General features: G+C 73.9%; 49 protein-coding genes and 1 pseudogene (2 of these 50 running past the window's edge). 26 read left to right on the top strand and 24 right to left on the bottom strand.

Translation table 11 applies throughout. The features are described from left to right. From AC3AQ1_RS01805 to AC3AQ1_RS01780, 6 genes are all read right to left on the bottom strand, one after another. Positions 1 to 215: the 5' end (the start) of a phage tail protein gene (locus tag AC3AQ1_RS01805; RefSeq protein ID WP_108717581.1), read on the bottom strand. The gene continues 235 nt to the left of window position 1, outside the view; the window shows 215 of its 450 coding nt (coding positions 1-215); it begins with the start codon at positions 213 to 215; its stop codon lies beyond the left edge, outside the window. Between the two features lie 30 nt (positions 216 to 245). Further along, on the bottom strand, positions 246 to 1,817 hold the full coding sequence (locus tag AC3AQ1_RS01800; RefSeq protein ID WP_108717580.1) for a phage tail sheath family protein: 1,572 nt from the start codon (positions 1,815 to 1,817) through the stop codon (positions 246 to 248). A 208-nt stretch (positions 1,818 to 2,025) separates the two neighbouring features. Further along, positions 2,026 to 4,095: an ATP-binding protein gene (locus AC3AQ1_RS01795; protein ID WP_108717579.1), complete on the bottom strand. Its 2,070-nt coding sequence runs from the start codon at positions 4,093 to 4,095 to the stop codon at positions 2,026 to 2,028. After that, positions 4,092 to 4,892: a Pvc16 family protein gene (locus AC3AQ1_RS01790; protein WP_108717578.1), complete on the bottom strand. Its 801-nt coding sequence runs from the start codon at positions 4,890 to 4,892 to the stop codon at positions 4,092 to 4,094. Before AC3AQ1_RS01790 ends, AC3AQ1_RS01795 begins: the two co-directional genes overlap by 4 nt. 13 nt (positions 4,893 to 4,905) lie before the next feature. Further along, entirely contained in the window at positions 4,906 to 10,983 is a 6,078-nt protein-coding gene (locus AC3AQ1_RS01785; RefSeq protein ID WP_108717577.1) for a DUF11 domain-containing protein, read from the bottom strand. Between the two features lie 174 nt (positions 10,984 to 11,157). Beyond that, positions 11,158 to 11,823, bottom strand: a complete 666-nt coding sequence (locus AC3AQ1_RS01780) for a response regulator transcription factor (protein ID WP_234417663.1) — start codon at positions 11,821 to 11,823, stop codon at positions 11,158 to 11,160. Positions 11,824 to 12,017: 194 nt separating this feature from the next. Here AC3AQ1_RS01780 and AC3AQ1_RS01775 point away from each other — a divergent pair, with 194 nt between their 5' ends. The 3 genes from AC3AQ1_RS01775 to AC3AQ1_RS01765 are packed head-to-tail and all read left to right on the top strand — an operon-like array spanning position 12,018 to position 14,554. Continuing rightward, on the top strand, positions 12,018 to 13,361 hold the full coding sequence (locus AC3AQ1_RS01775) for a COG1470 family protein (protein WP_108717575.1): 1,344 nt from the start codon (positions 12,018 to 12,020) through the stop codon (positions 13,359 to 13,361). 4 nt (positions 13,362 to 13,365) lie between these two features. Next, a complete protein-coding gene (locus tag AC3AQ1_RS01770; RefSeq protein WP_108717574.1) occupies positions 13,366 to 13,680 on the top strand; it encodes a PAAR domain-containing protein in 315 nt (104 codons plus the stop codon). Between the two features lie 43 nt (positions 13,681 to 13,723). Then, on the top strand, positions 13,724 to 14,554 hold the full coding sequence (locus AC3AQ1_RS01765) for a TrmH family RNA methyltransferase (protein WP_108717573.1): 831 nt from the start codon (positions 13,724 to 13,726) through the stop codon (positions 14,552 to 14,554). A gap of 15 nt (positions 14,555 to 14,569) precedes the next feature. Here the strand turns inward: AC3AQ1_RS01765 and AC3AQ1_RS01760 are convergent, their stop codons facing one another. Further along, on the bottom strand, positions 14,570 to 15,136 hold the full coding sequence (locus tag AC3AQ1_RS01760) for a CDP-alcohol phosphatidyltransferase family protein (RefSeq protein WP_108717572.1): 567 nt from the start codon (positions 15,134 to 15,136) through the stop codon (positions 14,570 to 14,572). A 147-nt stretch (positions 15,137 to 15,283) separates the two neighbouring features. On the opposite strand from AC3AQ1_RS01760, the gene AC3AQ1_RS01755 reads away from it, so the two are divergent. The 3 genes from AC3AQ1_RS01755 to AC3AQ1_RS01745 are packed head-to-tail and all read left to right on the top strand — an operon-like array spanning position 15,284 to position 17,933. Further along, the gene (locus tag AC3AQ1_RS01755) at positions 15,284 to 16,180 is read left to right on the top strand and encodes a MetQ/NlpA family ABC transporter substrate-binding protein (protein WP_108717571.1); all 897 of its coding nucleotides are present in this window, start codon (positions 15,284 to 15,286) and stop codon (positions 16,178 to 16,180) included. 2 nt (positions 16,181 to 16,182) lie between these two features. After that, positions 16,183 to 17,280, top strand: a complete 1,098-nt coding sequence (locus tag AC3AQ1_RS01750; RefSeq protein WP_108717570.1) for a methionine ABC transporter ATP-binding protein — start codon at positions 16,183 to 16,185, stop codon at positions 17,278 to 17,280. Further along, on the top strand, positions 17,277 to 17,933 hold the full coding sequence (locus AC3AQ1_RS01745; protein ID WP_108717569.1) for a methionine ABC transporter permease: 657 nt from the start codon (positions 17,277 to 17,279) through the stop codon (positions 17,931 to 17,933). The genes AC3AQ1_RS01750 and AC3AQ1_RS01745 overlap by 4 nt, the downstream gene beginning before the upstream one ends. Before the next feature lie 62 nt (positions 17,934 to 17,995). Here the strand turns inward: AC3AQ1_RS01745 and AC3AQ1_RS01740 are convergent, their stop codons facing one another. Then, entirely contained in the window at positions 17,996 to 18,589 is a 594-nt protein-coding gene (locus AC3AQ1_RS01740) for a TetR family transcriptional regulator (RefSeq protein WP_108717568.1), read from the bottom strand. A gap of 43 nt (positions 18,590 to 18,632) precedes the next feature. Beyond that, positions 18,633 to 19,361 (bottom strand): DUF4191 domain-containing protein, encoded by a 729-nt coding sequence (locus tag AC3AQ1_RS01735; protein WP_108717567.1) that lies wholly within the window; start codon positions 19,359 to 19,361, stop codon positions 18,633 to 18,635. An 85-nt stretch (positions 19,362 to 19,446) separates the two neighbouring features. On the opposite strand from AC3AQ1_RS01735, the gene AC3AQ1_RS01730 reads away from it, so the two are divergent. Then, positions 19,447 to 21,021 carry a protein kinase domain-containing protein gene (locus AC3AQ1_RS01730; protein ID WP_159096333.1) on the top strand — a complete coding sequence of 525 codons (1,575 nt, stop codon included), beginning with the start codon at positions 19,447 to 19,449 and terminating at the stop codon, positions 21,019 to 21,021. Between the two features lie 8 nt (positions 21,022 to 21,029). On the opposite strand, the gene AC3AQ1_RS01725 is transcribed toward AC3AQ1_RS01730, so the two are convergent. The 3 genes from AC3AQ1_RS01725 to AC3AQ1_RS01715 form a co-directional block, all read right to left on the bottom strand. Next, positions 21,030 to 21,950, bottom strand: a complete 921-nt coding sequence (locus tag AC3AQ1_RS01725; RefSeq protein WP_108717565.1) for a TIGR01777 family oxidoreductase — start codon at positions 21,948 to 21,950, stop codon at positions 21,030 to 21,032. 79 nt (positions 21,951 to 22,029) lie between these two features. Further along, on the bottom strand, positions 22,030 to 24,210 hold the full coding sequence (sucB, locus tag AC3AQ1_RS01720; RefSeq protein ID WP_108717564.1) for a 2-oxoglutarate dehydrogenase, E2 component, dihydrolipoamide succinyltransferase: 2,181 nt from the start codon (positions 24,208 to 24,210) through the stop codon (positions 22,030 to 22,032). 196 nt (positions 24,211 to 24,406) lie between these two features. Beyond that, positions 24,407 to 25,882, bottom strand: coding sequence for a leucyl aminopeptidase (locus tag AC3AQ1_RS01715; RefSeq protein WP_108717563.1), 1,476 nt, complete (start codon positions 25,880 to 25,882; stop codon positions 24,407 to 24,409). Between the two features lie 39 nt (positions 25,883 to 25,921). On the opposite strand from AC3AQ1_RS01715, the gene AC3AQ1_RS01710 reads away from it, so the two are divergent. From AC3AQ1_RS01710 to AC3AQ1_RS01700, 3 genes are read left to right on the top strand one after another with little or no spacing between them, the layout of a single operon-like run. Continuing rightward, the gene (locus tag AC3AQ1_RS01710) at positions 25,922 to 26,281 is read left to right on the top strand and encodes a hypothetical protein (protein WP_159096332.1); all 360 of its coding nucleotides are present in this window, start codon (positions 25,922 to 25,924) and stop codon (positions 26,279 to 26,281) included. Further along, positions 26,278 to 26,715: a hypothetical protein gene (locus AC3AQ1_RS01705; RefSeq protein ID WP_108717561.1), complete on the top strand. Its 438-nt coding sequence runs from the start codon at positions 26,278 to 26,280 to the stop codon at positions 26,713 to 26,715. The genes AC3AQ1_RS01710 and AC3AQ1_RS01705 overlap by 4 nt, the downstream gene beginning before the upstream one ends. A gap of 10 nt (positions 26,716 to 26,725) precedes the next feature. Then, positions 26,726 to 27,778, top strand: a complete 1,053-nt coding sequence (locus tag AC3AQ1_RS01700) for a quinone-dependent dihydroorotate dehydrogenase (protein ID WP_108719908.1) — start codon at positions 26,726 to 26,728, stop codon at positions 27,776 to 27,778. Between the two features lie 89 nt (positions 27,779 to 27,867). Here the strand turns inward: AC3AQ1_RS01700 and AC3AQ1_RS01695 are convergent, their stop codons facing one another. Beyond that, entirely contained in the window at positions 27,868 to 28,581 is a 714-nt protein-coding gene (locus tag AC3AQ1_RS01695; protein ID WP_234417661.1) for a DUF3043 domain-containing protein, read from the bottom strand. Between the two features lie 35 nt (positions 28,582 to 28,616). Here AC3AQ1_RS01695 and AC3AQ1_RS01690 point away from each other — a divergent pair, with 35 nt between their 5' ends. The 9 genes from AC3AQ1_RS01690 to AC3AQ1_RS01650 all read left to right on the top strand — a co-directional run bounded on the left by AC3AQ1_RS01690 (position 28,617) and on the right by AC3AQ1_RS01650 (position 36,941). Then, the gene (locus AC3AQ1_RS01690) at positions 28,617 to 30,023 is read left to right on the top strand and encodes a dipeptidase (RefSeq protein WP_313558295.1); all 1,407 of its coding nucleotides are present in this window, start codon (positions 28,617 to 28,619) and stop codon (positions 30,021 to 30,023) included. Continuing rightward, positions 30,011 to 31,165 (top strand): glycerate kinase, encoded by a 1,155-nt coding sequence (locus AC3AQ1_RS01685; protein WP_108717560.1) that lies wholly within the window; start codon positions 30,011 to 30,013, stop codon positions 31,163 to 31,165. The genes AC3AQ1_RS01690 and AC3AQ1_RS01685 overlap by 13 nt, the downstream gene beginning before the upstream one ends. A gap of 200 nt (positions 31,166 to 31,365) precedes the next feature. After that, positions 31,366 to 31,749, top strand: a complete 384-nt coding sequence (erpA, locus tag AC3AQ1_RS01680) for an iron-sulfur cluster insertion protein ErpA (RefSeq protein WP_108717559.1) — start codon at positions 31,366 to 31,368, stop codon at positions 31,747 to 31,749. A 141-nt stretch (positions 31,750 to 31,890) separates the two neighbouring features. Further along, a complete protein-coding gene (locus AC3AQ1_RS01675; RefSeq protein WP_108717558.1) occupies positions 31,891 to 32,883 on the top strand; it encodes an FKBP-type peptidyl-prolyl cis-trans isomerase in 993 nt (330 codons plus the stop codon). Positions 32,884 to 33,086: 203 nt separating this feature from the next. Continuing rightward, a complete protein-coding gene (gene ctaC, locus AC3AQ1_RS01670; protein ID WP_108717557.1) occupies positions 33,087 to 33,950 on the top strand; it encodes an aa3-type cytochrome oxidase subunit II in 864 nt (287 codons plus the stop codon). Beyond that, positions 33,950 to 35,764 (top strand): aa3-type cytochrome oxidase subunit I, encoded by a 1,815-nt coding sequence (gene ctaD, locus AC3AQ1_RS01665; RefSeq protein WP_108717556.1) that lies wholly within the window; start codon positions 33,950 to 33,952, stop codon positions 35,762 to 35,764. The genes ctaC and ctaD overlap by 1 nt, the downstream gene beginning before the upstream one ends. Then, on the top strand, positions 35,761 to 36,225 hold the full coding sequence (locus AC3AQ1_RS01660) for a cytochrome c oxidase subunit 4 (RefSeq protein WP_313557208.1): 465 nt from the start codon (positions 35,761 to 35,763) through the stop codon (positions 36,223 to 36,225). The genes ctaD and AC3AQ1_RS01660 overlap by 4 nt, the downstream gene beginning before the upstream one ends. A gap of 138 nt (positions 36,226 to 36,363) precedes the next feature. Beyond that, positions 36,364 to 36,780 carry a beta-class carbonic anhydrase gene (locus tag AC3AQ1_RS01655; protein ID WP_199916506.1) on the top strand — a complete coding sequence of 139 codons (417 nt, stop codon included), beginning with the start codon at positions 36,364 to 36,366 and terminating at the stop codon, positions 36,778 to 36,780. After that, a complete protein-coding gene (locus AC3AQ1_RS01650; protein WP_199916505.1) occupies positions 36,777 to 36,941 on the top strand; it encodes a carbonic anhydrase in 165 nt (54 codons plus the stop codon). The genes AC3AQ1_RS01655 and AC3AQ1_RS01650 overlap by 4 nt, the downstream gene beginning before the upstream one ends. A 108-nt stretch (positions 36,942 to 37,049) precedes the next feature. Here AC3AQ1_RS01650 and AC3AQ1_RS01645 read toward each other — a convergent pair whose 3' ends face one another. From AC3AQ1_RS01645 to ctaE, 5 genes are all read right to left on the bottom strand, one after another. Next, positions 37,050 to 37,676, bottom strand: coding sequence for a superoxide dismutase (locus AC3AQ1_RS01645; protein ID WP_108717555.1), 627 nt, complete (start codon positions 37,674 to 37,676; stop codon positions 37,050 to 37,052). Positions 37,677 to 37,816: 140 nt separating this feature from the next. Further along, positions 37,817 to 39,529 (bottom strand): cytochrome bc1 complex cytochrome b subunit, encoded by a 1,713-nt coding sequence (gene qcrB / locus AC3AQ1_RS01640; RefSeq protein WP_108717554.1) that lies wholly within the window; start codon positions 39,527 to 39,529, stop codon positions 37,817 to 37,819. Positions 39,530 to 39,531: 2 nt separating this feature from the next. Further along, on the bottom strand, positions 39,532 to 40,614 hold the full coding sequence (qcrA, locus tag AC3AQ1_RS01635) for a cytochrome bc1 complex Rieske iron-sulfur subunit (RefSeq protein WP_108717553.1): 1,083 nt from the start codon (positions 40,612 to 40,614) through the stop codon (positions 39,532 to 39,534). Continuing rightward, complete coding sequence (qcrC, locus tag AC3AQ1_RS01630; RefSeq protein WP_108719904.1) at positions 40,611 to 41,399, bottom strand: cytochrome bc1 complex diheme cytochrome c subunit; 789 nt, start codon at positions 41,397 to 41,399, stop codon at positions 40,611 to 40,613. Before qcrC ends, qcrA begins: the two co-directional genes overlap by 4 nt. Before the next feature lie 58 nt (positions 41,400 to 41,457). Next, complete coding sequence (gene ctaE / locus AC3AQ1_RS01625) at positions 41,458 to 42,093, bottom strand: aa3-type cytochrome oxidase subunit III (protein ID WP_234417659.1); 636 nt, start codon at positions 42,091 to 42,093, stop codon at positions 41,458 to 41,460. Positions 42,094 to 42,282: 189 nt separating this feature from the next. Between ctaE and AC3AQ1_RS01620 the strand changes: the two genes are divergently transcribed. Further along, on the top strand, positions 42,283 to 42,777 hold the full coding sequence (locus AC3AQ1_RS01620) for a response regulator transcription factor (protein ID WP_234417658.1): 495 nt from the start codon (positions 42,283 to 42,285) through the stop codon (positions 42,775 to 42,777). After that, positions 42,774 to 43,823, top strand: coding sequence for an anthranilate phosphoribosyltransferase (gene trpD / locus AC3AQ1_RS01615; protein WP_108717552.1), 1,050 nt, complete (start codon positions 42,774 to 42,776; stop codon positions 43,821 to 43,823). Before AC3AQ1_RS01620 ends, trpD begins: the two co-directional genes overlap by 4 nt. A 4-nt stretch (positions 43,824 to 43,827) precedes the next feature. Here the strand turns inward: trpD and AC3AQ1_RS01610 are convergent, their stop codons facing one another. The 3 genes from AC3AQ1_RS01610 to AC3AQ1_RS01600 all read right to left on the bottom strand — a co-directional run bounded on the left by AC3AQ1_RS01610 (position 43,828) and on the right by AC3AQ1_RS01600 (position 47,806). Continuing rightward, positions 43,828 to 44,109, bottom strand: coding sequence for an Lrp/AsnC family transcriptional regulator (locus tag AC3AQ1_RS01610; protein ID WP_108717551.1), 282 nt, complete (start codon positions 44,107 to 44,109; stop codon positions 43,828 to 43,830). 9 nt (positions 44,110 to 44,118) lie between these two features. Continuing rightward, positions 44,119 to 45,918 carry a DEDD exonuclease domain-containing protein gene (locus AC3AQ1_RS01605; protein ID WP_108719901.1) on the bottom strand — a complete coding sequence of 600 codons (1,800 nt, stop codon included), beginning with the start codon at positions 45,916 to 45,918 and terminating at the stop codon, positions 44,119 to 44,121. Positions 45,919 to 45,988: 70 nt separating this feature from the next. Then, complete coding sequence (locus AC3AQ1_RS01600; RefSeq protein WP_108717550.1) at positions 45,989 to 47,806, bottom strand: AMP-dependent synthetase/ligase; 1,818 nt, start codon at positions 47,804 to 47,806, stop codon at positions 45,989 to 45,991. Positions 47,807 to 48,019: 213 nt separating this feature from the next. On the opposite strand from AC3AQ1_RS01600, the gene AC3AQ1_RS01595 reads away from it, so the two are divergent. Continuing rightward, entirely contained in the window at positions 48,020 to 48,961 is a 942-nt protein-coding gene (locus tag AC3AQ1_RS01595) for an ROK family glucokinase (RefSeq protein ID WP_108717549.1), read from the top strand. A gap of 19 nt (positions 48,962 to 48,980) precedes the next feature. On the opposite strand, the gene AC3AQ1_RS01590 is transcribed toward AC3AQ1_RS01595, so the two are convergent. Further along, on the bottom strand, positions 48,981 to 49,517 hold the full coding sequence (locus AC3AQ1_RS01590; RefSeq protein ID WP_108717548.1) for a hypothetical protein: 537 nt from the start codon (positions 49,515 to 49,517) through the stop codon (positions 48,981 to 48,983). Between the two features lie 117 nt (positions 49,518 to 49,634). Here AC3AQ1_RS01590 and AC3AQ1_RS01585 point away from each other — a divergent pair. From AC3AQ1_RS01585 to AC3AQ1_RS01575, 3 genes and pseudogenes are all read left to right on the top strand, one after another. Further along, a pseudogene (locus tag AC3AQ1_RS01585) lies at positions 49,635 to 50,393 on the top strand (lysophospholipid acyltransferase family protein); the annotation flags it as partial. Positions 50,394 to 50,653: 260 nt separating this feature from the next. Beyond that, entirely contained in the window at positions 50,654 to 51,877 is a 1,224-nt protein-coding gene (locus AC3AQ1_RS01580) for a pyrophosphate--fructose-6-phosphate 1-phosphotransferase (protein ID WP_108717547.1), read from the top strand. Positions 51,878 to 52,080: 203 nt separating this feature from the next. Beyond that, on the top strand, positions 52,081 to 53,442 hold the full coding sequence (locus AC3AQ1_RS01575) for a class II 3-deoxy-7-phosphoheptulonate synthase (RefSeq protein ID WP_108717546.1): 1,362 nt from the start codon (positions 52,081 to 52,083) through the stop codon (positions 53,440 to 53,442). A 16-nt stretch (positions 53,443 to 53,458) separates the two neighbouring features. Here the strand turns inward: AC3AQ1_RS01575 and pknB are convergent, their stop codons facing one another. Further along, positions 53,459 to 55,471: a Stk1 family PASTA domain-containing Ser/Thr kinase gene (gene pknB / locus AC3AQ1_RS01570; protein WP_108717545.1), complete on the bottom strand. Its 2,013-nt coding sequence runs from the start codon at positions 55,469 to 55,471 to the stop codon at positions 53,459 to 53,461. Positions 55,472 to 55,612: 141 nt separating this feature from the next. Here pknB and AC3AQ1_RS01565 point away from each other — a divergent pair, with 141 nt between their 5' ends. Next, complete coding sequence (locus AC3AQ1_RS01565) at positions 55,613 to 55,990, top strand: Rv2175c family DNA-binding protein (RefSeq protein ID WP_108717544.1); 378 nt, start codon at positions 55,613 to 55,615, stop codon at positions 55,988 to 55,990. 108 nt (positions 55,991 to 56,098) lie between these two features. Here AC3AQ1_RS01565 and AC3AQ1_RS01560 read toward each other — a convergent pair whose 3' ends face one another. Beyond that, positions 56,099 to 56,883, bottom strand: the 3' portion of a protein-coding gene (locus AC3AQ1_RS01560; RefSeq protein ID WP_108717543.1) for a polyprenyl synthetase family protein. Its footprint extends 286 nt past the window's final position; 785 of the gene's 1,071 nt are visible here — the last part of the coding sequence; its start codon lies off the right edge, out of view — the gene reads right to left on this strand; the stop codon is at positions 56,099 to 56,101.

Below are 56,883 nucleotides of genomic sequence, written 5' to 3'. Positions count from 1 at the left end.
GTGAGGCCGCGCTTGACCTTGAACTCGCCGGCCTTCTGCCGGCCCATCATCTGGCGCGTGACGAACTTCCCGTCCTGGGCCTGCTGCTGGTAGGAGACCTTGTCCACCTCGATCTTGAGCCCGCTGATCTCCATGATGTGCGGGACCTGGATCCCGTCGATCTTGAGGCTGAACGCGTAGGCGGTCGCGAGATCGAATGCGTCGGGCAGTGCCATGGCTTTTCCTTTCCCGATGGTGGACGGTGGCTACTCGGCGACCAGGCTGGTGCCGCCGGAGAACTGCGCGAGCTGGAAGATGACGAACTCGGCCGGCTTGACCGGCGCGACGCCGACGCGGCACGTCACCTGGCCCGCGTCGATCGCCTCGGCGGGGTTGGTCTCGCGGTCGCACTGGACGTAGAACGCCTCGGCCGGCGTGAGGCCGAACAGGGCGCCCTTGCGCCACTCGTTGACGAGGAACGCGGCGATGGTGCGCCGGATGCGCGCCCAGAGCGCGTCGTCGTTCGGCTCGAAGACGACCCACTGGGTCCCGACGAGGATCGACTCCTCGAGGTAGTTGAACAGCCGGCGCACGTTGACGTAGCGCCATGCGGGGTCGGAGGACAGGGTGCGGGCGCCCCAGATCCGGATGCCGCGGCCCGGGAAGGCGCGGATGCAGTTGATGCCGACCGGGTTGAGCAGGTCGTGCTCGGCCCGGGTGATCTGGGTCTCGAGCTCGACGGCGCCGCGAATCACCTCGTTCGCGGGTGCCTTGTGCACGCCGCGCTCGTTGTCGCTGCGCGCCCACACGCCGGCGACGTGGCCCGACGGCGGCACGTACCGCGTGGAGGCGGTCGAGGGGTCGAAGACCTTGACCTCGGGCCAGTACAGCGTGGCGTACTTGGAGTCGTAGCCCGCCTCGTCGACCCGCCAGTCCTTGATCTGCTGCGCGTTGAGGCCGGGCGGCGGGTCGAGGATCGCCATCCGGTCGCCCATCAGCTCACAGTGCGCGATGATCGCCAGCTGCACCGCCTTGAACGTCTCGCGGTCGATCGCGCCCTGCTCGAGCGCGGCGACGAGGTCCGGCACCGCGACCATCGTCACGTCGTCGATCGCCTCGAGGCCGCTGAACCCGGTCCGCTCGGCGGCGTCGCCGATGTAGTCCGCGGCCGTCACCTCGTCGGCGCTCGGTGCCGGGGGAGCCTCGGGTGCCACGAGGAGCTCCGTGACGCCCTTGTCGGGCTTCATGAGCGCGCTGCCGGACGTGAGCTCCTCGACCTGCAGGATCTTGGAGTGCGTGTTCACCTTGGTGGCGACGTTGTTCTCGCCGCGCTTGGTGGTGACGTTGTCGTAGCGCTCGGCCTCCTTGCCGTCGACCTGCACGATGAGGGTGAACTGGTCCTCGGGCGGGTTCTCGCCGCCGGCGTCGGCGACCTCGACGGTGACCCGCTTCGGCTTGACCGACTTGTCCTGGCTCGTGAGGCGCAGCGCGCCGACCACGGCCTGCGCGGGGCCGAGCTGCTTGGGGGCGGACTTCGCCGAGGAGGACGGCGGGGCAGCGATCGCGGGCGTCGGCGTCGCCCCGATCCGCACGACGTAGCAGACGCCGCCGCCGTTCATGTAGTAGCCGTACACGGCGTGCGCGAGGTAGCTGCCCGGCACGAAGTCGCCGAACGTCTCCACGAACTGCGTCCAGTTCGCCACCAGGGTCGGCGTGTTCACCGGTCCCTTCTGGGCGAGCCCGACGAAGGCGGCGACGGAGGTCCCGACGCCCTCGATCGGCCGGGTGCCCGCCTCCACCTCCTCGACGTACACGCCGGGCGAGAGATAGGTCGGCATGGGGGGCTCCTCGTCTGCGATCGTGAACCGGTCATCCGGGCGCCTCGACGGGGTCCGCCGCGGCTGTGCCCAGCGTGCTGCCGGGGCTGGGGGCCCGGGCGGTCCGCGCGGACGCCCGTGGGGGAAGAGCGGGTGCCCGAAAGGGCGCGGGTGGCCAGGGGTCGCCGACGAGTGGGTGCGGCGAGGTCCAGGCAGGGCGCCGAGGTGCTCAGGCTCGGTCCAGCAGGCCCCAGTACCGGCCGAACTCGTGCTCGAGGGTGAGCCGGCCGAGCTTGCGGTACTCCCGGTGCACCGCGGAGACGAGGTGCGTCATGCTCACGACGCCGCCGTCCGCGGCCGCGAGGTAGGCCGCGGTCACGCACGCGGACCGGATGGCGCCTCCCGCCATCTCGAAGGCCTCGGCGCAGAACTCGAGGTCGACGTCGCCGGCCCGGGGGATCGCCCGCCCCAGCGACCGGTCCCACAGCGCGAGGCGCTGCTCGGCGTCGGGCAGGGGAAAGTCGACGAGGACGTCGAGGCGGCGCGTGAAGGCCTCGTCGATGTTGGCGCGCAGGTTGGTCGCGAGGATGCACAGCCCGTCGAAGGACTCCATCCGCTGCAGGAGGTAGGCGCTCTCGATGTTGGCGTAGCGGTCGTGGGAGTCGCGCACCTCGGTGCGCCGGCCGAAGATCGAGTCCGCCTCGTCGAACAGGAGCACCGCGTTCACGCCCGCGGCGCCCTCGAAGATCCGCTCGAGGTTCTTCTCGGTCTCGCCGATGTACTTGTCCACCACGGTCGCGAGGTCCACGACGTACAGCTCCAGCCCGAGCTCGTGCGCCACGACCTCGGCCGACATCGTCTTGCCGGTGCCGGAGTCGCCCGCGAACAGCGCCGCGACGCCGATGCCGCGACCGCCGCCGGGCCGCATCCGCCAGTCCCCGAGCACCTGCTCGCGGAACCGCGCGCGCAGCGCGATCTCGCGCAGGGCACCCAGCACGGCGGGCGGCAGCACGAGGTCGTCCCAGCCGACGCTCGGCTCGATCCGACGCGCGAGCCGCTCCAGCGCGGTGCCGTTCTCGCCGAGGGCGCCGCGGCGCACGTGGTCGGCGGTGAGGCGGCCGTCCATCCGGGAGAGGTTGCGGGCCGTGCGCGCGGCGCGCGCGACCTGCTCCGGGCGCAGGCGGAACGGTGCCGTGGCGGCGACGGGGTCGATGGTGCCCGGTCGCCCGCCGGGCGGCAGCTCCAACGCGTCCTCCCACAGCGCCGAGCGCTCGGCCGCCGTGCTCGCCGGGACGGCGAGCTGCAGCGCGGGCGTGGCGCTCCACGCGGGGTCCCACGTGCCCGTGCCGACTGCCACCGTCTGCACGGCGGGATCCAGCAGGCGGCGCAGGACGTGCGGCGTGCCCGCGAGGGCGTCGACGTCGCAGACCACCAGCACGTCCCCGCGCAGGCGCGCCTCGCGGGCGGCGAGCGCGGCGAGCGCCCGGGGGTCCTCGGCGGCCGCGAGCGCGTGCGCGTCCACCACGAGCCCGCCCCGCCCCAGGCGCTCCAGCGCCCCGACGGCGAGCAGCCGGCCCGAGCCCGTCGGGGACTCGCGCAGGTGCACGAGCGCGACGCCTGCGCCGAGCGCGCTCGACAGGCGGCTCGAGTCGCCCCATCCGATCGGCTCGGCCGGGGCCAGCACGTCCCGCAGCGCGGCGTCGGGGGCGTCCGAGCCGAGCAGGTGGTCCACGACCCGGTCGGGCAGGCGCAGGCCTCGGCCGGGGAACGGCCGCTCGACGTCGTCCACCACCAGGAGCGCGCACGCGACGAGCGGACCGTGCTCGAGCCGGTGACGCGCCGCGGCGTTGGCCACCGACGTGCCGCACAGCGTGAGCGCGACCGCGACCGTGGGACGTCGCCGGGTGACGTCGTCGTTGAGGTATCCGAACAGCAGCTCCATCCGCGGGTCGACCTCGCAGATCAGCGCCGTCAGCAGGAGGCGCACGTCCAGCTCGGTGAGCGCGAAGGCGCGCGCGAGGCGGAGCACCCGGTCCTCCTCCTCGGGTCCGGACGCGCCCGCCCCGCCGAGACTGCCGGGGTCGACGAGCCACGCGGGCTCGCCGAGCCGGTCGGGCAGGGCCGCGGCGTCCGGCCCCTCGCGGGCGAGCAGGTGGTCGACCATCGGCTCGTCCACGTAGAGGCCGCGGAACGGGTCCTCGGGCCGAGGGTCGCCCGCCCGCCGCAGCTCGACGGCGAGCCCGACCCGGTCCTGGACGTCGAGCAGCCGCTGCAGCAGACGGTCGGTCGCGGTGCTCACGGCGCCTTCCTCCTCGGGGCGGACCGGCGCGCGGTGGTCGTGGTGCGGGTGCTCGGCGCCTCGTCCGGTGGCGACCCTGCCGCCGGCCTCGCGGTCGACCCGATCTCGGCCGCCGGGTCGGTCGCACCGGCAGGGGCGGCCGCCCCCCGCGCCAGCGCGGCCGTGGTGGGCACCGGCGCCCGGTGCCGACGGCGCACCTCGCTGCCCGCCGTCGGGACCCACCCCGGGGTGGCGCCGTCGGTGACCAGCTCCATCGGCTCGGTGACGGGCGGTGCCACGACACGGTCGGTGTCGAGGTCCGCCGGGACGGTGACCACCACGTCGATCGACGGCTTGAGCTCCCCGCCCAGCGCCGTCCAGACGTCCGCGAAGGAGCGGTCCTCGGGCGGTGGCAGCCCCACCAGCATCGAGGTGCTCTGTCCCATCGAGAGCGCGAGCGCGGGCACGGCGAACCCCGGCAGCGCGTCGAACCGCACGAGGTGCTGGAGCACGGCGTCGAGCAGCCGGTGCTCGTCCTCGGGGCGCTGGGTCCATGCCGTGACGAGGTAGGAGAGCTTGAACTGCCGCGGCGGCGGGATCCGGTGCGTCACCTTGCCGTCGGCGTCTCGCGGCTCGAGCAGGCCGAGGCTGCGGCGGCGCAGGTCCTCGCGCAGGTCGTACAGGTACACGTCCACGGTCGGGGCGTTGCGGCGCGCGGCCCAGTCCTTCGTGGGCGCGTCGAGCACGACCTCGACGTCGGTGCCCTGCAGGGCGGCGCGCACCTGCGCGCGCAGCGCCTCGTCCACCTGGGTGATCACGGGCGGTCCTCCGTCAGCTGCGGAACAGGAAGTGGGGTGCGGCTACGGTCGTGGAGATCACGAGGAGGCGCGATCGCGCGTCGCCCCACGAGGTCGGCTCACCGGTGGCCGGGACGGCGGCGAGGTCGCGGTCGGCCAGCAGCCCGTCGGCGATGACCGGCACCGTCGCGACGAGCGTGCCGTCCTCGCGCACGGTGTACGGGCCGGGGATCGTGGTCACCCCGCGCGACCAGACGAGGTCGACCTGCGCGCCGGGCGGGAAGTACTGACCCATGGCCACCACGGGGTTACCCGGCCGGGCCACGTCGTGCGTGATCCGCAGCTGCGCGAGGCGCAGCTCCACCGCGGCGGTGGCCGAGTCGTTCGCGGCGTCCTGCGGCGTGGCCGTCGTCGCGACGGCGCCGACGCTCACCGAGACCGGCGGCTCGACGGGGCCGACGGCGGGCGCCGGCTCGGAGCGCTCGGTCGGCGCCGCCGGGGGCACCGGCCCGACGGCGGCCACCGCGGCCGTGAGCACGACCTCGGTCCCGGGGGCGAGGGTGCCGAGGGCGCACGAGCCCGACGTCGACGTGCACGCGCTCGTGCCCGGGTTGCCGGACGGGAGGAGGTCGGCGGGCCACGTCGTCGCGACCGCGACGTCCACCGCCGGCGCGGTGCCCGTGTTGCGCACCGTGATTGTGGCCGTCCCGGCCTGGCCGCCGCGCCACAGCACCGGCCCGGTCGCCCCGGGGACCGCCACGGGCGAGCCGAGGGCGACCGAGACGACGAGGTCCGCGGTCCCGCCGGCCGGCGTCGTGATCGTCAGCGTGACGGAGTCGTTGCCGGCGACGGCGTCGCCGGGCGGCAGCGTCGCCGTGACGACCGAGTCGCCGGCCACGGCGCGCCGCACCGTGAGCGCGACCTCGTACGAGCTCCCGACGGCGAGCGCCGGCACCGCGCAGTCCCACCCCACCGCGGCGCTCGGGGCGCAGGTGCCCGGGTCGGTCACGGTGAGGGAGTCGGGCACGACCACGGTCACGGACGAGGCCGGCGCGTCGCCCGGTCCGGACGACGCGATGCCCACCCGCAGGGTCGTGGACTGCCCGACGGCGAGCGCGGGCTGGTCCGCGGCGAGAGTCACGCCGAGGTCGTGGCGCAGGGAGCCCTGCCACGCCGGGTCGGTCTGGTTCGTCCGGTCGTTCGTCACGCGGCGCAGCGTCGAGCCGTCCGGCGCCACCGTCCACACGTCCCGCGCGGCGTCGCGGCCCGCGAGCGCCGCGGAGAACGCGAGCGCGGTGCCGTCGGGGGACCACGCGGGCTCGCCGGGGTCGCTCAGGGTGCGCAGCGCGGGGTCGACGGCGCCCACGTCGGACTCGCCCGTGCCGGCGGCGCGCGTGAGCAGGTGCAAGTCGGTGACGGCGACGGGCACGCGCGGCGCCGCGCCGTCCCACCCGGGCAGGTCAACCACCGTCAGCGCCCCCCGGCCGTCGAACCGCAGCGCGGAGCCGACCGGCTGCGCAACCGTGACGTCGGCGAGCGCGAGCCGCGTGCCGTCGGGGGACCAGGTGGGGTGGCGGCCGGTCACGGGTCGCGCCTGGCAGAGCACGCTGAGCGGGCAGTCGGTGGGCGGCAGGACGGTCAGCGGCGCGGCCGCGAGCGTCGCGACGTCGACGAGGACGACGCCGAGCTCCTGCGGGGCGCCGGCCCACGGGTCGCGCGAGAGGGTCAGCGCGATCGTGCGTCCGTCGGGGGAGAACGCCGGGTCGCGCTGGGACGTGACGGCGTCGTCGGCGTTCGGGTCGTCCTCGTCGGGGAGGAGCGGCGTGACGGTGCCGGTGGCGACGTCGAGCAGCATGACCCGGCCGGGCCGGTAGCCCTCGGGCGCCGCGGACGTGGCCGGGTCGCCCTCGGAGCGCAGCGAGTACCGGACGAACGCGATCGTGGTGGAGTCCGGCGACCACACGGGGTCGACGTCGAGGTCGTGCGGCGCGCGGTCGTAGGCGAGCACCTGCGTGCCGTCGCCGCGCCAGTCCGACACCCCGATCGCGCGGACGCGTGGGTAGCCCGGGCCGCAGTCATCGACCTCGCCGTCGACGCACGGCACCTCGACGTCGACCGAGTACGCGAGCCGTTCGCCGTCGCCGGAGTAGGCCGGCTGTCGTTCGTCGAGCTCGGTCGAGCCGTCGGAGTAGAACCAGTCACCGGCCTGCACGGCGCGGCGCTCGGTGAAGTCGGGGGCGTGCACGTCCTCGACGTCGCCGTCGCCGTCGGAGGTGGTGAGCGACAGGTCGGCGGACGCGGAGGGAAAGCCCTGCCACAGACTCAGCCAGCTCGGGAAGCTCGCTGCGACGCCGGGCTCGGAGACCGCGCGGTCCTGGTCGACGTACGTCGCCACGCTCTCCTCGGTCGAGGGGTCGAGCCCGACGCGCCACGTGCCGACCCACACGTCACCCGCCTCGTCGCCCGTGGTCGAGGTGAACGCGAGCGTCATCTCGGCGTTGTCCACGGGACTCCACCAGCTCGGCGCCGGCATCCACGCGGGCTCGCTGCCCTGGACCGACGCCACCGGCGAGGCGGCGTAGGCGTCGATCACGGCGCCGTAGCTCTCCTCGGTGCAGTCGTACCAGGGCTGGCAGACGAGGAACCCGAGCGAGCCGTCGGGCCGGAACGCCGTCGTCCGCAGCGCGATGACCGAGGCCGTCCCGCCGTCGCGCGTGGGCAGGGACACCGCGGCGGGCTGCGACTCGTCGGACGGCGTGTCCGTGAGGCGGACCGTCGTCGGCTCGCCGCTCAGCGGATCCTGCACGAGGTAGAGGTCGGCGGGCTCGCCCGGCGCGGTGCTGCCGGAGTACACCAGCGAGCCGGTCGCCGGCACCCAGGTCGGCCAGGTCTGGTCGCCCGGTCCGCCCGCGATCGTCACGACCTCGAGCCCGCCGTCGCACGCCTGCTCGACGGCGTCCTCGTCGTCGTAGGGGATGACGGCCGCCACCACGTCGAGCCCGTCCGCGCCCGTGTCCACCGCCCAGGCGACCCACTCGTTGTCGGGCGACACGACGGGGTGCTGCTCGACGTCGGCGTCGCAGGTGATCCGGTGGGGGCGGGCGGACGGGCCTTCGTCGAGGTCGACGTAGACGTCGCCGGCGTCCTGCCCCGCGGAGTACGTGAGGTCGCCGTCGGACACGAACGCCGCGCGGTCGGGACTCTCGATCCCCGGAACGACGGCGGTGAGCTGACCGGCCGCCCGCAGGCCGAGGTACTCGCGGTAAGGCCCCGCGCTCTCGTACCGCCGGTCGGTGCGGGCGGGGAACACCGGGGCGTCGGGCTCGGGCGTGGAGCTCGGGTCGTCCGTCGGGCCGTCGACCGTGCTCGAGGCGACGTCGGTCCCCTCGCTGGTGAACGCGAGCCGCGGTCGCGTGAGCACGAGCACGGGGGTCAGCGTGACCGAGGTGTCGGCCACGACCGAGTCGTCCGGGTAGGTCAGCGCGACGTCGACCGTCGCCTCGCCCTCGTCCACGACGTCCACCGTGATCACGACGTCGTGGCTGGTCCCGAGGAGGAGGGGCGGCACGGGGCACGTCACCGCGTCCCCGAAGACCTGGCACCCGGACGCGGAGGGGTTGGCGAGCTGCTCGGGCAGGGTGAACGTCACCCGGGTCGCGCCGAGCGGTGCGGTCGTGCCGGGCACGACCGTGGCGGTGAACGTGACCGTGGTGCCGACGCTCGGCGCCGGCTCGGACGCCGCGACCGTGAGCCCGGGCGCGGGTGCGGGCTGCCACGCCGGGTCGGTCTGCCGGGTCGGGTCGTTCGTGACCCGGACGAGATCGCTGCCGTCCACCGCGATCGTCCAGAGGTCGCGCGCCACGGCCTCGCCGGCGGCGGTGCCCGAGAACGCGATCCGCGTGCCGTTGGGGGACCACGCGGGCTCCGCGGCGGACGCGACCTCGCGCCAGATCCGGTCCACCGCGCCGGCGTCCCGCTCGGTCGCCAGCACGGCGGGCCGGGTCAGGAGCACGGGGTTCGACGCGACGGCGGCGGTGCCGTTCGCCCCACCCGCCACGTCCACGACGGCGAGCGCGCCCCGGCCGTCGACGGTCACCGCCGCGCCGCTCACCGTGGGCACGGTGAGGTCGGCGACGACCAGGCGCTCGCCGTCGGGCGACCACGCGGGGTGCCGGCCGAGGACGGAGACCATGAGGTCGCACGTCGGGGTCGGGCACGGCAGGGGGGACTCGGTCAGCAGGGGCTGCGCGGTGGCCGCCGAGACGTCGGCGATCTGCAGGCCGAGGTCCGTCGGCGGACCGGCCCACGGCTCGCTCGTGCGGGAGAACGCCACGCGCGTCCCGTCCGGGGACCAGGAGGGGTCGGACTGGCCGATGCCCTCCCCGCGGTCGTCGTCGTCCACGAGGGGCCGCACGAGGCCCGAGTCGGTGTCGACCACGTAGATCCGCCCGGGCCGGTACCCCTCGGGCGCGCCCGAGGTCTGCGCAGGATCACCCTCCTGACGCTCGACGTAGCGCACGAACGCGATCGACGAGCCGTCCGGGGACCAGACGGGGTCGACGTCGAGATCGCTCGGAGCACGCTCGTAGGGCAGCGGCGAGAGCTCGGCGCCGCTCGCGCTGCCGTCCCACGGCCCGACCGTGATGGCACGCCCCATGACATAGCTCTCCCCGTCCTCGGTCCAGAGGTTCTGGGAGAACGCGAGGCGCTCACCGTCGGGGGAGTAGGTCGGGGTGCGCTCGTCGGTCGCCAGCTCGTCGAACTGCTCCACGATCGTGCGGCGCTGCGAACCGTCGGAGGCCAGGACGTCCTGGATGTTGCCCGCCCCCACCTCGAGGTTGCTGTCGACACCGCTCGCGGTCGACCACAGGGCGACGCCGTCCGGGTCGTTCTCGCCCTCGCCCACCGGGGACCACTGTGAGGTCCAGGTGGGATGGGTCTCCGCACGAAGCGGCTGCGCAACCGCGCGGTCCTGGTCGAGGTAGCGCGCCTCGTCCGCCCCGACCGACCACTCACCGACCCAGACGTCGCCGTCGGAGTCGCCGGTCGTGCTCGTGAACGCGAGCTCGGCGATCGACCGGGTGGGGTTCGCCGGGTCCCGCGTCGGTTCGGCGTTCGACCAGACCGGCTCGGCGCCCTGCACGTCCGTGCCGGCCTCCGTGTCGACGTACGCCGAGGCCGGCGCGGTGAGGTTCTCGCCCCGGCACGGCTCGAGGTCGGTGCACTGGATGAACGCGATCGACCCGTCGGGCCGGAACTCGTCGGTCCGGAAGGCGATCACGGTGACGGGGGTGGCCTGACCGACGAACACCTGCGTGGCCGCCGGCTGCGTCTCGTCGGCCTGTCCGTCGGTGAGCTCGACGACGCTCGTCGGCTGCTCGAGGGGGTCCGGGAGCATCAGGAGGTCGGACTCGAAGCCTTCCGCATCGTTGGTGGAGTACACGAGCCCGCCCGACGCGGTCCACGCCGGCCACGTCTGGTCACCCCCGCCGCTCGCGACGACCCGCGCCCCGAGGTCGTCCGTGCACGCGTCCAGCGGGCCGTCGTCGGTGTCGTAGGGGACCGGGACGACGACGACGTCGTCGGTGCCGTCGAGGTTCGTCGCGTACGCCACCCACTGTCCGGTCGGGTCGATCACGGGGTGCTGCTCGGTGGCGGCGTCGCAGGTCACGCGCAGGTACTCGGTGGCCGCGTCCGCATTCTGTGTCCGCACCCACACGTCCCCGGCGTCGAAGCGGGGGTCGGCCGAGTCGTTCCACCAGTCGTCGCTCACGAACGCGACAAGATCGGTCGTCGGCTCCGGCGCGCTCGCCTGAGCGTTCGACCGGCCGTAGCCCAGGACGTTCTCCCGCCCGTCCCACTCCGTCGCCCGGCCCTGCGTGCGGTCGGGGTAGGCGCTGGTCTGGTCGTAGCGCAGGAGCGTGTCCTCCGACACGACCGATCCGTCGTCCGTGAACGCCAGCCGCGGGCGGTCCACCGGCGGACCGGGACTTGCGGTGGGGCTCTCGGTGGGCTCGGGTTCGGTGACGGCGATGCTCGCCGTCGTGACCGCAAGGACGAGCGCGAGGGCGGCCGCGACCGCGGCGACGCCCGCGCCGATCCTCCGCCTCACCTGCCCACCTCCGCCCGCCCGCCTCGTCACGCACGACTGCGCACCCACGCCCCGCCGTGCTCGCGCGCGGCGCCTGCCCAGCGTGGTCGCGCCCCGGGGAGGGAGCGAGTGCGCTCGGTCCACCCGAGCGGGCACCGCCCGCTTCCCGTTGGGGCAGGCGGGCGGACGACGCCGCTAGATCAGGCCCTCGCGCAGCGCGTACGCGACGGCGTGGCTGCGGTTGCGCAGCTGCAGGCGCGTGGTGATGTCGTGCAGCACGTTCTTCACCGTGCGCTCGGAGTAGGACAGCGTGCGCGCGATCTCGGCGGTGTCCATGCCGTCGGCGACGAGCCGCAGCACGTCGATCTCCCGCGTGGCCAGGCCCGTGAACGTGAGCCCCCGGGGGCGCAGCACCTGCCGCTGCAGCGAGCCCACCTGGTCCAGGAGGTGCCCGAGCAGGTCGGGGGGGACCGTGCCCTCGCCGTGCGCCGCGCTGCGGATCACGGCCACCAGCCGGTCCGGCGTCGCCTCGGACCGCCGCACCAGGGCGAGCACGCCGGCCTCGACCGCCGCGACGACGTCGTCGTCGGTGAGGTAGCCGGCCACCAGCACCACCTGCGCGTCACCGGTCCGGCGCGCGTTGCGCACCGCCCGCATGGTCGCCTCGTCCACCCGGTCGGTCACGATGACCGCCACCCGGGCGCCCGCCGCGCCGCCGTCGCCCTCGCGCACGAGGGTCAGCTCCGGCCGCGGCCGCAGCGCGCTCGCGACGCCCGCGAGAGAGATCGGATCGGTCGCGCCGACCCACACCCGTACCTTGTCGGTGGCCGCACCGGCCACCGTGCCCGTCATCACACTCATCCCCAGCCCCTGTCACCGTGGCGCGTCGACCTCGCCCGCACCGTCCCCGCAGGCACCCGTCCGGCCCGCTCGGGCAGCATGCTCCGGCGTACTGATCAGGCACTCAACGTCGGCTCAACGGGCAGGAGCGCTGCCCGCTCGGACGTCCGCGCCGCTGCTGCCGGGGCGCGGACGTGCTGCCTACCGTCGAGGCCATGACGACGACGGCCACGCTGGAGACCTCGCACGTCCGGCTGACCCCCGGGGAGGAGGCGGCCGTCGCCGTGCGCATCGCCAACACGGGCACCACCGTGGAGGGGTACCAGATCGAGGTGCTGGGCGTCCCGGCCGCGTGGGCGCAGGTCGAGCCCGCGCAGATCGCGGGCGTGTACCCGAGCGAGGCGACGACGGCGACGATCACCTTCCGCCCGCCGCGCGACGCCGCGGTGCCGGTCGGCTCGCTCGACTTCGGCGTGCGGATCGTGCCGGTGGACCACGCCGAGCAGGTCGTGACCCCCGAGGGGGTCGTGGAGATCCTCCCGTTCCTGGAGTCGGTCGCCGAGCTCGTCCCGCGCACCACGACCGGACGGATGGGCGCCAGGCACCAGGTCGCCGTCGACAACCGGGGCAACGCGCCCGCGACGCTCACGATCAAGGCGACCGACGACGGCAAGCACCTCGGGTTCAAGGTCGATCCCGGGCTGCTCGTGGTGGAGCCCGGCACCGCGGCGTTCTCGACCGTCAAGGTGAAGCCCGCGAAGCGGATCTGGCGCGGCGCGAGCGTCACGTACCCGTTCGCCGTGACCGTGTCCGCGGAGAACTCCACGCCGGTCGTGCTCGACGGCGTGCACGTCCAGACCGCGACGCTGCCGAAGTGGTTCATGAAGGCGCTGCTCGCGCTCCTGGCGCTGCTCGCGCTGCTCGCGCTGGCGTGGTTCGTGCTCCTGCGCCCGGTCATCGAGTCCGCGGCGCGGGCCGCCGTCGCCGAGGAGACGGAGGCCGCGGTGCAGGCGGCCGAGGACGCCCAGCAGGCCGCGGCCGCCGCGCAGCAGGCGGCGCAGGACTCGGCCAACACCGCCGCCCAGACCGACGCCGCGGCCCAGGACCAGCTGGAGCAGATGGAGACGCTGCGCGAGGGCATCCTGCCGCCCGCCGAGATCTCGGTGCCGTCGGTCAACCGGCTGGAGGTCTCGGCCGGCCCCAACGCGAGCGACGTCGCCGCGTTCACGGTGCCGGACGGCCAGACGCTGCGCCTGTACGACCTGCTCCTCAACAACCCGCAGGGCGACTTTGGCACGGTCTCGGTGGAGACCTCGATCGACGGGCAGAGCCAGGTCCTCATGCAGCTGGGCCTGGAGAACTTCCGCGACTCCGACTTCCACTTCCAGACCCCGGTGGTGGTGCCGGCGGGCGGGGAGGTGCGGTTCTTCCTCTCCTGCCGCCAGCCGGGCGCACCGTTCGGCCTCACGCCGCCGCCCGCCGAGTGCGCGGACGCGCTGACGTTCGGCGGCAACCTCGTCAGCCCGGCGCCGCAACCCACGCCGACCGCGGGAGGCTGAGCGCGTGCCGACCGGTCCGTGGCTGCGCGCCGGCGACGTCGCGCTCTGTCCGCTCACGACCGGGCCGGTCCCGCACGTCGGCGGGCCGATCACGCCGGCCGGGTGCGTCCCCACGGTCCTCGTCATGGGGATGCCGGCGGCCGTCGCCAACGCGATGCCGGGCAGCATCCCGTGCGTGGGGCCGCCGAACGGGATCGCGATGGGCTCGCTCACCGTGCTCGTCGGGGGGTTCCCGGCCGCGCGGCTCGGCGACCAGTCGATGCACGGCACGCCGATCGCACCCGGGCCCGGAGCGGCCACCGTGATCGTGGGCGGCTGAGCCGTCGGTCGGTCGACGGACCGTGACCTGGGACGATGGGGAGGTGACCCGACCCGACCCCGTCCCGCTCGCCGTCGCGCTCGAGGACCCGCGGGTCGCGGAGTACACCCACCTCACGGACGTCGCGCTGCGCACGCGGTACGAGCCGGGCGCGGGCCTGTACATGGCCGAGTCCTCCAACGTCATCCGCCGCGCCGTCGCCGCCGGGCACGTGCCGCGCTCGTTCCTCATGGCGCCGCGCTGGCTCGAGCAGATGGCGGACGTGCTCGCGGCGTTCCCCGACGCGCCCGTGTTCACCGCGCCGGAGCCCGAGCTCGAGGCGCTCACGGGCTTTCACCTGCACCGGGGAGCGCTGGCGGCGATGAACCGGCCCGCGCTGCCCGACGTCGACGAGCTGCTGCGCGACGCGCGCCGGGTCGCCGTGATCGAGGACGTCGTGGACCACACCAACGTCGGCGCGATCTTCCGCTCGGCGGCGGGGCTCGGCGTCGACGCCGTGCTCGCCACGCCGCGCTGCGCCGACCCGCTCTACCGCCGCAGCGTGCGGGTCTCGATGGGCACCGTGTTCCAGGTGCCCTGGACGCGGATCGACCCCTGGCCCGCCGGCGTGGACCGGCTGCGCGCGGCGGGGTTCGTCGTCGCCTCGCTCGCGCTGAGCGACGACGCCGTCACGCTCGACGCGCTCGCGGCCGACCCGCCCGAGCGCCTCGCGCTCGTGCTCGGCGCCGAGGGGCACGGCCTCGCGCCCGCGACGGTGGCGGCGAGCGACGTGGTCGTGCGCATCCCGATGGCGGGCGGGGTCGACTCGCTCAACGTCGCCGCGGCGAGCGCGGTCGCGTTCTGGGCGATGCGCGTGGCGGGCCGCGAGCTCTGACCGGCCGGCGCGTCCTCAGCGCGCGCGGTGGCGCGCCGCGGCCATGCCGCGCAGGTACCCGAGACCGGCGACGACGTGCCCCAGCACGCCCAGCCACAGGACGACCAGCGCGACGACGTGCAGCCACTCCAGCGACGCGGCGGCGGAGGTGATGAGCAGCGGCAGCGCGCCGAGCAGGCACGCGGTGCGCCACTTGCCGATCCGGCTCACCGGGAGGTCGGGGGAGCCGCGGAACCACAGCCCCGCGAGGACGAGGAGCGTGAGGTCGACCGCGAGGATGATCGCCACCGCCGGCCAGGGCACGAGGCCCTCGGCCACGAGCGCGGCGATCACCACGACGATCGCGACGCGGTCGGCCACGGGGTCCAGACGCTGACCCAGCAGCGTGACCTGCCCGAGGCGCCGCGCGAGGTACCCGTCCACCCAGTCCGACGCGCCGAGGGCGATGAGGGCCACGAGCCCCCACCACAGCCGACCGGTCACGAGCAGCCACACCACGAGCGGCAGCAGCACCGCCAGGCGCGCGAAGGAGATGAGGTTCGGGAGCGTCCACACCCGGGTCGACGGCGCGGGGGTGCTCACGAATCGATCCTAGTGCGACCACACTGCGAGACAGCGACGCTCGGGTTGTCACCCGCACCGCGCGGTTGCCACAGTGTCTTCCGCCGGACACCCCCGGCCCAGCGCCCGCGGACCACCGAGCCGCAGCACTCACCGAAAGGTCACCGCATGACTCGCCGACTTCCCGTCCTCGTCACCGCTGCCGTCGCAGCGCTGGCCATGGCCGCGTGCGCCGCCCCCGGGTCCGGCGGTTCCGACTCCGACGCCACCGACGGCGGCACGATCCGGATCGGCGTCATCGGCGCCTCGGACACCCAGTGGGACGTCTTCACGCAGAAGGCCGAGGAGGAGGGGATCGACGTCGAGATCGTGAACTTCACCGACTACCAGATCCCGAACCAGGCCCTCGCCGACGGCGAGCTCGAGCTCAACCAGTTCCAGCACCTGCAGTTCCTCGCGAACTTCAACCTCAAGACGGGCAACGACCTGCAGCCGATCGGTGCGACCGCCGTCTACCCGCTCAACCTCTACTCCACCGAGTACGACGACGTGGCGGACATCCCGGACGGCGCCCAGATCGCCGTGCCGAACGAAGCGACGAACCTGGCCCGCGCGCTGCTCAACCTGCAGCAGGCCGGCCTCATCACCCTGCGCGACGGCGGCACCTCCTTCTCCGCCGCGGCGGACGTCATCGCCGACGAGTCCCGCGTCACCGTGACCCCGGTCGACGCCGCCCAGACCGCCGCCGCGCTCACCAGCGGCAGCGTCGCGGCCGCGATCATCAACAACGACTTCGTCGGCAAGGCCGGCCTGACCGACGACGACATCGTCTACGCGGACGACCCGAGCGGGGACGCCGCGAAGCCGTACATCAACGTGTTCGCGGCGCGCGCCGAGGACTCCGGCAACGAGACCTACCTCAAGCTCGTCGAGATCTGGCACGACCCGGAGGTCGAGGCGGCGGCCACGGAGGACTCCGGCGGCCTCGCGATCTTCAAGAACAACGAGGCGGGCGAGCTCCAGGACATCCTCGCGGACATCCAGGCGAACGCCCCGACGAGCTGAGCGTGACCACCGCTGCACCCATCGTCAGCCTCCGCGGCGTCTCGAAGGTCTTCCCGGGACGCCGCGGCGGCACGCCCGTCACCGCCGTCGACGACGTGACGATCGACATCGCCGAGGGCGAGATCTTCGGCGTGATCGGCTACTCGGGCGCGGGCAAGAGCACGCTCGTGCGGCTCATCAACGCGCTCGAGATCGCGACGTCGGGGACCATCACGGTCGCCGGCGCCGAGGTGACGGGCCAGGGCGAGCGCGCCCTGCGCCGCGTCCGTGCGGGGATCGGCATGATCTTCCAGCAGTTCAACCTGATGGGCTCGCGCACGGTCGCCGGCAACGTCGCGTACCCGCTGCGCGTCGCTCGCGTGCCGCGTGCACAGCGCGCCGCGCGCGTCGCCGAGCTGCTGGAGTTCGTCGGCCTGACGGACAAGGCGCGGGCCTACCCGAACCAGCTCTCGGGCGGCCAGAAGCAGCGCGTCGGCATCGCCCGAGCGCTCGCCACGTCGCCCCGGATCCTGCTGGCCGACGAGTCCACGAGCGCGCTCGACCCCGAGACGACGCAGGACGTTCTCACCTTGCTGCGCCGCGTCAACGCCGAGCTCGGCATCACCATCGTCGTCATCACCCACGAGATGGACGTCGTGCGGTCGATCTGCCACCGCATCGCCGTGATGGAGAAGGGCAAGGTCGTCGAGGTGGGGGAGGCGTACGACGTGTTCGCGAACCCGCGCCACCCGGCGACCGCCCGCTTCGTCGCCTCGTCGCTGCACGACGTCCCGAGCCCGGCGGTGCTGCAGCGCCTGCGGAACCGGCACCCCGGCCGGCTCGTGCTGCTGCGGATGAAGTCCGACGGCGCCGCCAGCGGCTACCTCACGCGCACCCTGCGGGAGCACGGGATCGAGGGGACGATCATCTACGGCGGCATCTCCGAGATCGCCGAGCGTCCGTTCGGGTCGCTCACCCTCGAGATCGACGGTGCGGTCGACGACGTCGAGGCGTTCGTGCGTGAGGTCGTCGCCTCCGCGGGGGCGACCGACCTCGGCACGGCGAGCTCGCCGTCGTCCCTTCCCGTGCTCGGCCGCATCAACGGGGAGGAGTCGGCATGAACTGGGAGCGACTGGGGCCCACCTTCACCGAGGCGCTCGCCCAGACGGCCTACATGCTGTTCTGGGCGATGCTCGTGGGCGGCCTGATCGGCCTCGCGATCGGGGTGGGGCTGTACGTCTCGCGCAGCGGCAATCTGCTGAGCAACCGCGTGGTGTTCGCGGTGCTCAACGTGGCCGTCAACATCGTCCGGCCGATCCCGTTCATCATCTTCCTGTTCGCGATCGGCCCGCTCACCAAGGCCGTCGTGGGCACCACGATCGGCACCGAGGCGGCCACGTTCGCCATGGCGCTCATGGCCGGGTTCGCGTTCTCACGACTGGTGGAGCAGAACCTCGTCTCGCTGGACCCCGGGGTGATCGAGGCGGCCCGCGCGATGGGCGCGTCCCCGCTGCGGATCATCCTCACGGTGCTCATCCCCGAGGCGCTGGCCCCGCTCATCCTCGGGTACACGTTCCTGTTCATCGGCGTGCTCGACATGTCCGCGATGGCCGGCTACATCGGCGGCGGCGGCATCGGCGACTTCGCGATGGTGTACGGCTACCAGCAGTACGACTGGACCGTCACGTACATCGTGGTCGGCGTCATCATCGTGATCGTGCAGCTCGCCCAGCTGCTCGGCAACTACCTGGCGCGCAAGGCGATGCACCGGTAGCAGCCGGACGGTCGAGGCTGGTGCCCGCTCCCGCCCCGCGCTCGGCACCCGCTCGGGCGCAGTCAGGCGGACGGGTCGACCGGTCCGGTGCTGCGCGTCAGCGCGAGGAGCAGGTCGCGCAGCTCGACGTGCTCGCGCGCGGGCGTGCGGCTCCACATCAGCGACGCGGTGAGCCCGTCGGCGGCCTTCATCACGAGCTCGGCGCGCAGCGGCTCCAGGCCGTCGCCGGCCACCCGGCTGCGCCAGCTCTCGTCGTCGGCGCGCAGCACGTGCGAGACGGCCTCGCTCGCGCCGATCATGCCCATCAGGGTGATCTGCTCGCGGGCCCGGTCGCCCTCGGCGAGGTCCGCGAACACCGCGCGCACGTAGGCGCGGGTCAGCCGGCCCGGCGCGTCGGCCTCCGTCGGGTCCTCGGCCTGCGCCCGCTCCAGCTCGCGCTCGACACTCGTGTCGAACGCGGCGAGCAGGTGGCGCATGAGCGCCTCGAGGAGCGCGTCCCGGCTGGGGAAGTGGTGCAGGAGCCCGCCCTTGGAGACCCCCGCCCGGCGGGCGACCAGGTCGAGGCTGACCTCGGGGCCCTTCTCGCCGATCGCCGCCGCTGCCGCCTCGAGGAGGCGCGCACGGGTGCGCTCGGCGTCGCGCTGCGGTCCGGGCACGGGGCGGGGTCAGTACGTGGTCGGAGTCGGAGCTCGGGGCGGGTCAGCGCCCGCGCATGCCCTTGCGGTCCGGGCGGGCGCGCAGCGGGTCGACGCCCTTCGGCACCGGCATCTTGATCTTGCCGAGCGCGGCGAGGCGCTTCGTGACCACGGCGACCTCCGCCGTCGTGATCGCCTTCTTGTGCTTGCGCACGGCCGCGGCGAGCTGTGGCAGCGGGACCTGGCCCTCCTCGCGACCGCACTGGACGAGGTGCACGGGCACGTCCGGGACGAGGCGGGTGGTGCGCTTGCGCTCCTGCTCGAGGAGGCGCTGCTGCGAGCCGCGGCTGCCGCCGTCACCGACGAGGACGACGCCGGGGCGCCCGACGGCGCGGAACACCATGGTCTGGGTGCGCTGGTCGATCGCGACCGGCTGCTCCTCGAGGTTCCAGCCGCGGCGGATGGTGCCGAGGGCGGCCGAGGCGGCGCCGGGCTGCCCCTCGACGCGGGAGTAGGCCGCGCGCTCCGCACGGCGGGAGAGCAGCAACGTCGCGCCGAGCACGCCGAACGGCACGGCGAGGACGACGAAGTACCAGAGCATCGCGCCGTCGTTGACGAGCAGACCGACGACGACCCCGACCGCGATCGCACCGAGCAGGATCGCGAGCATGAGCCAGGGGACGGACGGGTCCGCCTTCCGGGTCATCTGGAAGACGTCCCAGATCTGGTGGTACCACCGGCGCTTCTTCGGCTTCGGTGCGGGCGCGGGGGTGGAGGGGTTCGAGCGTGCCATGGTGGGCACAGCCTACCGGCCGTCGACCGCCCCTCCGGCCTGTGGACAACGTCCACGGCGGGCCCCGAGGCGCTTGGCTGGTCGGGTGAGCACCGTCGTCGTCCCCGGCCCGCCGCACGTGGCGGGCTTCCGCGCGGGCGAGGCACTCGTGCGTGGCGCGGGGGACGGTCCGGCGGGCTGGGTCTGGTCGGGCGTGGACGAGGGCGGCGACCTCGTGGTGCTCCGAACGATCCCTGCGTCAGGTGAGGATCGGGACCGGCTCCTCGCTCGTCTCGACACGCTCGCCGCCGCCGGGCACCCACACCTCGCCCGGGTGCGCGCGTCGCGCGTGGACGAGGCGGGCGTGGCGGTGGTGCTCGATCTCGTGCCGGGCGTGGACCTCGCCACGTGGGTGCGGGCGCGCGGGGCGCTCCCGCCGCCCGAGCTCGAGCGCCTCGCCGCCGGCCTCGCGGCGGCGCTGGCCCACCTGCACGGTCTCGGGCTCGCGCACGGCGACCTCTCGCCCCGCAACGTGCTCGTGCGCGACGGCGGGGACGCGGTCCTCGTCGACCTCGCCGACACGGGGCTCGGCACCCCGGGCCACGTCGCCGCCGAGCGGTGCGACGAACGCGGCCTGCCGGACGTCGCACCGGACGAGGTGAGCGACGTCGCCGAGCTCGCGGCACTCCTCGCGTGGGCGGCCGCGGGGGGTGGCGGGCGCAGTGGTGAGGGGGGCGAGGGGGCAGACGGTGACCGCGGTGGTGACGTTGGTGGTGGTAGCGCCGGCAGCAGCAGCAGCGGTGGCGGCGGCCACGGGGGCGTGCGGGAGGGCCGGGACCACGGCGGCGGGCCCGACGTCGTCGACGACGGGTTGGCGCGCCTGCTCGACCGGGCGTGCGGGCCGCGGGCGGGCCGACCCGCGGCCGCCGAGCTGGCCGTCGCGGCCGACGAGGCGGTGGCCCGACGGCGAACCCGCCTCGAGCTGCTGGGACGGCGGCCGACGAGTCCGCTCGGCGCCGCGGACCTCGCCGGCGCGGCCGTCCGGACCGCGCTGCTCGCGGCGCCCACCTACCGGCCGGGTCGGCGATCAGCGCGTCCCCGTCGGACGCAGCGGCACGCGCGCGGAACGAGTCTGCCGCCGGGTCTGACGGTGGCGGCCGCGGCCGCGTCGGTGCTGCTGCTGGCCGGGGTCGGCGTGCTCGCCGCCCGGTCGAGCGCGTCGTCGGTCGTCGGCGGCCTGCCCGCGACGGAGCGGGCCGAGATCGACGCGGTGCTCGCGCGTCGCGACGCGGCGCTCGAGGCGGGCGACCTCACGGCGCTGGCGCGCGCCGTCGTGCCCGGCTCGCAGGCGTGGCGGCACGACGCCACCCTCGCCCAGGCCCTGGCCGGCGGCGCGGGCGTCGGGCCGGTGGTGGGCCCGGGGTCGGGCTCGGGCACGGGCTCGGGCGCGGTGGGCGTGGTGGCCGAACCCGCCTCACCCGTGCACGTCTCGGGCCTGCACACTCAGGTGCTCGCGGCTGCCCCGGCGTCGGGAGCCGCGGTCCGCACGGAGCTGCGGCAGGGCGCGCACCACCGCTTCACCGGCGGTCTGTGGCGACCGGTGCCCGCGCAGGCCGGCCGGTGCCTCGTGCTCGAGCTGGCCGAGGACGGCCGGATCTCGGGGTGGCGCGCCTGCGCGTGAGCCGGCCCCTACGCGACGAGGGCGTCGGCGGCGTCCTCGATGGTGGGGGAGGTGAACTCGAAGCCGTCGGCGAGGAGCGCCTCGGGCAGCACGCGCTGGGACGCGAGCAGGTCGCCCGCGAAGCCGCCCAGCGCGGCGCGCAGGGCGAACGCCGGTACGGGAAGGACGGCGGGGCGGTGCATCGCTGCGGCGAAGGTGCGGATCAGCTCACGGTTGCGGACGGGCTCGGGGGCGGTCAGGTTCACCGGCCCGGTGACGCCGGAGCGGGTGAGGTGCACGAGCGCGCGGACCTCGTCCTCGAGGGTGATCCACGGCCACCACTGGCGGCCCGAGCCCAGCGGGCCGGCGACGCCGAGCCGGATCAGGGGCCGCAGCCGCCCCAGTGCGCCGCCCTCGGGCGCCAGGACGATGCCCGTCCGGGCGTGGGCGACGGACGTGACCTCGCGCGCCGGGTCGGCGGCGCGCTCCCAGGCCTGACACAGGTCGGCGAGGAAGCCCTCCCCGGGTCCGGAGGACTCCGTCAGGACGTCCTCGCCCCGGTCGCCGTAGTAGCCGACCGCGGAGGCGGTGACCAGTCGGGCGCTCGACCCGGCCTGCGCGAGCCGCGCGGCGACGAGCGAGACGCTGCTCGTGCGCGAGCGCACGAGCTCGCGGGTGTAGGAGCGGGTCCAGCGGTGGTCCCCGACGCCCGCACCGGACAGGACGACGACGGCGGTCACGTCGTCGAGCGCTGCGGGATCGAGCCGGCCCTCGGCCGGTGACCACGCGACCTCCTCGGGGGTGCGCGGTTCCCGCCGAACCAGTCGGCGCACGGTGGCGCCGTCCGCCTGCAGCGCCGACACGAGCCGGGAACCGATCAGCCCGGAGGCGCCGCCCACCAGGACGGTGCCGCCGGGCTGGGCGGGGTGGAGATCAGGGTGCTCGCTCATGCGGGCCAGGCTACGTCGCGCACCGGCCGATCGGTCCGGAGCGAGCCGTCGGACCGGTGCGCGAGGGGCCTGCGTGGGTTCAGATGCCGAGGTCGGCCTCGAACGCGCCCTCCTCGAGGCGCTTGCGCACCGCGGTGAGGTAGCGCCCGGCGTCCGCGCCGTCGACGATCCGGTGGTCGTAGGAGATCGCGAGGTACACCATCGACCGGATCGCGATCGAGTCGCCCTCGGGACCGGAGACGACCACGGGCCGCTTCACGATCGTCCCGACGCCGAGGATGCCGACGGTCGGCAGCGGCACGATGGGCGTGTCGAACAGAGCGCCCGCGCTGCCGGTGTTGGTGAGCGTGAAGGTGCCGCCGCTGAGCTCGTCCGGGGAGACCTTGTTGTCACGCGTGCGCGCGGCCAGGTCGTTGATCGCGCGGGAGAGGTCCGCGATCGACAGGTCGCCCGCGTTCTTGATGACCGGGGTCAGCAGCCCGCGCGGGGTGTCGACGGCGATCGAGAGGTTCTCGGACTCGGGGTAGACGATCGTGTCGTCCTCGATGCGCGCGTTGAGCTTCGGGTACGCCTGGAGCGCCTCGATGGCGGCCTTCGCGAAGAACGGCAGGTAGGTGAGCTTGAGGCCCGCCTTCTGCTCGAACGGCCCCTTCATCCTCGCGCGCAGGGCGGCGACCTTCGTGACGTCGACCTCGACCACCGTGGTGAGCTGGCCCATCGTCTGCAGCGACTCGACCATGCGCGAGGCGATGATCTTGCGCAGCCGGGTCATCTTCTCGGTGGTGCCGCGCAGCTCCGAGACCGGCAGCCGCGTGCTCGCCGCAGCCGCGGGCGCGGCCGACGGTGCGGCAGCGGCCGGCGCCTGCTCGGGGGCGGGCGCCGCTGCAGCGGCCTTCGCCGCCTCGGCCGCCGCCAGGACGTCCTGCTTGCGGATGCGACCGCCGACGCCCGTGCCGGCGAGCGAGGCCAGGTCGACCCCGTTCTCGGCGGCGAGCTTGCGCACGAGCGGAGTCACGTAGACCCCGGCCGCCTCGGCGGTGGGCTGCGGCTGCTCGGCCTTGGGCTGCTCGGCGGGGGCCTCGGCCTTCGGGGCCTCGGCCTTGGGCTGCTCAGCGGGTGCCTCGGTCTTCGGGGCCTCGGCCTTGGGCTGCTCGGCGGGGGCCTCGTCCTTCGGGGTCTCGTCCTTCGGGGCCTCGGCCTGCTGGGCGGAGGCGTCGCCGACGACGGCGACGACGGCGCCGACCTCGGCGGTCTCGTCCTCGCCGACCTTGATCGCGAGCAGGGTGCCGGCGACGGGGGACGGGACCTCGGTGTCGACCTTGTCGGTGGAGACCTCGAACAGGGGCTCGTCGACCTCGACCGAGTCGCCGACCTCCTTGAGCCAGCGTGTCACGGTGCCCTCGGTCACGCTCTCCCCGAGCGCGGGCAGCGTCACCTCGGTCCCGGACGCCGAACCGGAGCCAGCACCCGAGCCGCTGTCAGCCTCGGGCGCGTCGGACTTGGGCTCCTCGGCCTTCGGCTGCTCGGCGGGGGCCTTGTCCTTGGGCTGCTCGGCGGGGGCCTCGTCCTTCGGGGCCTCGGCCTGCTGGGCGGAGGCGTCGCCGACGACGGCGACGACCGCGCCGACCTCGGCGGTCTCGTCCTCGCCGACCTTGATCGCGAGCAGCGTGCCGGCGACCGGGGACGGGACCTCGGTGTCGACCTTGTCGGTGGAGACCTCGAACAGGGGCTCGTCGACCTCGACCGAGTCGCCGACCTCCTTGAGCCAGCGCGTCACGGTGCCCTCGGTCACGCTCTCCCCGAGCGCGGGCAGCGTCACCTCGGTCCCGGACGCCGAACCCGACGCCGAACCGGACCCAGCACCCGAGCCGCTCTCGCTGCTGCCACCGGCCTGCGCGGCGGGGGAGGGCGCGGCGCCCTCGGGCTCCGCCTGCTCCGGCTCCGCGGCTGCGCCCGACGTCGCCGGCTGGGGCTCGTCGGCCTGGATGGACCCGTCGTCGGAGCCGGCCGAGTCGGAGCCGCTGCCGTCGCCGATCACGGCCAGGTCGGTGCCGACCTCGACCGTCTCGTCCTCCTCGACGAGGATCTTCTCGACGACGCCCGCGACGGGCGAGGGGACCTCGGTGTCCACCTTGTCCGTGGACACCTCGAGCAGGGGCTCGTCGACCTCGACCGAGTCACCGACAGCCTTGAGCCACCGTGTCACCGTGCCCTCGGTCACGCTCTCCCCGAGAGCGGGCATCTTCACGGACTCCGACATGTGCTGTCTCCTAACGTTTCTCGATCGCGGTGGCTCACCCGGCGGGGCGGCTACACGTCCTCGGGCTGCTGGCTCGCATCTCTATCTTGGCACTCGGGCCGGCCGGGACCGGCCACGGCGACGTGATGCCGACCACGTGACACCGCCGCCGCGCGGTCGGCGACGGCGCCCGCCGCGACCGAGTCACGCACCGCGCTCATCGCGCGCGGGACTCCAGGTAGCCCAGCAGCGTGCGCACGCCGGCCCCCGTGCCGCCCTTGGGCGTGTAGCCCCAGGGCGAGCCCTCGTTGAAGGACGGCCCCGCGATGTCGAGGTGCGCCCACGGGGTGGCCCCGACGAACTCGCGCAGGAACAGCCCGGCCGTGAGCATGCCGCCGAACCGGTCACCGACGTTCGTGAGGTCGGCGATCGTGGAGTCCAGGCCCTGGCGCAGGTCCTCGGGCAGCGGCATCGCCCACGCCTGCTCGCCGCTCGCGTCGGCGGCGGCCACGACGGCGTCACGCACCTCGGGCGTGCCCATCACGCCGGTGACGCGCGGGCCGAGCGCGATGAGCTGCGCCCCCGTGAGCGTGGCGATGTCGAGCACGGCGTCCGGCTCGAGCGCGGCCGCGTCGACGAGCGCGTCGGCCATCACGAGCCGGCCCTCGGCGTCGGTGTTGAGCACCTCGACCGTCTTGCCGCCGCGCATCGTGAGCACGTCGCCGGGACGCTGCGCGTCGCCGGAGGGCATGTTCTCGGCGAGGGCGAGGAAGCCGGTCACCTGGACGGGCAGCCCGAGCCGGGCGGCGGCCAGCACGGTGTGCAGCACGGCGGCGGCGCCGGCCATGTCGCTCTTCATCGTGATCATGCCGGTCGGCGGCTTGAGCGAGAGCCCGCCCGAGTCGAACGTGATGCCCTTGCCCACGAGCGCGACGTGCGCGGCGGGCCGCGACGGCGTGTAGGAGAGGGTGACGAGGCGGGGCTCGTGCGGCGAGCCCTGGCCGACGCCGACGATCCCGCCGTAGCCCCCGGCGCGCAGCGCCTTGAGGTCGAGGGAGGCCACCTTCACCTTGGTCCCGGCGGCCGCCTGCCGCGCCGCCTCGGCGAACGCCTCGGGCGTGAGGTCGCCCGGGCCGGTGTTCACGAGGTCGCGCACGGCGGTCACCGCCTCGGTGACGACCTGCGCATGCTCGACGACGTCGCGCAGCGCCTTCGCGCGCGCCTTGGCCACGAGCACGGTCACCTCGGGCTCGGGGTCGGTGCTCCGGTAGCGGGTGAACGCGTAGCCGCCGAGGGCGGCGCCCTCCGCGACGGCGCCGACGACGGCGGGGTCGTCCGACGGAGCCAGCACACCGACCCGGGCCCGGCCCTTCGTGGCCCGCACCGCGGCGCCGACGGCGCGCCGCACGGCCTCCGGGTCGGCGGGGTCGGCCCCGACGCCCGCGAGGACCACGACGTCGGCCTTGAGGACGGGGGGCGCCGGGATGGTCGCGACCTCCTCGGCCTTGCCGATCAGGCCGAGGGCGGCGACGGCGTCGGCCAGCTCCTCGGCGACGGTCGAGGTGCTCGCGGCGAGCACGTGCGCCGACCCCTTGACGCTCCCCGACTCCGAGTCCCGGGCGAGGAGCACGACGAGCGCCTCGACGTCGGCGGCCTCGGGCGCGGTGGAACGGAGCACGATGGGGGAGGACATGCCCTCGATCGTAGTGCGCGCCGCGCTAGGGTGACCCGCGTGCTGCTCACGCTCGTGCTCGTCGGCGCGCTCGCCGTCGGGCTCGGGACCTGGGCCGGCGTGCGGGCCGCGCGAGACACCCCGGTGGTGGGCAACCAGATCCCGGGGATGATCGCCGTCGAGGTCGGGCTGGTCGTCCAGGCCGTCGTCGTCGCGGTCGGCCTCGGTCGCGGTGCGAGTACGGGGGATCCGGCGCTGCTGTGGGGGTATCTCATCACCGAGCTCCTGCTGCTGCCGGCCGCCTTCGCGTGGGCGTTCGTGGAGCGCACGCGCTGGAGCTCGGTGGTGCTCGCCGTCGCGAGCGCGGTGGTGGTCGTCCTCCAGGTGAGGGTCTGGCAGATCTGGCAAGGAGCGGGATGAGCACGCAGCACCACCACGAGCCCGGGGACGACCGGCCGCGCGCGTACGGGGCCGGCCGCGCCCTCGTCGCCGTGTACGGCATCCTCGCCCTCGCGGCGACCGCGCGCTCGGTCTACCAGCTGCTCACGAAGGCCGCCGAGGCGCCGCTGGCCTACGGGCTGTCCGCGTTCGCGGCGCTGGTGTACGTCGTGGCGACCGTGGCCCTCGCCCACAACGGGGTGCGGATGCGGCGCGTCGCCTGGGTGGCCGTGGCCGTCGAGCTCGTCGGCGTGCTCGCCGTCGGCACGTGGTCGTTCGTCCACCCGCAGGACTTCCCCGAGGCGACCGTGTGGTCGCACTTCGGCCAGGGTTACGGGTACGTCCCGCTCGTGCTGCCGTTCCTCGGCCTCGCGTGGCTGCGGCGCTCGGACCCGGCGCGGATCGCCCGCCAGTAGGTTGTCGGACGTGAGCCACCCCCTCTACACGTTCGTCTTCCGGCACGCCTTCACGCGGCTCGACCCCGAGGTCGCCCACCACCGCGCGGCCCGTGCCATCGAGCTCGCGGGTCGGGTCGCCCCCGTCCGCGCCGCGCTCGCCGCGACGTTCGGCCGGACCGGCCGGACCGGACGCAGCACCGGCACCAGCCCGGCCGGACCCACGCTCTTCGGGCGGCACCTGTCCTCCCCGCTCGGCGCCGCAGCGGGTTTCGACAAGGAGGCCCGGATGGTCCCCGGCCTGCTGGCGCTGGGCTTCTCCCACGTGGAGATCGGCACCGTGACGGCCCACGCGCAGCCGGGCAACGACAGGCCCCGGCTGTGGCGTCTGGTCGACGAGCGCGCCCTGGTGAACCGGATGGGCTTCAACAACTCCGGCAGCGCGGCCGTCGCCGCACGGCTCGCGGCGCTGCGCCGCACCCGGGCGGGCCGGTCCGCCGTCGTCGGGGTGAACATCGGCAAGACCAAGGTGACGCCGCCCGAGCACGCCGCGCAGGACTACGCCCTGAGCGCGAGCGCACTGGCGCGCTTCGCCGACTACCTCGTGGTCAACGTCTCCAGCCCGAACACCCCTGGCCTGCGGGACCTGCAGGCGGTGGCGTCGCTGCGCCCGATCCTGCAGGCGGTGCAGGCGGCGGCTGACGCCTCGGCGCGCCGCCACGTGCCGGTGCTGGTCAAGATCGCGCCGGACCTGTCCCAGGACGACGTGGTGGACGTGTGCGCGCTCGTCACCGAGCTCGACCTCGCCGGCGTCGTCGCGACGAACACCACGATCGACCACGACCACGGCCCCGGCGGCCTGTCGGGGGAGCCGCTGCACGCTCGTGCGCTCGAGGTGGTGCGGCTCGTCCGCGCGCACCTGCCCGGCCGCGTCGTCATCGGCGTCGGCGGCGTGAGCGACGCCGCGGGTGTGCGCCGCATGCTCGAGGCGGGCGCCGACGTCGTGCAGGCCTACACCGCGTTCATCTACTCCGGGCCGGCGTGGCCGGGCGCCGTGGCGCGCGAGCTGGCCGGCTCGCGCTGACGGCGCCGGCCCTGCGCCCACGCGGGGTCAGAGCGGGTCAGGCTCGCGTCACGCCGGTCACGCCGGTGATGCCCGAGTGATGCCGGGTCTCAGGCGGGGAACTCCCCGCGCTTGACCTGCGGCTTCGGCTGGCGGGTGGGGCGCATCTGGAACGAGCGCAGGACGGCGTACATCACCCCGCCCTTCTGCACCTTGTCCTCGCCGAACTTCGTGCGCAGCCGCTTGCGGATGCGCAGGCCCGCGAGCACGGAGTCGACGACGGCGATGATCACCAGCAGGTACATCGCCAGCAGCAGCGGCAGCGCGACGTTCGGGTTCTGCCCCACGACGAACGTGAGCACGACGAACACCAGGGCGATCGGCAGGAAGAACTCCCCGAGCGACCAGCGGGCGTCGACGTAGTCGCGGATGTACCGGCGCTGCACGCCCTTGTGCTGGACCGGCATGTAGCGCTCGTCGCCGGTGTTCATGGCCTCGTTCATCCGGGCGCGTGCCTCGGCGTTGGCCTTGCGCTGCTCCGCGCGCGCCGCCTTCGGGTCTCCGGCGCTGGCCACGAGCGGCCGGCGGTTCTTGGCCTCGGCCTCCTTGCGGGTGGGCGTCGGGCGGCCCTTGCGGTCCGCGGGGGAGACCTCCGCACCGCTGGAGCTCGCGCCCGTGGCGGGCGCCTTGGCATCCTGCGTCCCGGTGGCCGGGGCGACCACCGGGGTCACGCCGTCGGGCACCGCGACCTCGTGCTGCTGCACGGCCTCGGCACCGATCGTCGACGAAGGGGCGGCCGTCTCGTTCTTCTTGTTCCCGAACACCTCGTCAGGGTAGTCGAGCCCGGTAGGTTCGACGCGTGACGACGGTCCCAGACGCTTCCACGCCCGACCCCCTGCCCCTCCCGAACGAGACCCTCGAGGCGCTCGAGCGCGCCGTCGACGCCGGCGTCGACGACGTGCGGGCCGACCTCGAGGCGCTGGTGCGCATCCCGTCGGTCTCGGCGCCCGCGTTCGACCAGGCGCACGTCGAGGCGAGCGCGTCCGCCGTCGCGGACCTGCTGCGCGGCGCCGGCCTGCCGCAGGTCGAGGTGGTGCGGGTGCCGGGCGGCGCGCCCGCCGTCGTCGCCCACCGACCGGGGCCCGACGGCGCACCCACCGTCCTGCTGTACGCCCACCACGACGTCCAGCCGCCGGGCGAGGGCTGGACCACCGAGCCGTTCGAGCCGACCCGTCGCGGGGACCGGCTCTACGGGCGGGGCGCCGCCGACGACAAGGCGGGCGTCATGGCCCACGTCGGCGCGCTGCGCGCGCTCACCGCGGTGTTCGCGGACGCGTGGCCGGTCGGGGTCACCGTGTTCGTCGAGGGCGAGGAGGAGGTGGGCTCGCCGTCGTTCACCGCGTTCCTCGACACGTTCGGGGACCGCCTGCGCTCCGACGTGGTCGTGGTCGCCGACTCGGCGAACTGGAAGGTGGGCATCCCCGCGCTCACGACGTCGCTGCGCGGCCTCGTGGATCTCGTCGTGCGCGTCGACGTGCTCGAGCACGCGGTGCACTCGGGAGTCTTCGGCGGACCGGTGCTGGACGCGCTCACGCTGCTCGCGCGGCTCGTGGCGACGCTGCACGACGAGGACGGCAGCGTCGCCGTCGAGGGCCTCGTCCGCGGCGAGGCCGCCCCGCTGGACTACTCCGAGGAGATGTTCCGCGCGGAGGCGGGCGTGCTCGACGGCGTGCGCCTCGCCGGCACCGGGACGATCCCGGACCGGCTGTGGATGCGTCCGGCGCTGAGCGTCATCGGCATCGACGCCCCGACGATCGCGCACTCCTCCAACACCATCCGGCACACCGCCGCGGCCAAGCTGAGCCTCCGCCTCGCGCCCGGGCAGGACCCCGCGGCCGCCGAGGCGGCGCTGATCGCCCACCTGCACGCGCACGCACCGTTCGGCGCGCGGCTCACGGTGACCCCGGGCGAGCGCGGCGAGGCCTTCCTCGCGCCGCACGACGCGCCCGCGATGCGCACGGCCCGCGCGGCCTTCGCGCGCGCCTGGGGCCACCCGCCGGTCGACATGGGGATGGGTGGCTCGATCCCGTTCATCGCCGACCTGCTGCGCCTCGCGCCCGACGCCACGATCCTCGTGACGGGCGTGGAGGACCCCGACGCGCGGGCGCACGGGGCCGACGAGTCGGTCCACCTGGGCGAGCTGCGGCACGTCGTCGTGGCCGAGGCGCTGCTGCTCGCCGCGCTCGGGGCCGGGTGCGCGTCCTGATCGCCGCCGCGCGCGTCGGCTCGCTGCCCGCGCGCGGCGCCCTCGACGCGTTCGCCGCGGGCTGGCGCTCGGGCAACCCCGACGCACTGCTCGACCTCGCGGTGTGCTCGAGCGGCGCGCACGACCTGCTCGACGCGGTCGAGGCCGTGCACGGCGGGTCGCGCGAGGTCGAGACCGTCGTCGCCGCCGACGGCGAGCACGAGCACCCGGTCGTCGTCCTGCTGGTCGCGGGCACCGCCTACGTCCAGGCCGGTGACGTGCTCGACCCGCCGCTCGCGCGGGCGACGACCGCGTGGACCGGGACGTCCTACGGAGTGGGGCAGATCGTCGCGCGCGCCGCCGACGCCGGCGTGCGCCGCGTCGTGGTGGGGGCGGGCGACGCGGCCACACTGGATCTCGGAGCGGGCCTGCTGGCCGCCCTCGCCGACGCGCCGCCCGGACCGTTCGACCCCGCGACGGCGCTCGACCGGCTCCCGGCCTGGCTCACGACGGCGCGTGCCCGGCTGCGCGCGACCGAGCTCGTGCTGGCCGCGGGGACGGCTGCGAGCGTCCGCGGCCTGCGCGGTGCGGCGGCGGCGCTGCGCGAGAGGGTCGGCGCTGCGCAGAGCCAGGCGCTGGACGCGCGCCTCGCGCCGCTGGCCGCCGCTCTCGAGGCCCAGCGGGTCTCGCGGCACGACCTGCTCGGCGCGGGCGGCGGCCTCGCGGCGGGCGGGACGGGTGCGCCTGGTACGCCTGGTGCGCCTGGTGCGCCGGCGTCCGCGACGTCGTCGACGGCCGGGACGGCCGGCGCCGGCTCGGGTGGCGGACTGGGCGCCGCGGTGCTCGCGCTCGGCGGGCGGGTCGTCCCGGGCGCCGCCTTCGTCGCGGCCGAGACCGGTGTCCCGGCGCGGGCGCGCGAGGCCGAGCTCGCCGTCGTGCTGGCCGACCGGGTGGACCCGGTCGAGGCGGACACCGGGGTCCTCGGTGCGGTCGCCGCGGCGGCGGCGCGCGACGGCGTCGCGCTCCTCGCGCTCGGCCGCACGGGTGTGCTGTCGCGGCGCGGCGCGGCGCCGTTCGGGATCAGCGCCACCGGGCACGTCGAGGGAACCGCCGAGGGGCTGACGGCCGCGGGGCGCAAGCACGCCGCGGCCTGGCGGTGGTGAGGCGGCGCGCCCGCTCGGCCCGCTCGACGGCGAGCTCGGCCACGCCTGGGGCGAACGTCACGGCGGGGATCGGCGCACCGGGCGTACCGTAGGGGCAGGACCGACGCCCGACCCGTGCGCGACAGCCCCTCGACCGGCTCGTGCGCGACCCACCCCGAGCGCTGCCCGTCCGGCAGCCCGACCACCGAGCAGGAGCACCGATGACCGACACCCTGGCGGGCACGACCCCGGCCGAGCAGACGCAGCAGGCGGACCCCACGCACGAGGTCACCCTCACGGACGTCGCGGCGTCCAAGGTGCGCTCGCTCCTGGAGCAGGAGGGCCGCGACGACCTTCGGCTGCGCGTCGCCGTGCAGCCCGGCGGCTGCTCGGGCCTCATCTACCAGCTGTACTTCGACGAGCGCCTGCTCGACGGTGACGCCGTCGTCGACTTCGACGGCGTCGAGGTCGTCGTGGACCGGATGAGCGTCCCCTACCTCGCCGGCGCCACGATCGACTTCGCCGACACGATCGCGAAGCAGGGCTTCACGATCGACAACCCGAACGCCGCCGGTTCCTGCGCCTGCGGCGACTCGTTCCACTGACGGGTCCCTGACGGCCCCGCCGGCCGCCGAATCCCCGTTCTCGCGCCCGCGGTGGCCCAGGCCACCGCGGGCGTTCTCACAGGTGGCGTCCAGGCTGCCTTGTTATCCAGAGTGCAGACCCGACACCACCTGAGGAGCTCCGTGCGTCATCGCCTTGCCCTGCCCGCCGTCCTGCCCGCCGCGCTGCTCGTCGGCGCGCTCGCCCTCGCGGGGTGCTCGTCCGACTCGAGCACGGAGTCCGCCACCGGTTCCGCCGACGCCACCGCCTCCGCCGACGCGTCCGCGGGTGACGCCGCGACCGACGCCGCCGTGATCGCCGGCAGCGACGTCGGCTTCGAGGCCTCGGGCGCGTTCGGCGAGAAGCCGACCCTCACGTTCAGCGCCGACGCCGCCCCCGAGGGCCTGCAGGTGCAGACGGCCAGCGCCGGCGACGGGGCCACGATCGAGGCCGGGGACTTCGTCGTGGCGAACTACCTCGGCCAGGTCTGGAACGGCGACGTCTTCGACAACTCCTACGACCGTGGCGCGCCGAGCGGCTTCTCGCTCGACGGCGTGATCGAGGGCTGGTCCACCGGCCTCGTCGGGCAGACCGTCGGCTCCCGCGTGCTGCTCACCATCCCGTCCGACCTCGGCTACGGCGACACCGGGAGCAGCGACGGCTCCATCGCGGCCGGCGACACGATCGTGTTCGTCGTCGACGTCGTCGACGCGTACGGGGCCGAGTCCACCGGCCAGGCCGACGCCACGCCCACCGACGCGGACGTGCCCGTGACGGTCGACGGCGACCTCGGCGCACCCATCGCGAAGGTCACGGTGGCCGACGGCGCCACCGAGCCGACCGAGAGCTCCGCCACGGTGCTCGCGACCGGCACCGGCGACCCGGTGGCCGCCGAGGACCAGGTGATCGTCCAGTACACGCTGACCACCTGGGACAACGCGGACTTCGAGACGTCCTGGCCCTCGCTCGGCGGGTACGGCATGCAGTCCGCTGCCGTCTCCGAGGGTTCCCCGTTCGCGCCGCTCGTGGGCGTGCCGGTCGGCTCGCGCGTGCTGCTGCTGCTCCCCGCGGACGCGTCCACCGAGTCGGCGGCGCTCGCCGTCGTGGTCGACGTCGTGGGCACGGTCGGCTCCTGATCCTCAGCCGGTCCCGGGACGGGCGTCCCGGACCGGCTCCCGACCCGGTCTCCGGCCGGGTCCACGAGCGGCGCCGTCGTTTCCTGACGGCAGGGTCCCGCGACGTCGTGACGGCGTCGCGGGACCGTTCTCGTACCACCCGCGAACGGCGACATTCCGCGGCGGAGCGGCGCCTGGGACGAAGGTCCCGCTATGGTGACGACGTGTCGACATCGCCCCACCGCCCACGCCGGAAGGTAGTCGTCGCGGCCCTCGCTGCCGTGACCGCACTCGGCCTGTCCGGCTGCTCCGACATCGTCCAGCGCGGCTTCCTGCCCGAGCAGGCCCCCGGCGCGACCAACCACACCGACACGGTGATCTCGCTGTGGAACAACGCGTGGATCGCCGCGCTCGCGGTCGGTGTGCTCGTGTGGGGGCTGCTGCTGTGGTGCATCGTCGTGTACCGCAAGCGCAAGGGGGACAACGAGCTCCCCGTGCAGCTGCGCTACCACGTGCCGCTGGAGCTGATGTACACGTTCGTGCCGATCGTCATGATCGGCGTGCTGTTCGCGTTCACGTCGCGCTCGATGGGCGAGATCGTCGACACGAGCGCGGAGCCGGACGTGCACATCGAGGTCGTCGGCAAGCGGTGGAGCTGGGACTTCAACTACACCGACGCGGACGTGCACTACTCCGGCACCCAGGTCGTGCTGACCGGCCAGGAGGGCGTCGCCGAGACGCTCCCCACGCTGTACCTGCCGCAGGGTGAGAACGTCGAGATCTCGCTGCGCACCCGCGACGTCAACCACGCGTTCTGGGTCCCGGGCTTCCTGATGAAGCTCGACATGATCGCCGGCCGCACCAACGCGTTCCAGATCGTGCCGCAGGAGCTGGGCACGTTCGAGGGCAAGTGCGCCGAGCTGTGCGGGGAGTACCACGCGTCGATGCTCTTCAACGTCGAGGTCGTGACTCCCGAGGAGTTCGAGGAGAAGATGGCGGAGTACCGCGAGGCCGGCAACACCGGGCTGCTCGGGCCGGAGTACGACACGGACCAGGCGAACGTGCCGAGCGAGGAGGGCGAGGGCTGATGGCCATCGACGAGATCCAGCAGATCGACTCCCCGCCGCGCGCCCCGGTCGCGACCGTCCCGGGTCTGGCGCCGTCGCGCCAGCGGCGGGGCAACGCGATCGTGGCGTGGATCACCTCCACCGACCACAAGACCATCGGGTACATGTACCTGGTCACGTCGTTCACGTTCTTCTGCATCGGCGGCCTGCTCGCCCTCGCGATCCGCGCGGAGCTCTTCTCGCCCGGACGCCAGCTCTTCACGAGCGCCGAGCAGTACAACCAGTTCTTCACGATGCACGGCGGCATCATGCTGCTGCTGTTCGCGACGCCCCTGTTCGCGGGTTTCGCGAACGTGCTGGCGCCGCTGCAGATCGGCGCGCCCGACGTGGCGTTCCCGCGGCTGAACCAGTTCGCGTACTTCCTGTACCTGTTCGGCGGGCTGCTGGCCGTCAGCGGGTTCCTCACGCCGGACGGCCCGGCCGGGTTCGGCTGGACGTCGTACGTGCCGCTCGCCTCGGAGACGTTCTCGCCGGGCCTCGGCGCGGACCTGTGGCTCGTCGGGTTCGGCCTCACGGGCTTCTCGACGATCTTCGGCTCGGTCAACTTCATCACGACGATCATCTGCATGCGCGCACCCGGCATGACGATGTTCCGGATGCCGATCTTCACGTGGAACGTGCTCATCACGTCGGTCCTCGCGCTCATGGCGTTCCCGGTGCTGACGGCGGCGTACTTCGGGCTGCTGGCCGACCGGCGGCTCGACGCGCTGGTGTTCGACCCGGCGTCCGGCGGCGCGATGCTGTGGCAGCACCTCTTCTGGTTCTTCGGCCACCCCGAGGTGTACATCCTCGCGCTGCCGTTCTTCGGCATCGTGTCGGAGATCTTCCCCGTCTTCTCGCGCAAGCCGATCTTCGGGTACAAGACGCTCGTGCTCGCGACCCTCACCATCGCCGGCCTGTCGGTCACGGTGTGGGCGCACCACATGTACACGACCGGCGCGGTGATGCTGTCGTTCTTCGCGCTCATGACGATGCTGATCGCAGTGCCCACCGGCGTGAAGTTCTTCAACTGGATCGGCACGATGTGGCGCGGCAAGCTCACGTTCGAGACGCCGATGCTGTGGGCCTGCGGGTTCCTCGCGACCTTCCTCTTCGGCGGCCTGACCGGCGTCATCCTCGCCTCGCCGACGCTCGACTTCCAGCTGCACGACACGTACTTCGTCGTCGCGCACTTCCACTACGTCGTCTTCGGCACCGTGGTGTTCGCGATGTTCGCGGGCTTCTACTTCTGGTGGCCCAAGTTCACCGGGAAGATGCTCAACGAGCGCCTCGGCAAGATCCACTTCTGGCTCACGTTCATCGGGTTCCACACCACGTTCCTCATCCAGCACTGGATCGGCGCGAAGAACATGCCCCGCCGGTACGTGGACTACCTCGTCGAGGACAACATCACGGTCCAGAACCAGATCTCGACGGTCGGCGCCTTCATCCTCGCGGCCGCGACGCTCCCGTTCATCTGGAACGTCATCACGACGTGGCGCAACGCGCCGCAGGTCACGGTCGACGATCCGTGGGGCTACAGCCGGTCGCTCGAGTGGGCGACGTCGTGCCCGCCGCCGCGGCACAACTTCGTGTCGATCCCGCGGATCCGCTCCGAGTCGCCCGCGTTCGACCTGCACCACCCCGAGGTCGCCGCGATGGACCACGTCGAGACCGATCCCGGCTTCCTCGACCAGGTGTACGGCAACGCCGACATGCAGGGCTCGATCCAGGAGGCCACCTCCGGCGGCTCTCCCGCGGGCGAGGACGAGAACCGGAAGGGTGACCACGCGTGACCGCGCAGCACACCGGCGGCCCCGACCGCCACGTCGAGCCGTCCCGCCGGACGCGGCCCCCGCTGTTCGTCGAGACCGTCGTCTTCGGCGCGCTGGTGCCGTTCTTCATCCTCGTCGGCGTCGTGTACATCGTGCTGACGGACTTCGAGCCGGTCGGGTCCGTCGCGATCCTGCTCCTCGCCGGGCTCGCGGGCCTCGTCGCCTTCTTCCTGTTCGCGACCGGGCGGCGGATCGACGCCCGGCCCGAGGACGACCCGCTCGGGACGGTCGAGTCGGCCGCGGGGGAGTACGGCGAGTTCTCGCCGCACTCCTGGTGGCCGTTCGTGCTGGCGTGCGGCGCCGCCGTGCTGTTCCTCGGCGTGGCCGTGGGCTGGTGGGTGTGCGTCATCGGTGCCGTCGTGGGCCTCATCGGCCTGGTCGGCCTGCTGTTCGAGCACTCCCGCGGGCAGCACGCGCACTGACGGACCGCTCGGACACGATCTCGCGAGAAGGGGCGCCCGTACCGGGCGCCCCTTCTCGCGTCTGACCCCTGGCGCGCGGGGCGGCGCTGGTCCAGGCTGGGTGAGCCATCAGGCGCCGTCGTCCGAGAGGAGCCCGCGATGTCCGTCCTGCCCGAGGTGCTCGCCGCGAACGCGGCCTACGCCGCCGACTTCGGCGAGCGCGGTTCGCTCGCCCTGCCCCCCGCCCGCCGCTTCGCGATCCTCACGTGCATGGACGCGCGCCTGGACCCGGCGCGGTACGCGGGTCTCGCCGAGGGCGACGCCCACGTCATCCGCAACGCCGGGGGCCGGGCCTCCGACGACGCGATCCGCTCCCTCGTCATCTCCTACAAGCTCCTCGGCACGCAGGAGTGGTTCGTCGTCCACCACACGGACTGCGGCATGGAGACTTCCGGGGCGACGTCATGGCGGGCCTGCTGGACGCCAGCCTCGAGACCGCTGAGCTCGGCCCGAACGGTTTCGTCGACGTCGGCGAGGGCCCCGGCTCGCCGGCCGGTCACGACGTCGACTGGTTGACGATCGCGGACCGCGAGCAGGCCGTGGTCGACGACGTGGCGCGGATCCGCAACCACGACCTGGTGCCCGCCCGGATCCCGGTCTACGGGTACGTGTACGACGTGACGACGGGCCGCCTGATCGAGGTGGCGGAGGCGACCGCGGTCGGCGCCGCGTCCTGACCCGTCCCGGACGCCACGACGGGGCGCCCCCGGGTGGGGGCGCCCCGTCGTGGCGTCGTGTGCCCTGCTGAGCGGCGGGACGCCGCGCACGCCGGGCCGCGGGTGGGGTCAGGCCGGGACGATGAGCCCCGAGGCGCCGGCGGTCGTCGCGCGCTGCAGGCGCTCCGCGACGTCGCTCCAGTTCACGATGTTCCAGAACGCCTTGATGTAGTCGGCGCGCACGTTGAGGTAGTCGAGGTAGTACGCGTGCTCCCAGACGTCGAGCATGAGGAGCGGCACGAGACCGAGAGCGAGGTTGCCCTGCTGGTCGTAGAGCTGCACGATGACCGGCTTGGCGCCGATCGTGTCGTAGGCCAGGACGGCCCAGCCGGAGCCCTGAACGCCCGCCGCCACGGCCGTGAAGTGCTTCTTGAACGCCTCGACGCCGCCGAACGCGTCCTCGAGCGCGGCGAGGAGCTCACCGGTCGGCTCGCCGCCGTCGGGAGACAGGTTGTTCCAGAACACCGTGTGGTTGACGTGACCGCCCAGGTTGAACGCGAGGTTCTTGGAGTGCAGGTTGACGGCCGCCAGGTCGTCGGCGTCCCGGGCCTCGGCGAGCTTCTCCAGCGCCGTGTTGGCCCCGGTCACGTAGGCCTGGTGGTGCTTGTCGTGGTGGAGCTCCATGATCTTGCCCGAGATGTGCGGCTCCAGGGCCGCGTAGTCGTAGGGGAGCTCGGGAAGGGTGTAGACGGGCATGCTGTCCTCTCCTGACATGTGATCGTGCCCCGTACCAGGTGCGCGGGGGTCCTCCATCGGTCCAACGTACGCGGCCCCCCTCGCCTTCCGCGAGGGGGGCCGCATCTCGTCCGTTGGTCGGATCCGGGCGAGCCGGAGGCTCAGTGCTGGGCGCCGCTCCCGGCCTCGAGGGACTCCCGCTCGGGCCGCGCCAGCGAGGCGTGGTCGTCCGCGCCCTCGACGGCGGACGCGCCGTGGGCGTCGTGAGCGTGCGCCAGCTCGGCGGGCGTCACCGGTTCCACCCGGTCGGCGAAGAAGAAGTTCGACACCTTCTGGCGCCGCTGCAGCTTCTTGTAGCCGGGACGGGCGACGCCGCGCTCGTTCTCGGCCGACCCGATCTCGAGCGGGCGCGCGGGCTCGTGCTGGACGAGAACCCAGCGCTCGGCGTCGGTGAGCGGCTGGTGCACCTCGATGTACTCCCCGGACGCGAAGCGCACCACGCGGCCCGTCTCGTACCCGTGGAGCACGAGCTCGCGGTCACGCCGCTGGAGGGCGAGGCACATGCGCTTCGTCACCATGAAGGCGATGAAGGGACCCACGAGGAACAGCACCCGGAACACCCAGGTGATCTCGTTGATCGAGAGGTGGAAGTGGGTCGCGATGATGTCGTTCGAGCCCGCCAGCGCCAGGATGATGAAGGCGGTGAGGATCGCGACGCCGACCCCGGTGCGGGTCGGGACGTTGCGCGGCCGGTCGAGGAGGTGGTGCTCACGCTTGTCGCCGCTGGCCCACTGCTCGAGGAACGGGTACACGGCCAACGACGTGAACAGGATCCCCGGGACGACCACGCCGGGCACGAGGATGTTGAGCGAGACGGTGTAGCCGCCCCACGTGACGAACTCCGTCTGGCCCGGCATGAGGCGCAGTGCACCCTCGAGGAACAGCATGTACCAGTCGGGCTGGGCCCCGGCGGACACCGGGGAGGGGTCGTACGGCCCGTAGTTCCAGATGCTGTTGATCGAGAGCGTCGCGCCCATGATCGCGAGGACGCCGAACACGACGAAGAAGAACCCGCCGGCCTTGGCCATGTACACCGGGAAGAGCGGGTAGCCCACCACGTTGCGGTTCGTCCGGCCCGGCCCGGGGTACTGGGTGTGCTTGTGCACGACCACGAGGATCAGGTGCACCGCGACGAGCGCCAGGATCAGACCTGGCACGAGCAGGATGTGCGCCGTGAAGAGGCGGGGGATGATCACGGTTCCGGGGAACTCGCCGCCGAAGAGCAGGAACGAGACGTAGGAGCCGATGATCGGGATGCCCTTGGCCACACCGTCGGCGATCCGCAGTCCGTTGCCCGAGAGGACGTCGTCCGGCAGCGAGTAGCCCGTGAACCCGGCCAGGAGGCCGAGGATCATGAGCGTGAAGCCGACGACCCAGTTCAGCTCGCGGGGCTTGCGGAACGCGCCGGTGAAGAAGATGCGCATCATGTGCGTGACGATCGACGCCATGAACAGCAGCGCCGCCCAGTGGTGGATCTGCCGCATCAGCAGGCCGCCGCGCACGTGGAACGACAGGTGCAGCGTGGAGGCGAACGCCTCGGACATCTCGACGCCGCGCATCGTGACCGGGAGCGCGTCCTCGGGGTAGTGCACCTCGGTCATGCTCGGGACGAAGAACACCGCCAGGAAGGTGCCCGTGAGCAGCAGGACGACGAAGCTGTAGAGCGCGATCTCCCCGAGCATGAACGACCAGTGGTCGGGGAACACCTTGCGGGCGAACTCCTTGACGAGCTTGCCCGCGCCGATGCGCGTGTCGAAGAAGTCACCGGTGCCGGCGGCGAGCTTCGCGGCGGGGGTCGTGGGTGCGGAAGCCATGCTCAGTAGTCCTCCCCGCGGATCGGGCGCTGACGCTCCCAGGTGGACGGTCCGACCGCCTCGTGGAAGTCGCTCTGGGCGACGAGGTACCCCTCGTCGTCGACCGTGATCGGCAGCTGCGGCAGGGCGCGCTTGGCGGGTCCGAAGACCACCTTGGCGCCGTCCGTGATGTCGAAGGTGGACTGGTGACAGGGACAGAGCAGGTGGTGGGTCTGCTGCTCGTAGAGCGCCACGGGGCAGCCCACGTGGGTGCAGACCTTGGAGTACGCCACGATGCCCTGCCAGGACCAGTCCTCCCGGCCGGGCTGCACCTTGAGCTCGCTCGGGTCGAGCCGCACGAGGAGCACGATGGCCTTGGCCTTCTCCTCGAGCATGTGCTCGGACTCGTTGAGCCCGTCGGGGATCACGTGCCAGACGGACCCGATCGTGACCTGCTCGGGACGGATCAGCGCGCCGTCGGGGTCACGGGCCAGGCGCGTGCCCTGCCGCCACATCGTGTGGCGCATGGCGTTGACGTTCCAGGTGCCGCCGAGGTTGCCCACCAGGGGCACCACGAACGCCAGCGGGGCAAGGGCGACGGCACCGACGAGCGCGCCCTTGAGCAGCGGGCGGCGACCGATCTGCGAGTCCTGCGCGCCGTCCTTGAGGAGCTGGACGGCATCGGCCCGGGTCTGGTCGTCGCTGCGCTGCGCGTGCCGCTCGTCGACCTGCTCGACGTCGGACATCAGCGCCTTCGCCCAGTGGATGGCGGCGACGCCGATCCCGAGCATGCCGACGCCGAGGCCGAGGCCGATCGAGAGCGTGGAGTAGCGGACGTTGCCGAGCGTCGCGTCCATGGGGAACGCGAAGTACCCCCACACACCCACGATCGAGGCAAGCATCGAGAGTCCGAAGATGAGCGCCACCTGGCGCTCGACCTTCTTCGCGCCGGCCGGAGAGGCGTCCGAGAGGCGGTGCCGGTGCTCCGGGAGGCCCGGGTTCTCGAAGGCCTCGGCGGACTCGCCGACGGCGAGGGGGTCGTTCACGAGCGAGCCGGCGGTGCCGTGCTCGCCCGTGGTCAGGTCCTTCCCCGTGGTGCTGCTCATGAGGACTTCGCTCCGATCCACACTGCGGCGGCGATCAGCGCGCCCATGCCGACGATCCACACCCACATGCCCTCCGACACCGGCCCGATCGCGCCGAGGTTCGCGCCGCCGGGGCTGGCGTTGTCCGCGCGCTGCTCCATGAGGAACGCGATGACGTCGCGCTTAGCCTCGGGCGTGATGTTCGCGTCGTTGAAGACGGGCATCGACTGCGGGCCGGTGAGCATGGCCTCGTAGATCTGCTGGGGCGTGGTGTGGAAGAGGGACGGGGCGAACTTGCCCTGGCTCAGCGCACCTCCGGCACCGATGGCGTTGTGGCACATCGCGCAGTTGGTGCGGAAGACGAGCATGCCGTTCGCGGCGTCACCGAGGGAGGCATCGACCTGTTCCGCGGTCGGGCTGGACGGACCGGGGCCGAGCGTGGCGACCCAGGCGGCCAGCGCCTTCGTCTGCGCCGCGGTGAACTGGGGCGGCTTCGCCGGGGCCTGCGGCGCCGAGGCGGCCATCGGCATGCGCCCGGTGCTGACCTGGAAGTGCACCGCGGCGGAGCCGACGCCGATCAGGGACGGGGCGATGCCGTCGCGGCCCTCGGCGGACATGCCGTGGCACGACGCGCAGTTGGCCCGGAAGAGCTTCTGGCCCTCGGCGATCTGGTCGGGGGAGCTCGTGTCCGCCGCGGCGGGGGTCGGCGCGGCGATCGCGTACACCCCGCCGACGGCGAGCAGCGCGAGCAGCATGAGCAGCACCGGGGCGAACCGGCTTCGTCGTGCGCCGGCGAGGGCCTTCACCACGTCGAGTCCTCGTTTCCAGGTCGGGAGCGGGGGGCGGGAACGGTCGTCACGGCCCTCACCTCAGGAAGTAGATGACGAAGAAGAGGGCGATCCAGACGACGTCGACGAAGTGCCAGTAGTACGACGTCACGACGGCGCGGGTCGCCTCGAGGTGCGTGAAGCGGCCGGCGACGAACGAGGACCCGAGCACGAACAGGAAGGCGATCAGCCCGCCGATCACGTGCAGGCCGTGGAAGCCGGTGGTGAGGAAGAAGACGGTGCCCCACGTCGAGTTGGCGATCGTGATGCCCTCGTGCACGAGCTCGGCGTACTCCGTCACCTGACCGGCCACGAACACCGCGCCCATGAGGAACGTCAGGGTGTACCACTCCTGCATACCCCAGCCGCGGACGTCCAGCAGGCTCCCGGTGCGGCGCTGGCGCAGGTGCTCGGCGGCGTTGACGCCGATCTGGCACGTGACCGAGGACAGCACGAGGATCGCGGTGTTGGTGATGACGAACGGCATGTTCAGCTTCGACGTGCTCTCGGCCCAGACCTCGGGTCCGGCCACGGCGCGGTGGGTGAAGTAGATCGCGAACATTCCCGCGAAGAACATGAGCTCGCTCGACAGCCACACGATAGTGCCGACCTGGGTCATGTTCGGCCGGTCGACGCTCACGTGGGCGCTGGGGGCGACGGCATGAGTGGACACGCGCTCATTATGGCGAACTGTCGCCTCCCGCCCCCGCCGCCCGGCGGTGACCGGCGTGTTTGCGCCGGAAACGGGCCTCACAGGGGGCCGGGCGCGAGGCGTCGAGGCGGGTGATCTGACGCCGCCGTGCGGCGTGTAAGAAAACGGTGTGCGGGGTGGGGTGGGGTGGTGCCGCACTAGCATCGGGGCATGACGTCACACCTGCCTCAGCCCGCGGCCGACGCCCCCGGAACGGGCGTCGTGGAGCGAGGCTCCGCACCGGCCCCGTCCGCCGCCCGCGCCCGCGTGGTGCTCTACAGCGACGACGTCGAGACCCGCGCCGCGGTGCGCCGCGCCGTCGGGCGCAGGGCGTCGAGGGACACCCCCTTCATCGAGTGGGTCGAGGTCGCGACGCCCGAGACGCTGCTGACGGAGGTCGCGGCGGGCGGCAACGCCCTGCTCGTGCTCGACGGCGAGGCCGCCAAGGTGGGCGGCTTCGGCCTCGCGCGGGAGGTGAAGGAGCGGTTCTTCGACGTGCCGCCCGTCCTCCTGCTCGTCGCACGCCCGCAGGACGCCTGGATCGCGGCGTGGTCGCAGGCGGACGGGATCGTGCCGTTCCCGCTGCGCCCGGCCGCCGTGGCCGACACGGTCGCGGCCCTCCTGCGCGGGGTACCGAGCGACGTCCCGACCCCCACGCACCCGTGACGGCGCCGTCCGCACCCACGTTCCCCGACCTGCTGCGCCGCCTCGTCGCGGGGCAGGACCTCACCGCGCCCGAGGCGCGCTGGGCGATGGACCGCGTCATGGCGGGGGAGGCCCCGCCGTCGGTCGTCGCGGGCCTCCTGGTGGCGATGGCCGCGAAGGGCGAGACGGTCGAGGAGCTCACCGGTTTCGCCGACGCGATGGTCGCCGCCTCGGTGCCCCTCGCGGTGACCGGCCGGGTGGTGGACCTCGTCGGCACCGGCGGCGACCGGCACCACAGCGTGAACATCTCGACGATGGCGTCGATCGTCACGGCGGGAGCCGGCCTCACGGTCGTCAAGCACGGCAACCGGGCGGCGTCCTCCGCGTCGGGTGCCGCGGACGTCCTCGAGGCGCTCGGCGTGCGCCTCGACCTCGCCCCGGACCGCGTGGCGGAGCTGGCCGGCGAGGTCGGCATCACGTTCGCGTTCGCGACGGTGTTCCACCCGTCGATGCGGCACGCCGGGCCCACCCGGCGGGAGCTGGGCATCCCCACGGCGTTCAACGTGCTCGGTCCGCTGACGAACCCGGCGCGTCCGCGGGCGGGCGCGATCGGCGTCGCGAACGCCGCGATGGCCCCGCTCATGGCGGGCGTCTTCGCGGGCCGGGGCGACGACGTCGTGCTCTACCGCTCCCAGGACGGCCTGGACGAGTGGGCCACGACGGCGCCGGTCGACGTCTGGGAGATCGGCGGCGGCCGCTGCGTCCAGCACACGGTGGACGCGACGGCGGCGTTCGGCCTCGCACCCGCGACGCTGCAGGATCTGCGCGGGGGAGACGCGACGGCGAACGCCCGGGTGGTGCGCGACGTCCTGGCGGGCGGACGGGGCGCGGTGCGCGACGCCGTCGTGCTCGGTGCGGCGGCCGCGATCACGGCCGAGGGTTCGCTCGCCGGCGAGGGGACGTTCCTCGACCGCGTGCGTCGCGCGATCGCGGTGGCCGAGCGCTCCCTGGACTCCGGGTCAGCGGCGGACGTCCTCGAACGCTGGATCGCCGCCTCGAACGCGTGAGGCGCTAGTCCTCGATCCCGAGCGCGAACGCCTCCTCGAGGTCGTGCCGGGAGTAGGCCTGGAACGCGATGTACGTGCGGGTGCCGGTCACGCCCGGGACCTTGCCGATCCGGTTCGCGATGACGTCGGCGAGGTCCTCGTGCCGGCGGACCCGGACGATCGCGACGAGGTCGACGTCCCCGGTCACCGAGTACACCTCGCTCACCCCGTCGAGCGCGGCCACCCCCTCGCAGACCTCCGGTACGCGGGCGACGTCGGCGTCGATGAGGGCGATGGCGGTGAACATGCGCCCAGCCTACGCAGCGCCGGGGGCGTCCTCGGGCTCGCCGTCGGGCGCCTGCTCGGGTGCCTGGTGGGGCGGCGCGCCGAGCACGTCGGACTCCACCGTGACGCCGAGGACGGCGGCGAGGTCGACGAGCGCGCGCTCGGCACCGAGGCGCGGCAGCGCCGGCCCGGTCCCGGTGACGTCGAGCATCCGCACGCCGGGCTGGTCCAGCCAGCGGGAGACGATCTCGGTCTCCTCGGCCAGGGCCGCGCCCGCCCAGCGGTCCGGCGCGGGAACGTCCTCGGCGACGAGCCGCAGGGCGTGCGCGGTGCCGAGGACGTCGCCGACCCCGGGCGCGACGGCGCTGCCCGCGAGCCGGCCGTGCCGCACGCAGACGACCTCCCAGGCGCCCGGAGCGGTGGGGGCCGGCCGGGCCGCGAGCAGCTCCGGAGCGGCGGCCGAGGCCAGGCGCTGCGCACGCGCCGCGCCGCGCAGCAGCGCGTGGCAGCGGTCACGCTCCAGGGCGGCCTCCTCGTACCGCTGCTCGGCGGTGAGCCGGCGCAGTCGGGCGGACACCAGCTCGAGCACCTGCGTGGCGTCCCCGGCGCAGAACGCCTCGTACGCGGCGACGCGCTCGGCGTAGTCGGGGGGCTCACCCGCTCCCACGCACGGCGCGGCGCAGCGGCCCAGCTCGGCGAGCACGCACGCGCTCGCCCCGGGCCGCGGACGGGCCGGGAGCCGGTCGGTGCACGTGCGCAGGCCGAACGCCCCGGTGGCGGCCTCGAGCGCCGCGGTGGCCAGGGCGCGGGAGCGGAAGGGGCCGAGGACGCCGCGCGCGTCGAGCGGCGCCGTGCGCACGATCGAGGGTCGCGGGAACGCCTCGTCGGTGAGGCGGATCCACGGCTCGCGCGCGGGCGAGCGCGAGCGCGCGTTGTACGGCGGCGTGTGCTGGGCGATGAGCCGGAGCTCACGCACCGAGGCCTCGAGAGCCGTGGCGGTGACGATGGGGTGCACCCGGTCGGCGATCCGCACCATCTCGGCCATCCGGCGGCGCTTCTCGGCGGCCGTGAAGTAGCTGCGCACCCGGGTGCGCAGGTTGGTCGCCGTACCGACGTAGAGGATCCGGCCCGACGCGTCGAGGAACTGGTACACGCCGGGTGCCGAGGGCAGCGCGTCGGCGAGCGTGGACTTGCGCCGTACCGCGTCCGGCACGGGGTCGGCGGCCGTGCGCAGGTCCGCCAGGTGCGTCACGCCGAGGGAGGCGAGCCGGCCGAGGAGGCCGTGCAGCACGTCGACGGTGGCGCGCGCGTCGGTGAGCGCGCGGTGGTCGGGCACGACGTCGGCACGGAACAGGCGCGCGAGCGAACCGAGCTTGTGGTTGGGCGCCTCGTCCTTCGAGACGACGCGTCGCGCGAGCGCGACCGTGTCCACGACCACGGGGTCCGGCCAGGTCAGCCCCATCCGGTCGCACGCGGCGCGGAGGAACCCGACGTCGAAGCGGGCGTTGTGCGCGACGATCACGGCGCCCCGGGCGAACTCCAAGAAGGTCGGCACCACCTCCTCCTCCGGCGGCGCGGCCACCACCATCGCGTCGGTGATGCCGGTGAGGACCGTGATGCCGGGCGGGATCGCGCGGCCGGGGTTGACGAGCGTGCCGAGCTCGCCGACGACCTCGCCGCCGCGCACCCGCACCGCGCCGATCTCCGTCATCCGGTCGGCGTGGGGTGAGCCGCCCGTGGTCTCGAGGTCGACGACGACGAACTCGACCTCGTGCAGCGCCGGGCCGTCGGCGAGCAGGCTGGGCTGCAGCGAGGTCGGTCCGGCGGTCATGGAAGCGAACGTACGTGCGGGCACCGACATGCGGTGCCCGCCGCGCCGTCGTCCGTCGTCGGACTCCTCGTCAGCCGTCCGCTCGGCGGCCGGCCGCCTCCTCGTAGAGCCCGTCGACCGTGCCCGCGAGGTCGTGCAGCACTGCGGACCGCTTCACCTTGAGGGAGGGCGTGAGGTAGTCGTTCGCGATCGTGAAGTCGCCGTCGAGGATCTCGAAGACGCGGATCGACTCCGCCCGCGAGACCTGGGCGTTCGCGCCGTCGACCGCCTCCTGCAGCGCCGCGCGCACCCCCGGGTCCGTGCGCGCCTGCTCGAGGGTGAGCGGCTCGCGGCCGTGCGCGGACAGCCACCCGGGCAGCATCTCCGGGTCGAGCGTGAGGAGCGCGGCGATGAACGGTCGACCCTCGCCGACCACGAGGCACTGGCTGACGAGCGGGTGCGCCCGGATGGCGTCCTCGAGCTGGGCCGGGGCGACGTTCTTGCCACCGGCCGTCACGATGATCTCCTTCTTCCGGCCCGTGATCCGGGCGTAGCCGTCCGCGTCGAGCTCGCCGAGGTCACCGGTGTGGAACCAGCCGTCCTGGACCGCCTCCGCCGTCGCCTCGGGGTTGTTGTGGTACCCGCGGAAGACCGCGATGCCGCGCGCGAGGATCTCCCCGTCGGGCGCGATGCGGATCTGGTTGCCGGACAGGCACGGACCGACCGTGCCGATCTTGATCCGGGCGGGACGGTTCACCGTCAGCGGCGCCGTCGTCTCGGTGAGGCCGTAGCCCTCGAGCACCGTGAGGCCGACGCCCCGGAAGAAGTGGCCGAGCCGCTCCCCGAGCGGGCCGCCGCCGGACACGGCGTACGTGAGGTTGCCGCCCATCGCCTCCTGCAGCTTGTGCAGCACGAGCTTGTGCGCGACGGCGTGCTTCAGTCCGAGCAGGACGCCCGGCTTCCCGCCGCCCTCCTGGGCGCGCGACCAGGCGATGCCGGTGCCGGCCGCCCAGGCGAAGATCTTCTCCTTGCCGCCGGCGATCGCCTTCTGCTCGGCGGAGTTGTAGACCTTCTCGAAGACCCGTGGCACCGCGAGGATCATCGTGGGGCGGAACGTGCCGAGGTCGGCGACGAGGTTGCTGACGTCCGGGGTGTGCCCGAGCGGGACCCGACCCGCGAGCGCGAGCACCTCGACGAACCGGGCGAAGACGTGGGCGAGCGGCATGAACAGCAGGGTCGAGCGGTTCGCGGGCTCGAACACCTCGGCGATGTCGCGCACCGCGCCCTTGGTGAGCAGGACGAAGTTGCCGTGCGTGAGCTCGGCGCCCTTGGGGCGGCCGGTGGTCCCCGACGTGTAGATGATCGTCGCGAGGTCCGTGAGCCCGACGGCGGCGGCGGCCTCGTGCACGCGTTCGGCCGGGACCGACTCGCCCCGCGCCGTCACGACGGCGACGGCGCCCGCGTCGAACTCCCAGACCTGGGCCAGCTGGGGCGCCTGGTGGCGCGCCTCCGCGACGACTCCTGCGTGCTCGGCGGTCTCGACGAAGGCCGCGACCGCGCCGGAGTCGGACAGGATCCAGCCCGTCTGCGCGACCGACGACGTCTCGTACACCGGCACCGGGACCGCGCCCGCGTACCAGATCGCGAGGTCCGCGAGGGTCCACTCGTACCGGGTGCGCGACATGATCGCGACCCGGTCGCCCGGACCGACGCCGCTCGCGATCAGCCCGCGCGCGAGTCCGACCGCCTGCTCGCGGAACTGTGCGGCCGAGACGTCTCGCCAGCCGGTTCCCTCGGGGATCCGGTAGAGCGTGGCGCCGGGGTCGTCCCGGACGACGTCCTCGACCAGGTCGGTGATGCTGTAGTCGGCCGGTACGTCCGGCGCGTTGCTCAGCGGTATCGTGTCCATCGTGGCTCCCTCGTCTCGATGGCGGTCCCCCCACGATAGGTCACCGTCGGGCCGTGTGCGGGGCAGGCGCGTGGCTCGCCGTCCTCCGCGTCGGCCCGTCGGACGTCGTGCACGGGCGAGCCGGATGGGCAAGGATGGCCGCAGACCGTCCCGCCGGCGTCGCCGGGCGAGCTCGGGGCGAGCCGGACGGGACAGACACGGAAGGGACGTGACATGCACGCCGTAGGAGTGGACATCGGTGGGACGAAGATCGCGGCCGGTGTGGTCGACAAGGACGGCACGCTGCTGGCCAAGACGCGCCGCGACACCGACCCTCAGCAGCCCGCCGCGATCGAGGACGCCGTGGTCGACGCGGTCGCCGAGCTGCGCAAGGAGTTCCCGGCGATCGAGGCGGTCGGGGTGGCCGCCGCGGGGTTCGTGGACCCGGGGCGCCGCGTCGTGAAGTTCGCCCCCAACATCGCCTGGCGCGACTACCCGCTGCGCGACGCGCTCGAGCCGCGGCTGGGCACGCGCGTGGTGGTCGAGAACGACGCGAACGCGGCGGGCTGGGCCGAGTTCCGCTTCGGGGCCGGGCGCGAGGTCGACGACATGGTGATGCTCACCGTGGGCACCGGTCTGGGCGGGGCGCTCGTCGTGGGTGGCGAGCTCGTGCGGGGAGCCGCGGGCGCCGGGGGCGAGATCGGCCACCTGCGCATGGTGCCGAGCGGTCGCGCCTGCGGCTGCGGTCACGACGGCTGCTGGGAGACCTACGCATCGGGCACGGCGCTCGTCCGCGAGGCCCGCGCCGCACTCGCGACGGACCCGGATCGCGCCAAGGCGCTCCTCGTGCTCGCCGGCGGCAAGGCCAAGAACGTCACGGGACCGCACGTCACCAAGGCGGCGAACGCGGGGGACCCGCTGGCGATCGAGATGCTGGCGGAGCTCGGCCGATGGCTGGGAGCCGGGATGGCGGCGCTCTCCGCGGTGCTGGACCCGGCCGTGTTCGTGGTGGGCGGGGGAGTCGGCGCTGCCGGCGACCTGCTTCTCGTGCCGGCGCTGACGGAGCTCGAGGACCAGCTGTTCGCGCGGGCGCACCGGCCGATGCCGCGGGTCGCGCTCGCGAAGCTGGGGAACGACGCCGGCATCGTGGGTGCCGCGGACCTCGCTCGCCGCTGACGCGCTGGGCGACGGGCCGCTAGACCTCGGCGCCGTCGTCGCCGTCGTGCCGGCGCGGCAGCCGGGCGAAGCCCAGCACGCAGCCGGCGACGAACAGCGCGACGCACGCGGCCACGTACCACGGGGGCGCCGAGCCGAACCCGAGCAGCGCCAGCAGCATGAGCAGCGGACCACCGGCGATCGCCGCCCAGGCGAGTGCCGTGAGCCGGTTCATCGGGCGCTGGGGCGGGAGGTCCGGCTCCCACGCGTCGTCCTCGGGGGCCGGCGTGTAGTCGCGGGGGCCGCTTCCGGCGCCGGTGACCGGGACGTCGGACATCCGGTAGACCGGGCGCCCGAAGGAGCCCGCCGACGATCCCGCGCGCGGTGCGAGCGACGGCGCGCTCGGCGGCTCGAGGTCGGAGGTCAGCGCTGCCCATTCCGCGTTCCAGTCGCGCTCGGACGAGGGGCCGGCGGTGGGCTCGCCGTCACGCTCGGCCGCCTGCTCGCGGTCACGCTCGGCCGCCTGCTCGCGGTCGTGCTCGCCGTCACGCTCGGCGTCGCCGGCGGGGGTCGTCATGCCGGAAGCCTAGATCGCGCTCGCGCCCGGCCGGCGCGACGCACTCTAGAGTGGTGCCTCGGCACGAGGCGTGTGCCACGGCCGGGGCGGCCGCCGACGGACAGAAGGGTCCAAGGGGTGTTCTACCGGTTCATGAAGGCCACGCTGGGCACGATCCTGCGGGTCTTCTACCAGCCGTGGATCCGCGGCGAGGAGAAGCTCCCCGCCAACGGGCCGGCCATCCTCGCGAGCAACCACCTCGCGGTGATCGACTCCTTCTTCCTGCCCCTCATGCTGCCGCGCGAGGTCGTGTTCCTCGGCAAGTCCGACTACGTCGAGGGCAGCGGCGTCAAGGGTCGCTTCATCGCCTGGTTCATGCGCGGCGTCGGGCTGATCCCGGTCGACCGCTCGGGCGGCAAGGCCAGCGAGGCCGCGCTCGAGGCGGGCCTGGCCAGGCTGCGCGACGGCGGGCTGTTCGGCATCTATCCCGAGGGCACCCGCAGCCCCGACGGTCGGCTCTACCGGGGCAAGACCGGCGTGGCGCGGCTCGCGCTCGAGTCGGGCGCGCCGGTGGTGCCCGTCGCGATGATCGGGACGAACATCGCCCAGCCCATCGGCAAGCGGATCCCGCGCCTCAAGCGGATCGGCGTCGTGATGGGCGAGCCGATGGACTTCTCGCGCTACGCCGGCATGGAGAACGACCGCTTCGTGCTGCGCTCCATCACGGACGAGATCATGTACGAGATCATGCGGCTCTCGGGCCAGGAGTACGTCGACATGTACGCCGCGACGGCGAAGGCCCGCCTGGCGCAGGGCAAGAGCGCCGCGTCGCAGGCCGACGCGCCCGGCGGACGGGCCGCGCCCGAGGCGCCGCCGGAGGTGCACGAGCCGCCCGCGCCGGCCACCGCGTCGCCCGCAGCGGAGCCACCCGCCATTGAGTCACGTGCCGCCGAGCCAACCGCCGCCGAGCCACCCGCCGCAACCCTCGGCGATGCCGACCCGGTGCACGCCGCCGGGCTCGCCGTCGACGCTCCCGTCTCCCGCGACCTCGAAGCCGCCGATGCCGCCGGTGTCGAGGCCGGGCTCGCCGGCGGGCGAGACGACACCACCGGAGCGGCCCCGCAGACCCCCACCCACGATTCCCAGGAAGGTCCAGCATGACCGTTAAGCGCGTCGCCCTGCTCACCGCCGGAGGGTTCGCCCCCTGCCTGTCCTCCGCGGTCGGTGGCCTCATCGAGCGCTACACCGCCATCGCCCCCGAGATCGAGATCATCGCCTACCAGTACGGCTACCACGGCCTGCTCACGGGCAACAGCGTGGTGGTGGACGACGCCGCACGCGCGAACGCCGGCCTCCTGCACTCCTTCGGCGGCAGCCCGATCGGCAACTCCCGCGTCAAGCTCACGAACGCGAAGAACCTCGTCGAGCGTGGGCTCGTCGCCGAGGGCGAGGACCCGCTGGAGAAGGCGGCCGAGCGCCTGCGCACCGACGGCGTGGACGTGCTCCACACCATCGGCGGTGACGACACCAACACCACCGCCGCCGACCTCGCGCACTACCTCGAGGAGCACGGCTACGGCCTCACGGTCGTCGGCCTGCCCAAGACGATCGACAACGACATCGTCCCGATCCGGCAGAGCCTGGGCGCCAACACCGCCGCCGAGCAGGCGTCGCGGTTCGCGCAGAACATCATCGGCGAGCACCGCTCCAACCCGCGCATGCTCATCGTCCACGAGGTGATGGGCCGGGCGTGCGGCTGGCTCACCGCCGAGGCCGCCCGCCGCTACCACGGCTGGGTCCAGGCGCAGCCGGCCTGGAACCCGAGCATCGGCCTGAGCAAGGAGCGCTGGGACGTGCACGCCGTGTTCCTGCCCGAGCTCGCCGTCGACCTCGCCGGCGAGGCCACGCGCCTCAAGGCCGTGATGGACGAGATCGGGAACGTCAACATCTTCCTGTCCGAGGGTGCCGGCGTGCCGGAGATCATCGCCGAGATGGAGGCGAACGGCGAGGAGGTCCAGCGCGACCCCTTCGGCCACGTCAAGCTCGACACGATCAACCCCGGCAACTGGTTCGCGAAGCAGTTCGCGGGCCTCATCGGCGCCGAGAAGGTCATGGTGCAGAAGAGCGGGTACTTCTCCCGCTCCGCGGCCGCCAACGAGGAGGACCTCCAGCTCATCGCCCGGATGGTCGACCTCGCCGTCGACTCGGCGCTGCGCGGCGTCTCGGGCGTGATCGGCAACGACGAGGAGGCGGGCGACGAGCTGCGCGCCATCGAGTTCCCGCGCATCGCCGGGCACAAGGCGTTCGACGTGAACCAGCCGTGGTTCGGCGAGCTCCTCGCCGACCTCGGTCAGCCCCTGGTGCCGGCCGCCGCGCACTGACCGCACGACGCACGCCCCGGTCGGGGCGAGCGAGAGGCCCGACGGCGAGCGTTCGCCGTCGGGCCTCTCCCGTCTCGTGGGGCGAGGGTCCGCCGTGTCAGGCCCGGGTCAGCTCCGGGCGGCTCCGGGAGGGCCCGGGTCTCGACGTCTCGCCCTGCGGCGCCATCCGCGGCGCCCTCGCGGCTCGCCTAGACTTCTCGGCCGTGAGCGTCCCCGCAGATCCCGCCGTCCTCGCCGGCCTCGACGCCTGGCGCAGCCTTCCCGTCGAGCAGCAGCCCACCTGGCCCGACGCCGCGGCGCTCGCGTCCGTGACCGAGGAGCTCTCGGCGTGCCCCCCGCTCGTGTTCGCGGGCGAGGCCGACGCCCTGCGCGAGAAGCTGGCCCTCGCGCAGCGGGGCGAGGCGTTCCTGCTCCAGGGCGGGGACTGCGCGGAGTCGTTCGCCGAGACGACGGCCGAGCGCATCCGGAACAAGATCAAGACGATCCTGCAGATGTCGATCGTGCTCACCTACGGCGCGAGCATGCCGATCGTGAAGATGGGGCGGATCGCGGGGCAGTACGCCAAGCCGCGCAGCAGCGACACCGAGACGCGCGACGGCGTGACCCTGCCCGCGTTCCGCGGCGACATCGTGAACGGCCACGCCTTCACGCCCGAGTCCCGCACCCCGGACCCGACGCGCCTGCTCAAGGCGTACCAGACGTCGGCGTCCACGCTGAACCTCGCCCGCGCCTTCACCATGGGCGGCTTCGCGGACATGCGTCTCGTGCACGACTGGAACCGTGGCTTCACCGTGACCCCGGCCTACCGCACGTACGAGGGTCTCGCGGCCGAGATAGACCGCGCGATCCGGTTCATGGCCGCCGCGGGCGCCGACTTCGAGGCGCTGCGCACCGTGGACTTCTACGCGGGCCACGAGGGCCTGCTCCTGGACTACGAGCGCCCCCTCACCCGGATCGACTCGCGCACGGGGCTGCCGTACGACTGCTCGGCGCACTTCCTCTGGATCGGCGAGCGCACGCGCAAGCTCGACGGCGCGCACGTGGACTTCTTCTCCCGGGTGCACAACCCGATCGGGGTCAAGCTGGGCCCGACGACGACGGGCGAGGACGCGGTCGCGCTCGTCGACGCGATCAATCCCGAGGGCATTCCCGGCCGCCTCACCTTCATCACCCGGATGGGCGCGGGCCGGATCCGCGACAACCTGCCCGCGCTCGTCGAGCGGGTCGAGGCCGACGGCCGGCCCGTGCTGTGGGTCTGCGACCCGATGCACGGCAACACGATCACCGCCTCGAACGGGTACAAGACCCGGCGGTTCGCCGACGTGATCGACGAGGTGCGCGGGTTCTTCGAGGTCCACCAGGCCCTCGGCACCATCCCGGGCGGGATCCACGTGGAGCTCACGGGAGACGACGTCACCGAGGTCCTCGGCGGCGCGGAGGAGATCGACGACCTCGGGCTCGAGGCGCGCTACGAGACGCTGGTGGACCCGCGCCTCAACCACGCGCAGTCCCTGGAGATGGCGTTCCTCGTGGCCGAGATGCTGCGGGAGCGGTCCAGCCGCTGACGCAGGGCTCGTGCGCTCAGACGTACGTGAGCGTGACCGTCGAGCCGCGGGCCAGCATCTCCCCGGCCGCCGGGGACTGGTCGACCACCGTGCCGATCAGCCCGCCCCACGAGGACTTCGTCGAGACGACGAACCCGGCTCCCTGCAGGACCGCGGTCGCGTCGGCGAGGCTCATCCGCTCCACGTCGGGCACCGCCACGAGCTCCGGGCCCTTGGACACCTCGAGCGCCGCCGGCGTGCCCTGCGGCACCTCGGCGCCCGGCTCGGGTGTCTGTGAGACGACGCGGCCCTGCGGCACCGTGTCGGAGTACACCTCGGTGACCGTGATCTGCTCGTCCGTGATGTCGAGCACGCGCGCGAGGTCCGTGACCGCGATGTCGGACTCGGTGCCCTTGCTGACGTAGTCGTCGATCGTCACCACGCGCGGCCCCGAGGAGTCCACGAGGTCGATCGTCTCGGTGTGCGGCACGGACGCCCCAGCGTCCTCACTCGCGTCCAGCACCACGCCCTCGGGGACGTCGCGGTCCTCGCGCGGCACGACGTCGCCGACGGCGAGCTGCGCCTGCTCGAGCGCGGCCTCGGCCTCGTCCTGGGTCAGCCCGACGAGCGTCGGCACCGTGCGGTGCTCGATGCCGAGCGAGACGGTGAGGGTCACCTCGCTGCCGCGCGGCACGCTCGTGCCCGCACCGGGGTCGACGGCGAGCACGGCCCCCTCGGGCGCGGTGTCGTCGTAGGCGGGCTCCTGGCTCACCTCGAGGTCGAGGTCGGTCAGCTGCGCGGTGACCTCCGTGGCGTCCCGCCCGACCACGGGCGGCACCACCACCGGGCTGCCAGGTCCGAGCAGGAACCACCACGCGGCTCCGCCGCCGGCCCCGAGCAGCAGCAGGACGAGCAGCACTACGAGCACGCGCCGGCCCCGGCGCCGACCGGTGCGTCGGGCCGGCCGCTCGGGGGCGACCGCGACGGTCTCCTCCTCGCGCGGCGCGATCGCCCCGATGGGCAGCGCGATCGTGCCCGTCCCCGGCCCACGGTCCAGCGCCGTCGTGCGGTCGTGGTCAGCGTCGTCCTCCGAGGCTGCGTCGAGCGACTCGGCGCTCGCCTGGTCGTCGGGGAGGTCGGGGGCGGCGTCGACGAGGAGGTCGGGCCGGCCGGGCACCGAGGCGCGCAGCGCGAGGGCCCGGTCGTCGAGGTCGCGGCGCAGGCGCCGGACGTGCTCCAGGGCCACGCCGGCGTCGGCGGGACGCACGGACAGGTCGCGCGCCGTGAGGGTCGCCACGAGGTCGTCGACGTCCATCGGCAGCCACGGCACGGCGTCGCTCGGCGGCGGGACGTCCTCGTGCACGTGCCGGTAGGCGATCTGGATCGGGGTCACGCCGTCGTACGGCGGCGAGCCGGTGATCATCTCGTAGAGCATGATCCCGACGGCGTACACGTCCGCGCGCGCGTCGGCCTCGCCCACGGAGACGATCTCGGGGGAGAGGTAGGCGACCGTGCCGAGCAGGGTCCCGGTACTGGCCGCGGTCGCCTCGGTGACGGCGCGGGCCAGCCCGAAGTCGCCGACCTTGACCCGGCGATCGCGCGTGAGCATCACGTTCTCGGGCTTGACGTCGCGGTGCACCAGGCCCGCGCGGTGGGCCGCCGCGAGCGCGTCGAGCACGCCCTCGGTGATCGCGAGCGCCTCGCCCAGGCGCAGGGCGCCCAGACCGGCGATCTCGGTGCGCAGGGTGCGCCCGGGCACGTACTCCATCGTGAGGTAGCTGGTCTCGCCGTCGGTGCCCTGGTCCAGGACCGCGACGATCCCCGGATGGGCGAGCCGGGCCGCGGCGCGTGCCTCGCGGCGGAAGCGCGCCTCGACGTCGGTGCCGTCCGCGAGGTGCGGGTGCATGACCTTGAGCGCGACGCGCCGGTCCAGGCGGCGGTCCGTGGCCAAGTACACCGTGGCCATGCCGCCCCGCGCGATGCGCCGCAGGACGTCGTACCGCCCGTCGACCGTGCGGCCGACGAGCGGATCGGTCACCAGGGCGCTCATCGAGGGAAGGCTACCGGCGCGGTCGTGGCGGACGGGGGAGGCTGGCCCGGCGCGCTGCCCGAGCGCGTCGCACACCGCGCGTCGCGGGTCCGTGCCGGCTCCGGGCTCGGCGTGATGGCGGCACGCGGTTAGGCTCGTCCGGTGGAACGTGAGTGGGAAGAGCTCGTGACGGCGTGGGTCCCGGTGCCGGACGTGGCCCGGCGCATCGGGGTGGTCGACCGCCAGGTGCGCTCGATGATCAAGGAGCGCCGGCTCCTCGCCTTCAAGGTCGGGCCGAACGCGGCGACCTGTGTGCCGGAGGACTTCCTCGTCCCCGACCCCGACGAGCCCGGCCAGGAACAGATTCTCCCGTCGCTGCGCGGGAGCCTGACCCAGCTGGCGGACTCGGGCTACGACGAGCTCGAGACGCTGCGCTGGCTCTACACCCCGGAGGAGTCCCTCGGCGCGACCCCGATCGCGGCCCTGCGCTCCGGGCGCGTCGCGACAGTGCGCCGCGCCGCGCAGGGGCTCGCGTTCTGATCCGCTGAACCCGGCCTGGTCTGCCGACCCGGGTCGGGCCGCGCGGGCCTCGCCGGGGTGCGGCTTGCCGTCGGGCGCGGCCTCGTCGACCGGGCGCCGGCCGCGTGCTCAGGCCGAGCGCTGCGTCGCCGCCGCGACGAGCGCCTCGAGCTCGGCCGTGTCGGCCACGAGGGTCGGGGGAGCCTCGAGCAGGCGGTGCGCCTCGGCCGTGTGCTGCGCGATGAGCGCCTCGACCTGCGCGACCGCCCCCGTCCGCTCGAGCAGGGCCCGCAGCTGCGCGATCGCCGCCGCGTCCAGGTCGGGGTGCCCGAGGGCGCCGAGCAGGTGCTCCCGGTCGGCGTCGGAGCCGGCGAGCGCGGCGAGCGCCACGAGCACGGTGCGCTTGCCCTCGCGCAGGTCGTCGCCCGCGGGCTTGCCGGTGACCTCGGGGTCGCCGAACACGCCGAGCAGGTCGTCGCGCAGCTGGAACGCCGTGCCGACGTGCGAGCCGATCGCGGTGAACCACGCCGTCGTGGCGTCGTCCGCACCCGCGAGCCGTGCGCCCAGGGCAAGCGGCAGCTCGACCGAGTAGCGGGCCGACTTCGCCCGAACGACCCGCCACGCGCGATCGAGGTCCGCCTCGCCGTGCCACGGCACGTGCGCCGCGACCAGGTCGAGGAACTGCCCGAGCGCGACCTCGGTGGACATCTCGGCGTACACCGCGGCCGCCGCGCGGCGGACCTCGCGCTCGGTGTCGGCGACCGCGTCGTGCAGCGCGGTCGCACTCATCGTGAGGAGGAGGTCGCCCAGCAGGACGGCGGCGGAGTCCCCGAACCGGGTCGCGTCCGCGCCCGGTCGCGACTCCACGGCGACGGCGAGCCACCGGTGCGCGGCCGGCTCGCCCCGCCGGGTGT

It is taken from the genome of Miniimonas sp. S16, from assembly GCF_057748195.1.
Note: the sequence above shows the minus strand (reverse complement) of the source record. Positions and strands in the feature narration are given on the sequence as shown.

Coding starts and splice junctions, on each gene's coding strand:
- AC3AQ1_RS01645 (WP_108717555.1), bottom strand. CDS start 37,676: ATGCCCGTCTACACCCTTCCCGAGCTCCCCTACGACTACGCGGCCCTG.
- erpA (WP_108717559.1), top strand. CDS start 31,366: ATGACCGACACCCTGGCGGGCACGACCCCGGCCGAGCAGACGCAGCAG.
- AC3AQ1_RS01725 (WP_108717565.1), bottom strand. CDS start 21,950: ATGAGCGAGCACCCTGATCTCCACCCCGCCCAGCCCGGCGGCACCGTC.
- pknB (WP_108717545.1), bottom strand. CDS start 55,471: ATGAGCGCCCTGGTGACCGATCCGCTCGTCGGCCGCACGGTCGACGGG.
- AC3AQ1_RS01775 (WP_108717575.1), top strand. CDS start 12,018: ATGACGACGACGGCCACGCTGGAGACCTCGCACGTCCGGCTGACCCCC.
- AC3AQ1_RS01735 (WP_108717567.1), bottom strand. CDS start 19,361: ATGGCACGCTCGAACCCCTCCACCCCCGCGCCCGCACCGAAGCCGAAG.
- qcrA (WP_108717553.1), bottom strand. CDS start 40,614: ATGAGCAGCACCACGGGGAAGGACCTGACCACGGGCGAGCACGGCACC.
- AC3AQ1_RS01745 (WP_108717569.1), top strand. CDS start 17,277: ATGAACTGGGAGCGACTGGGGCCCACCTTCACCGAGGCGCTCGCCCAG.
- AC3AQ1_RS01610 (WP_108717551.1), bottom strand. CDS start 44,109: ATGTTCACCGCCATCGCCCTCATCGACGCCGACGTCGCCCGCGTACCG.
- AC3AQ1_RS01655 (WP_199916506.1), top strand. CDS start 36,364: ATGTCCGTCCTGCCCGAGGTGCTCGCCGCGAACGCGGCCTACGCCGCC.
- AC3AQ1_RS01580 (WP_108717547.1), top strand. CDS start 50,654: ATGACCGTTAAGCGCGTCGCCCTGCTCACCGCCGGAGGGTTCGCCCCC.
- AC3AQ1_RS01705 (WP_108717561.1), top strand. CDS start 26,278: ATGAGCACGCAGCACCACCACGAGCCCGGGGACGACCGGCCGCGCGCG.
- AC3AQ1_RS01600 (WP_108717550.1), bottom strand. CDS start 47,806: ATGGACACGATACCGCTGAGCAACGCGCCGGACGTACCGGCCGACTAC.
- AC3AQ1_RS01605 (WP_108719901.1), bottom strand. CDS start 45,918: ATGACCGCCGGACCGACCTCGCTGCAGCCCAGCCTGCTCGCCGACGGC.
- AC3AQ1_RS01595 (WP_108717549.1), top strand. CDS start 48,020: ATGCACGCCGTAGGAGTGGACATCGGTGGGACGAAGATCGCGGCCGGT.
- sucB (WP_108717564.1), bottom strand. CDS start 24,210: ATGTCGGAGTCCGTGAAGATGCCCGCTCTCGGGGAGAGCGTGACCGAG.
- qcrB (WP_108717554.1), bottom strand. CDS start 39,529: ATGGCTTCCGCACCCACGACCCCCGCCGCGAAGCTCGCCGCCGGCACC.
- AC3AQ1_RS01590 (WP_108717548.1), bottom strand. CDS start 49,517: ATGACGACCCCCGCCGGCGACGCCGAGCGTGACGGCGAGCACGACCGC.
- ctaD (WP_108717556.1), top strand. CDS start 33,950: ATGGCCATCGACGAGATCCAGCAGATCGACTCCCCGCCGCGCGCCCCG.
- AC3AQ1_RS01780 (WP_234417663.1), bottom strand. CDS start 11,823: ATGAGTGTGATGACGGGCACGGTGGCCGGTGCGGCCACCGACAAGGTA.
- AC3AQ1_RS01755 (WP_108717571.1), top strand. CDS start 15,284: ATGACTCGCCGACTTCCCGTCCTCGTCACCGCTGCCGTCGCAGCGCTG.
- AC3AQ1_RS01715 (WP_108717563.1), bottom strand. CDS start 25,882: ATGTCCTCCCCCATCGTGCTCCGTTCCACCGCGCCCGAGGCCGCCGAC.
- AC3AQ1_RS01620 (WP_234417658.1), top strand. CDS start 42,283: ATGACGTCACACCTGCCTCAGCCCGCGGCCGACGCCCCCGGAACGGGC.
- AC3AQ1_RS01800 (WP_108717580.1), bottom strand. CDS start 1,817: ATGCCGACCTATCTCTCGCCCGGCGTGTACGTCGAGGAGGTGGAGGCG.